This is a genomic window from Streptomyces sp. NPDC057702 (assembly GCF_042799315.1).
GTDB lineage: Bacteria > Actinomycetota > Actinomycetes > Streptomycetales > Streptomycetaceae > Streptomyces.
The window spans coordinates 57,672-115,342 of the sequence record NZ_JBHVJC010000007.1; the positions used below are offsets into that span (position 1 = coordinate 57,672).

At 74.5% G+C, this 57,671-nt stretch carries 38 protein-coding genes and 1 pseudogene (1 of these 39 only partly in view); 22 read left to right on the forward strand and 17 right to left on the reverse strand.

Features of this window, described 5'->3' with window-relative positions:
• Nucleotides 1-3,098: 3,098 nt before the first annotated feature.
• A complete protein-coding gene (locus tag ACFVFR_RS06980; protein WP_383698643.1) occupies nt 3,099-3,782 on the reverse strand; it encodes a bifunctional DNA primase/polymerase in 684 nt (227 codons plus the stop codon).
• An 828-nt stretch (nt 3,783-4,610) separates the two neighbouring features.
• Between ACFVFR_RS06980 and ACFVFR_RS06985 the strand changes: the two genes are divergently transcribed.
• Nucleotides 4,611-6,527 (forward strand): PP2C family protein-serine/threonine phosphatase, encoded by a 1,917-nt coding sequence (locus ACFVFR_RS06985; protein ID WP_383698644.1) that lies wholly within the window; start codon nt 4,611-4,613, stop codon nt 6,525-6,527.
• Nucleotides 6,528-6,753: 226 nt separating this feature from the next.
• Nucleotides 6,754-8,211 (forward strand): aminopeptidase P family protein, encoded by a 1,458-nt coding sequence (locus ACFVFR_RS06990; RefSeq protein WP_383698645.1) that lies wholly within the window; start codon nt 6,754-6,756, stop codon nt 8,209-8,211.
• Between the two features lie 237 nt (nt 8,212-8,448).
• On the opposite strand, the gene ACFVFR_RS06995 is transcribed toward ACFVFR_RS06990, so the two are convergent.
• Nucleotides 8,449-9,180 carry a TetR/AcrR family transcriptional regulator gene (locus ACFVFR_RS06995; RefSeq protein WP_383698646.1) on the reverse strand — a complete coding sequence of 244 codons (732 nt, stop codon included), beginning with the start codon at nt 9,178-9,180 and terminating at the stop codon, nt 8,449-8,451.
• Between the two features lie 857 nt (nt 9,181-10,037).
• A complete protein-coding gene (locus ACFVFR_RS07000) occupies nt 10,038-11,003 on the reverse strand; it encodes a DMT family transporter (protein WP_383698647.1) in 966 nt (321 codons plus the stop codon).
• Nucleotides 11,004-11,070: 67 nt separating this feature from the next.
• On the opposite strand from ACFVFR_RS07000, the gene ACFVFR_RS07005 reads away from it, so the two are divergent.
• Nucleotides 11,071-11,916 carry an AraC family transcriptional regulator gene (locus tag ACFVFR_RS07005; RefSeq protein ID WP_383698648.1) on the forward strand — a complete coding sequence of 282 codons (846 nt, stop codon included), beginning with the start codon at nt 11,071-11,073 and terminating at the stop codon, nt 11,914-11,916.
• Nucleotides 11,917-12,012: 96 nt separating this feature from the next.
• On the opposite strand, the gene ACFVFR_RS07010 is transcribed toward ACFVFR_RS07005, so the two are convergent.
• Together ACFVFR_RS07010 and ACFVFR_RS07015 are read right to left on the reverse strand one after the other, a co-directional pair.
• A complete protein-coding gene (locus tag ACFVFR_RS07010) occupies nt 12,013-12,594 on the reverse strand; it encodes an RICIN domain-containing protein (protein ID WP_383698649.1) in 582 nt (193 codons plus the stop codon).
• 1,095 nt (nt 12,595-13,689) lie between these two features.
• On the reverse strand, nt 13,690-14,202 hold the full coding sequence (locus ACFVFR_RS07015; protein WP_383698650.1) for an ATP-binding protein: 513 nt from the start codon (nt 14,200-14,202) through the stop codon (nt 13,690-13,692).
• A gap of 2,016 nt (nt 14,203-16,218) precedes the next feature.
• Here ACFVFR_RS07015 and ACFVFR_RS07020 point away from each other — a divergent pair.
• The 6 genes from ACFVFR_RS07020 (at nt 16,219) to efeB (ending at nt 22,779) form a co-directional block, all read left to right on the forward strand.
• Complete coding sequence (locus ACFVFR_RS07020) at nt 16,219-17,067, forward strand: hypothetical protein (RefSeq protein ID WP_383698651.1); 849 nt, start codon at nt 16,219-16,221, stop codon at nt 17,065-17,067.
• 92 nt (nt 17,068-17,159) lie between these two features.
• A complete protein-coding gene (locus tag ACFVFR_RS07025; protein ID WP_383698652.1) occupies nt 17,160-17,969 on the forward strand; it encodes a YcnI family protein in 810 nt (269 codons plus the stop codon).
• Between the two features lie 302 nt (nt 17,970-18,271).
• Complete coding sequence (locus tag ACFVFR_RS07030; protein ID WP_383698653.1) at nt 18,272-18,934, forward strand: SCO family protein; 663 nt, start codon at nt 18,272-18,274, stop codon at nt 18,932-18,934.
• The gene (locus ACFVFR_RS07035; RefSeq protein ID WP_383698654.1) at nt 18,931-19,452 is read left to right on the forward strand and encodes a copper chaperone PCu(A)C; all 522 of its coding nucleotides are present in this window, start codon (nt 18,931-18,933) and stop codon (nt 19,450-19,452) included. The genes ACFVFR_RS07030 and ACFVFR_RS07035 overlap by 4 nt, the downstream gene beginning before the upstream one ends.
• Nucleotides 19,453-19,522: 70 nt before the next feature.
• Nucleotides 19,523-21,520, forward strand: coding sequence for a copper resistance CopC/CopD family protein (locus ACFVFR_RS07040; protein ID WP_383698782.1), 1,998 nt, complete (start codon nt 19,523-19,525; stop codon nt 21,518-21,520).
• Nucleotides 21,517-22,779, forward strand: coding sequence for an iron uptake transporter deferrochelatase/peroxidase subunit (gene efeB, locus ACFVFR_RS07045; protein ID WP_383698655.1), 1,263 nt, complete (start codon nt 21,517-21,519; stop codon nt 22,777-22,779). Before ACFVFR_RS07040 ends, efeB begins: the two co-directional genes overlap by 4 nt.
• 163 nt (nt 22,780-22,942) lie before the next feature.
• On the opposite strand, the gene ACFVFR_RS07050 is transcribed toward efeB, so the two are convergent.
• The 6 genes from ACFVFR_RS07050 to ACFVFR_RS07075 form a co-directional block, all read right to left on the reverse strand.
• On the reverse strand, nt 22,943-24,127 hold the full coding sequence (locus ACFVFR_RS07050; protein ID WP_383698783.1) for a Gfo/Idh/MocA family protein: 1,185 nt from the start codon (nt 24,125-24,127) through the stop codon (nt 22,943-22,945).
• Nucleotides 24,128-24,248: 121 nt separating this feature from the next.
• A complete protein-coding gene (locus ACFVFR_RS07055) occupies nt 24,249-26,003 on the reverse strand; it encodes an extracellular solute-binding protein (RefSeq protein WP_383698656.1) in 1,755 nt (584 codons plus the stop codon).
• Nucleotides 26,004-26,076: 73 nt separating this feature from the next.
• Entirely contained in the window at nt 26,077-26,940 is an 864-nt protein-coding gene (locus ACFVFR_RS07060) for a carbohydrate ABC transporter permease (RefSeq protein WP_383698784.1), read from the reverse strand.
• Nucleotides 26,941-27,035: 95 nt separating this feature from the next.
• Nucleotides 27,036-28,049, reverse strand: a complete 1,014-nt coding sequence (locus ACFVFR_RS07065) for an ABC transporter permease (RefSeq protein ID WP_383698657.1) — start codon at nt 28,047-28,049, stop codon at nt 27,036-27,038.
• Nucleotides 28,050-28,326: 277 nt separating this feature from the next.
• On the reverse strand, nt 28,327-29,109 hold the full coding sequence (locus ACFVFR_RS07070; protein ID WP_383698658.1) for a DeoR/GlpR family DNA-binding transcription regulator: 783 nt from the start codon (nt 29,107-29,109) through the stop codon (nt 28,327-28,329).
• A gap of 1,138 nt (nt 29,110-30,247) precedes the next feature.
• Nucleotides 30,248-30,634 carry a VOC family protein gene (locus tag ACFVFR_RS07075; RefSeq protein ID WP_383698659.1) on the reverse strand — a complete coding sequence of 129 codons (387 nt, stop codon included), beginning with the start codon at nt 30,632-30,634 and terminating at the stop codon, nt 30,248-30,250.
• A gap of 73 nt (nt 30,635-30,707) precedes the next feature.
• Here ACFVFR_RS07075 and ACFVFR_RS07080 point away from each other — a divergent pair, with 73 nt between their 5' ends.
• Nucleotides 30,708-31,688 (forward strand): helix-turn-helix transcriptional regulator, encoded by a 981-nt coding sequence (locus tag ACFVFR_RS07080; RefSeq protein ID WP_383698660.1) that lies wholly within the window; start codon nt 30,708-30,710, stop codon nt 31,686-31,688.
• 397 nt (nt 31,689-32,085) lie between these two features.
• Here the strand turns inward: ACFVFR_RS07080 and ACFVFR_RS07085 are convergent, their stop codons facing one another.
• Nucleotides 32,086-32,973: an SIS domain-containing protein gene (locus ACFVFR_RS07085; protein ID WP_383698661.1), complete on the reverse strand. Its 888-nt coding sequence runs from the start codon at nt 32,971-32,973 to the stop codon at nt 32,086-32,088.
• Nucleotides 32,974-33,755: 782 nt separating this feature from the next.
• Between ACFVFR_RS07085 and pheA the strand changes: the two genes are divergently transcribed.
• The 4 genes from pheA (at nt 33,756) to ACFVFR_RS07105 (ending at nt 38,914) form a co-directional block, all read left to right on the forward strand.
• Complete coding sequence (pheA, locus tag ACFVFR_RS07090) at nt 33,756-34,691, forward strand: prephenate dehydratase (RefSeq protein ID WP_383698785.1); 936 nt, start codon at nt 33,756-33,758, stop codon at nt 34,689-34,691.
• 801 nt (nt 34,692-35,492) lie between these two features.
• The gene (serS, locus tag ACFVFR_RS07095) at nt 35,493-36,770 is read left to right on the forward strand and encodes a serine--tRNA ligase (protein ID WP_383698662.1); all 1,278 of its coding nucleotides are present in this window, start codon (nt 35,493-35,495) and stop codon (nt 36,768-36,770) included.
• On the forward strand, nt 36,767-37,579 hold the full coding sequence (locus ACFVFR_RS07100; protein WP_383698663.1) for an HAD family hydrolase: 813 nt from the start codon (nt 36,767-36,769) through the stop codon (nt 37,577-37,579). Before serS ends, ACFVFR_RS07100 begins: the two co-directional genes overlap by 4 nt.
• A 207-nt stretch (nt 37,580-37,786) precedes the next feature.
• Nucleotides 37,787-38,914 carry a MerR family transcriptional regulator gene (locus tag ACFVFR_RS07105; protein WP_383698664.1) on the forward strand — a complete coding sequence of 376 codons (1,128 nt, stop codon included), beginning with the start codon at nt 37,787-37,789 and terminating at the stop codon, nt 38,912-38,914.
• Nucleotides 38,915-39,020: 106 nt separating this feature from the next.
• Here ACFVFR_RS07105 and ACFVFR_RS07110 read toward each other — a convergent pair whose 3' ends face one another.
• A complete protein-coding gene (locus ACFVFR_RS07110) occupies nt 39,021-39,473 on the reverse strand; it encodes a phospholipase (protein ID WP_383698665.1) in 453 nt (150 codons plus the stop codon).
• A 262-nt stretch (nt 39,474-39,735) separates the two neighbouring features.
• Nucleotides 39,736-40,902: an Lrp/AsnC family transcriptional regulator gene (locus ACFVFR_RS07115; protein WP_383698666.1), complete on the reverse strand. Its 1,167-nt coding sequence runs from the start codon at nt 40,900-40,902 to the stop codon at nt 39,736-39,738.
• Nucleotides 40,903-41,046: 144 nt separating this feature from the next.
• Between ACFVFR_RS07115 and ACFVFR_RS07120 the strand changes: the two genes are divergently transcribed.
• Nucleotides 41,047-42,705 (forward strand): MFS transporter, encoded by a 1,659-nt coding sequence (locus ACFVFR_RS07120; protein ID WP_383698667.1) that lies wholly within the window; start codon nt 41,047-41,049, stop codon nt 42,703-42,705.
• A 2,911-nt stretch (nt 42,706-45,616) separates the two neighbouring features.
• Complete coding sequence (locus tag ACFVFR_RS07125) at nt 45,617-46,027, forward strand: peptidase inhibitor family I36 protein (RefSeq protein ID WP_383698668.1); 411 nt, start codon at nt 45,617-45,619, stop codon at nt 46,025-46,027.
• A 367-nt stretch (nt 46,028-46,394) separates the two neighbouring features.
• On the opposite strand, the gene ACFVFR_RS07130 is transcribed toward ACFVFR_RS07125, so the two are convergent.
• The gene (locus ACFVFR_RS07130) at nt 46,395-47,594 is read right to left on the reverse strand and encodes a glycosyltransferase (RefSeq protein ID WP_383698669.1); all 1,200 of its coding nucleotides are present in this window, start codon (nt 47,592-47,594) and stop codon (nt 46,395-46,397) included.
• Between the two features lie 1,022 nt (nt 47,595-48,616).
• On the opposite strand from ACFVFR_RS07130, the gene ACFVFR_RS07135 reads away from it, so the two are divergent.
• The 4 genes from ACFVFR_RS07135 (at nt 48,617) to ACFVFR_RS07150 (ending at nt 53,555) form a co-directional block, all read left to right on the forward strand.
• The gene (locus tag ACFVFR_RS07135; protein ID WP_383698670.1) at nt 48,617-49,813 is read left to right on the forward strand and encodes a S1 family peptidase; all 1,197 of its coding nucleotides are present in this window, start codon (nt 48,617-48,619) and stop codon (nt 49,811-49,813) included.
• Nucleotides 49,814-50,331: 518 nt separating this feature from the next.
• Entirely contained in the window at nt 50,332-51,378 is a 1,047-nt protein-coding gene (locus ACFVFR_RS07140) for an XRE family transcriptional regulator (protein ID WP_383698671.1), read from the forward strand.
• A 451-nt stretch (nt 51,379-51,829) separates the two neighbouring features.
• The gene (locus ACFVFR_RS07145; protein WP_383698672.1) at nt 51,830-52,789 is read left to right on the forward strand and encodes a LysR family transcriptional regulator; all 960 of its coding nucleotides are present in this window, start codon (nt 51,830-51,832) and stop codon (nt 52,787-52,789) included.
• A gap of 160 nt (nt 52,790-52,949) precedes the next feature.
• Complete coding sequence (locus tag ACFVFR_RS07150; RefSeq protein ID WP_383698673.1) at nt 52,950-53,555, forward strand: HD domain-containing protein; 606 nt, start codon at nt 52,950-52,952, stop codon at nt 53,553-53,555.
• A 1,052-nt stretch (nt 53,556-54,607) separates the two neighbouring features.
• On the opposite strand, the gene ACFVFR_RS07155 is transcribed toward ACFVFR_RS07150, so the two are convergent.
• Nucleotides 54,608-55,117: a GNAT family N-acetyltransferase gene (locus ACFVFR_RS07155; RefSeq protein ID WP_383698674.1), complete on the reverse strand. Its 510-nt coding sequence runs from the start codon at nt 55,115-55,117 to the stop codon at nt 54,608-54,610.
• Nucleotides 55,118-55,279: 162 nt separating this feature from the next.
• Nucleotides 55,280-55,682 (reverse strand): annotated as a pseudogene (locus ACFVFR_RS07160) (VOC family protein); the annotation flags it as partial.
• A gap of 443 nt (nt 55,683-56,125) precedes the next feature.
• Between ACFVFR_RS07160 and ACFVFR_RS07165 the strand changes: the two are divergent.
• Complete coding sequence (locus tag ACFVFR_RS07165) at nt 56,126-56,842, forward strand: FadR/GntR family transcriptional regulator (protein WP_383698675.1); 717 nt, start codon at nt 56,126-56,128, stop codon at nt 56,840-56,842.
• Between the two features lie 319 nt (nt 56,843-57,161).
• Nucleotides 57,162-57,671, forward strand: partial view of an MFS transporter gene (locus ACFVFR_RS07170; RefSeq protein ID WP_383698676.1) — the 5' portion only. It continues 798 nt past the right edge of the window; the window shows 510 of its 1,308 coding nt (coding positions 1-510); the start codon lies at nt 57,162-57,164; its stop codon lies off the right edge, out of view.

Sequence of the window (57,671 nt, forward strand, 5' to 3'; positions counted from 1 at the left end):
GCCGGTGATCGCGGCCCCGTCCCCGGCGGCCAAGCACCGCGACCCCACGCCGGCCGCCGGCCCCGACCGCCACGCGCCGGCCGCCACACGCCTGCCGCCCGGCCAGGGAGTGACCCCGGGCCCACGGCACGGGCGTACGCGTCGCCCCACCGTCACTCGCCCCACCCGTTCGCCCACGGCCGCCCCCGACAGGCTCACGTCGCCGGCCCCGCGCCGCTCACGGAAGGGGCGTGGCGGCTGGGGGCCACACGGGGGCAGCCGTACGCCGGGACGGGCCGTACGGGGGGGACGGGCCGTACGGGGGGGCGGGGCGTACGGGGGGACGGGCCGTACGGGGGGGGCGGGGCGTACGGGGGGCAGGGCGTACGGGGGGCAGGGCGTACGGCGGAGCGGGGCGTATCGCGGGGCAGCGTGGGTCCGCCGGAGGCTTGTACGGCGGGGCAACGGTCGGGGCAACGAGGGCAGCGGCAGTCGGCGGGGCGGGGCGGGGGCAGCGCCGGGCCGGGCTCAGGCGGGGACGCGGCTCGGGGAGGGAGCGGTGGCGGCTGGCGGGGCCCGCGCGGTGGTGGCTTCGGCGGGGGCACTTCGTCTCGGCGGTCGAGGTGTGGCCCCTTGAGGCGCCACATCACATCTGTCACACAAGCCACTTGCGTCACATTTGAGCGAAGCTTGAGGGTCGATATCAAGCCAGTACCGACGAGTTGATTGCCCGTGCCAGTGACCTGAGCGTGGCGCGATCACGCTTGCACTCTCCGTGATCGCGCGCCCGCGCGACGCTCTCCGCGCGCGCCGTCGGGCCCGACGAGCTCCGGTGGGCAATTGGAGGGTTCCACGGTTACCGCGCGTCCACGGGAGAGGCTGCACACGGGGTCACGGGCGGGCCGCGACGCCCCGTACGCCGCTGGAACGGGGCGCCGCATGGGTGTACGGGGCATTGAAGAACAGAAGACACGAGGCGTCCGGACATGGGCGCGCGAGCGACGCGTCAGCCCCCGCACGACGACGGGCCGGTCACGAACCCGGGCACCAGAGGACCCCGACACGGGCACCCGGCCACGGGCACCCGTCAGCACGGCGGCCCGGACTCGGACGACTCCGACCCGCACGGCTCCGACCCGAAGAACCTCGACCCGAGCGGCTCAGGCGGACCGACACCGGTATCGACACCGGTACGGATACGGGCCCTCGGCCCGGACGGCTCCGGGCTCGGCCAGCCCCACCACGAGCCGCCCTCACCGCGAGCCGCCCCGACGCCCGGCGGCTTCCCCCGCACGCCGCCCCAGCGCGCGCGACGCCAGCACAGGCCGGCTCGGACGCGGGCGAACCGAGCCTACGAACCCCGGCGAGGCCGACCCGGCCTGGCACAACCCCGGCCCGGCACAACCCCGAGCCGACACCACCCCGACCCAGCACGGGCCACCCCGACACCGACCCTCCGACACCGAGCCTCCTCCCGGCCTCACCCGACCCGGCACGGGCCACCCCGACACCGACCCTCCGACACCGAGCCTCCTCCCGGCCTCACCCGACCCGGCACGGGCCACCCCGACACCGGCCCTCCGACACCGAGCCTCCGCCCCCGACCCCACCCGGGGCGGTGCAGGCCACCCCGACACCGACCGCCTCGACACCGACGGCTCCCCCCGTACACGTCCCTCAGCTCGGACGTTCACCAGCGCGCGACACCCACGCCGAAGGCTCCGCCAGCGCGCGGCTCCCCCACCGGTGCCTCCGCCGGCGCGCGGTGGCGACGCGAACGACGGCGATCCGAAGGCCCCCGACCCGGGCGGCTCCCGCGCGAAGAGCGCTGGCGCAGGAACCCGAGACAGACAACCCCGGTGCGAACAACCCCCGCGCGTAAGCCCCGACACACGCACCCCGTGTCACACGGCACCCCGACGCGCACGACCCGATGCGAACCGTCCCGGCGCGGGCGGCCTCAGCCCACCCGGCGCACGCCCCGCCACGCGAGGGCACACCGAGATCGTTGTGCGCCACCCCGCAGCCGCCGACCGTGCCCCGTCACCCGAGGGCGCCTCTCTCGCCAAGCGAAAGACAACCTGTCTCACCTGGGCGACAGGCAACCCGCCCCCGCCTCCCCGATTCCAGACCTCGTCACTTCCCACCGGCACACGCGAGGCGACGACCAACCCCACCCCGGCCCGCGTGGCACGGGGGCCAACCCGTAAGGGTCCCCCCGCGCCACAACCGTCGCCCCGTACACGTACACGCGCCGGACCCGGCACCCCGTACCGACCCACCCGGCACAGCGACCGCCCCCGCACCGGCCCACGCTGCGCGGCGTCCCCCGTGCTCCCGCACGCGGGACCACCACCTCGCCCCCACCCACGCGGAACAGCGACCGACCCGTAGTGGTGCCCGTGCCGCAGCCGTCGCCCCGCACCGGCCCGCGCGAGGCGACGACCGACCCGAGGTGACGACCGACCCCACACCAACCCACGCGGAACGGCGACCGACCCGTAAGGGTCCCCGCGCCGCAGCCGTCACCCCACGCGCGTACACGTGCCGCGGCGGTCTGCTCGCACCGACCCGCGCGGCGGGGCGACCAACCATGAGGACTTCCGCGCCACAGCCGACACCCCGTACGCGTTCACCCGCGCCGAAGCTGTCACTCGTACGCGTACATCTGACCGGGCCGTCGACCCGGGTGAGTCGGCGACGGCGGCGGGCTCGGACGGCGCTGGGCTCGCCCGGCACACCCGAGCCCGCCTTCGCGAGGCCCACACCCACACCGACGACGCCGCCAGCACTGACACCCGTACCGACACCGAAACCCGTACCGCCAGCGACCCGCGCGGCGGTGGGCTCACCAAGCGCTCACGGCACCCGCGCGCCCGGGCACCCACACGGCCGCGCGCCCGCGCACCCCCGCACCGCGCGCCAAGGCCCCCGCGGCCTGGTCGGTGCGGCGGAGCCGAACGTCTCGCGGGGGAGCCGCACGTCTCGCGGGGGAGGCGGGGTGCCTGGGGTGGGACGCGGGAGGAGGCGCGGGTGGGAGGCGGCTCGGGCCGGCCGCCACCCGCGCGGCTGTCGGCGGGGGTCGACGCGCGTCAGCGGGCGCGCGCCGCCGGGGCGGGTCAGTAGGCGAGTTCGCTGCTGCTGCCGCCGGGGGCGCTCGCGCTGGCCTCGACCAGGGCGTCGGCCACGGTGTCGACCTGCGGGAGCCACGGGCGCAGAACGCCTCGGGCGGCCGGGCGGGGAGCACGCTCCCAGCGCACCTGGCCCGCGCCGATCTGCGACGGCGGGAGGGCGACGTAGCCGCCCTCGCCGTGGAACCGCAGCGAGCTGGGCACCCAGTCCTGGCGGTGGAGCAGTTCACCGAGCTGCTCCAGCGAGTACGGGGCGACGAGCAGTGACCACCGGGTGGGCGTGGCGATCACCGGGCCGATGGCGACGCCGGCCCGGTCGAGCGCGGCGACCGCGCGCGCGCCGGCGACGGCGGGCAGGCTCACCGCGCACGGCGCCTGGTTGCCGGTCGCCAGGATGATCGGCGCGGTGGGCCGGTTGGTCCACCACCAGCGCACCATCCGGGCGTCGGTGGTGGCCGCGAGCAGGCCGGGGTCGAAGGGGTGCGCGCCGGGCACCACGCAGTCAGGGTGTGGGCACCCGCACTCGCCGGGCCTGCCTCCTGGGGGGATGCCGACTCCGGGAAGGATCGGCCAGCGCCATTCGGTGGCGCAGGTGAGCGCCGCGCCGAGCAGGGCCGTCCTCCTGCCCCGCCGCATCGAGAACTTGCGTCGCCTTCCGGGGATCTCGCGCATGAGCGCTCGTTCCTTTCCGTGCACGCCGAGGGCTGCGGACTGCCGTACGAGACAGCGGACGATTCATCTCCATGACGTCGCCCGGTCCAGGCGACGCATGGCACTGCGGTGGCACTGCTCACACGGTGGCACTACCGACACTGCTGACACTTCAGGCACTGCGGACGTTACGACTGTTTCGCAACGTCCTTGCGCTTTGCTTGCGCGGTACGGCGCCGGTACACCGCGCCGATTACCTCTCGTGAAACTCACGTCACCGCACGTGCCGAGGGAGTGTCCCTCCCCCACCGTGCTACCCGAGGAGCCCCTTGCGGTCGAGCGTGGACCGTGGCGAGGGGTGGCGTGCGCGGCGCGCCTGCCGACTCGTACTCAGTGTGCGTCCCCCGCCACTGCTGAGGGTGGGCTCGACCGTCATCGATGAAGACGCTCGGACCCGCCATGGGGTTCCGGGTCGACCCAACTGCCCCCGCCCTTCAACAAGTCCATACCCCCCGAGGTGGGTATGACGCGCTGCCGGATGACGACAGTCGACCGCAAATTGACAGCTTGGTGAGCATTTTCAAGACAACTTTGATTCGCCACAGACACCAACAACCCTGCCGGTCCAGTGCTAGACATCACCTTACGGGTGCGTGTACATGTGGAGCATTCATAGCGACGCAACATGACATGGGGGTTTGCGATGCTATTGAGACGAATGCCCCTGCCTCTCGATCTCACCTCGCGGCCCAATAAAGCGCAAAAGATCAGAACAAATACGGGCATACTGCTTGATGAGTTCCGGTACGTCGCCGGTCAGCCCCTATCCAGGGCCGAGAGCGGTCAATCATGAGTGCGCGCCGCATTCCGAAAGCGGCTGGAATCGATCCCTCTCTTCCGGGCCCCTCGCAGAATCCCAGGCCCCCCTCAGCGGCCCCCTCCTCCCCCTCCGACGCCGCTCCGTCGGCGCCACAGCCGGCCTCGGCCCACCCCGCGAGCCCCGCGCGTACGGACTCCGCCGCCGGCACCCCGTACACCGCCGTCCAGGACCGGCTCGCCGGCTGGGTCTCGGACCTCACCACGCTGCACGAGCTCACCGAGCGGCTGGCCCAGGCGGCCACGCTGGACGACGCGTTGCGCGAGATGTTGCGTGCCGGTGCGGCGCTGGTCGGCGCGCGGCGCGGGCTGGCCGCCCTCGAACCCGCCGACGGCCTGGGCCCCGTGTCGACCATCGGCCTCGGCCTCGGGCGGGCCGAACTTGGCCACATCGAGACCATCCCCCGCGCCTCGGGTTCCGTCGGCCGCCTCCTGGACGGGCTCCCCGAACCCGCCGACCCGCCGCGTGCCCGAGGCGAGCGCCCGCCCCCGGGCGCGCCCCACGCCGGCCCGACCGACGGCCGGCCCGCGGGGCACGAGCGGCCCCCCGACGGCCCGCGCGACCGGGCGTACGACGGTCCGCACGGCCAGGCATGCGGGCACGACGAGACCACCGACCGGACTTTCGGGCACGGCCGCGCCCCCGGGCACGGCAGCGCCCCCGGTCTCGGCGGAGCCGGCGAGGGCTGGCCGTACGAGGACGCCCACCCCGACCTGGCGAGCGAGGACGATCTCGACCCGCGCCACCGCGAGGTGGCCGCCCGGCTCGGCTACGCGGCCAGCTACGCCCTGCCGCTGGAGTCGCGCGGGGGCCCGCCGACCCCCGCGTACGACCGGACGCCCCACCCGCCGGGACCCGCCACCCACCCCGACCCGCGGACCGCGCCCGGCCCCGGGCCCGCGCCCGCCACCGACGCCGGCCCAGAGTCCGGCCCCGACGCCGGCCACGGCGCCAGCCGCGCGCGGCGAACCCCGCTCACCTCGGTGAACCCCGCGCTCACGGTTGAACCGGCGCCACCGCGTGGCCGGATCGGGGCCGTGGTCTGGCTGTACGACGAGCCCACCGAACCGACCGCGCGCCAGCGGCATCTGGTCGGCCTCTACTGCCGGTTCGCGGCCGAGCACATCGCCCGCCACGTCGAACTGCGGCGGGCCCGCCGCACGGTGGCCACCCTGCGCGAGGAGCTGCTGCCGAGCCGGCTGCCCCGGGTGCCGGGGGTGCGGCTGGCGGCCCGCCACCACACCGGCCCGTCCGGCGGCGGCGACTGGTACGACGCGCTGCCGCTGCCCGAGGGCGCGCTCGGGCTCAGCGTCGGCGGCGTCACCGGCAGCGGGCCGAGCGCGGTGGCGGCGATGGGACGGTTGCGGGCCTCGCTGCGCGCGTACGCGGTCCTGGAGGGCGAGGACCCGGTGGCCGTCCTGTCCGACCTCGAACTCCTGCTGCGTCTGACCGAGCCCGCCCGCTCGGCGACCGCGCTCTTCGCGTACTGCGAGCCGGCCCACCGCTCGGTGATCCTGGCCGGCGCCGGACACTGCCCGCCGCTGCTCATCGGCCCGGAGCGCACCACGTACGTGGAGACCACGCTGTCCGCGCCGCTGGGCATGCTCGCCTGCTGGGAGGCGCCGAGCGTGGGCGTGCGGCCGGAGCCGGGCGAGACGCTGCTGCTCTACAGCGACGGGCTGCTGCACCGCACCGGCGCGCCGACCGACCAGGCGTTCGCCCGTCTGCACGCGGCGGCGGCCAGCGTGCCCCGGGCCGCGCGGAGCGACCCGGACGCGCTGCTCGACCACGTGCTGCGCGCGGTGCTCCCCGACGGGCCGGACGCCACCGGTGGCCGGGTCGGCGCCGGCGACGAGGACGTCGTCCTGCTGGCAGCGCGCTTCGACTGACCCGGCCCGTGACCGACCGGCGGGGGCCGCCCGTGGGCGCGCGGGGGGCGTGAGACGCGTCACGTGAGCGCGTCACGCCCCGTGTGGGGCTGGGCTCGTGCCGGTTTCGTTTTCGGCCCTCTCCGTCCCGTTGCGTCCCACCCCTGAAGGGGAAGCACCGCTCACCCATACGATGGGTAAGGTCCCCAGGCCCGAGGCCCGGGGCGGTCCAGTTCGAGGAGGAGACGTGACCGAGGAGCCCACTCCGGAGACCCTGGAGAGCGACAAGCCGATCAAGCAGCGCAAGAACGCGCTCTACGCCGGCGTGTCCGACGAGCTCGCCGAGAACATGCAGAGCGGCTGGGCGGACACCGAGCTGCACGATCTGCGGCCGATTCCGCAGGCCGAGCACACCGCGCGGCGCCGTGCCGCGCTCTCCGCGCGCTTCCCCGGCGAGCGCCTGGTGATCCCCGCGGGCAACCTCAGGACCCGCTCGAACGACACCGAGTACAGCTTCCGCGCCTCCAGCGAGTACGCGCACCTGACCGGTGACCTCACCCAGGACGGCGTCCTGGTGCTGGAGCCGACCGGCGCCCAGGGCCACACGGCCACGCTGTACGTGCTGCCGCGCTCCAACCGCGCCAACGGCGAGTTCTGGCTCGACGGCCAGGGCGAGCTGTGGGTGGGTCGCCGCAACAGCCTCGCCGAGGGCGCCCAGCTCTACGGGCTGCCCTGCGCGGACGTCCGCGAGGTCGCCGCCGCGCTGAGCGAGGCGTCCGGTCCGGTACGGATCGTGCGCGGGCACGACGCGGGCCTGGAGGCGGCGCTGACCGACAAGGTCACCGCCGAGCGCGACGAGGAGCTGCGCTCCTTCCTGAGCGAACTGCGCCTGGTCAAGGACGAGTTCGAGATCGCCGAGCTGCAGAAGGCCGTGGACTCCACGGTGCGCGGCTTCGAGGACGTCGTCCGCGTCCTGGACAAGGCCGAGGCGACCTCCGAGCGCTACATCGAGGGCACCTTCTTCCTGCGCGCCCGGGTCGAGGGCAACGACGTCGGCTACGGCTCCATCTGCGCCGCCGGCCCGCACGCCACCACCCTGCACTGGGTGCGCAACGACGGCGCGGTGCGCCCGGGCGAGCTGCTGCTGCTGGACGCCGGCGTGGAGACGCACACCCTCTACACCGCCGACGTCACCCGCACGATGCCGATCGACGGCACGTTCACCGCGCTCCAGCGCAAGATCTACGACGCGGTGTACGCGGCACAGGAGGCGGGCATCGCGGCCGTCCAGCCGGGCGGCAAGTACCGCGACTTCCACGACGCGGCGCAGCGCGTCCTGGTCACGCATCTGGTCGAGTGGGGCCTGGTCGAGGGCCCGGTGGACCGGGTGCTCGAACTCGGTCTCCAGCGCCGCTGGACGCTGCACGGCACCGGTCACATGCTCGGCATCGACGTGCACGACTGCGCGGTCGCGCGGCGCGAGACGTACGCCGACGGCACCCTGGAGCCGGGCATGTGCCTGACCGTGGAGCCGGGCCTGTACTTCCAGGCGGACGATCTGACGGTGCCCGAGGAGTACCGGGGCATCGGCGTCCGGATCGAGGACGACATCCTGGTGACGGAGGACGGCAACCGGAACCTGTCGGCCGCGCTGCCGCGCACCGCCGACGAGATCGAGCTGTGGATGGCCCGCCTCAAGGGCTGACCCCGCGCCCCGCGCGGTGCGGGCCCGCCCGCACCGCGACACCGGCACCCCGTGGCCCGGTGGCGAAGCGTGCGACACGCTTCCCCGCCGGGCCACCCGCGTTCCCCTCCGGCCCGGCCCTCCACCGGGCCACACGCCTTCCCCACCGGGCCGCACACTGTCCCGCCGGGCCTCGCCTGTCCCCGCCGGGCCTCGCCGGTCCCCGTCGGGGCGAGCCCGCCTCGTACGTGCCGGCTCCTACCGGGGCTCCGGAGCCGGTGCGGGAGCCGTGGGCGCCGGGATCGGGTTCCGGCGGGGCTCCGGCCCGGGTGGCGGGGTCTCGGGGCACACCGAGGGGGGGGACGTGGCGCCGGGGGCGAGCGGGTGGCTGAAGACGCCGGCGCGGGCCGCCTCGAAGGTGGCGGCGGCGGTCGTCTCGGCGAGGTGCTGGTCGATGTCGCCGCGCGAGATCAGCAGCCGGTAGTAGAAGGGCGCGCCGAGGGCGGCGATCACCCCCTCGGTGTCGGTGTCCCGGGGCAGTTCGCCGCGCTCGACGGCCCGGTGGACCAGCGCGGCGGCCTGGCAGCGGCGGTCCTGGAAGAAGTCGCGCAGCATCGTGGCGGCGTCGGGGTGGCGGACGGCCGCGACGACGACCGCCTCGATGACGCGACGGTTGCGGGCCGCCCCGTAGAACCGGCCGATCGCGACGGCCAGCGCGCGCAGGTCCGCGCGGAGCGAACCGGTGTCCGGGAGCGTGATCCGGGCGCTCTGCTCGATCATCAACTCGCAGACGATCCGCTCGACGTTGCCCCAGCGGCGGTAGACGGTCGCCAGGTGTACGCCGGCACGTTGGGCGATCTTCTCCATGGTCAGGCCGTTGTAGCCGCCCTCGCCGAGTTCGTCGAAGGTCGCGCCCAGCACGGCCGCGCGAGTACGCGCCGTCCGCCCCCCGGGTCGGACCGTTCCGGGGGTGGGGTCCTCTTCGCTCATGCGCTCCCCAAGTTGCCCTGCACGATCACGGCCCATATTCTCCTAGCCAATCTAACGCGAACGCCCTCGCATTAGATTCGCGTGGCACGCCGTGTGGCAGGGGCCCCACAGGGGAGGACCTCTGCCATGCGGCAGGCTCGCCCCCGCCCGTCGCCGTGCCGCCCGTGCCACCCCGCGCCGCCGGCCCCGCCCTCGCGAGACCACCCGTTCGAGTGGCCCGCGTACCGTGGCCGCCACGACCGGCCTCCCCGTGCCCGACGTGCGCGTGCGCGTCCGGCACGACATCGGCGCCCGCGGGCCGTACGTGTACGTCGTGGCCCGCTTCGCACCGCCCGGGCCCGACGGGTTCGAGCCGCTCAACGCGGTGCCCGCGCGGCGACCGCGCCCGGAGTTCCTGCCCCGGAGTTCCCGCCAGCGCCGCGCGCGGGGCCGCTGGCCGGGCTCGACGGGGTGGCCGCGCTCGTCCTGCTCACCGGCGGCGGCCACCACGCGGCCGACTCCTCCGCGCGCGGATTCCACCGCGCGGGCCGGTGCGCGGGCCGGGCCGCGCTCGTCGGGGCCGGGCTGCCGCCACCGGCCGAGGCGGCCTCCGCCCCGAGACGACCCGGCCGGGCCGTCCGTGGCTGGGCCCCATCCACCGGGCGAGCCGAGGCCGGCGGATCTGAACGACGCCCACGGGACGGCCCATGGGGCGACCCACCAGGCGGGCAGAGCCCGTGGGGCCTGGCCCGGAGTCGCCGGGCCCGCGAGACGGCCCGGGGTCGGCCCGGGTGATCCGCGGGCCGGCCCGAGCCATCCCGGGGCCCGGGGCCGAGGCCGACCCGGGTGACCCCGGACAGGCCCGACCTGACGGAGCGTCACCTGACGGTTTCGCCCGCCCCCTCGGTGGCCCGGCGCACGCCCCCACGCCCTGCGCGTCGGGGCAGCCGGCCCCGGGTGGCGGCCAGGGCCGCGCCGGTGAGCAGCACGCCCGCGCCCGCGACCTGGAGCGGGCCGAAGGACTCGCCGAGGACGAGGGTGGCGCACAGCGTGTTGATGACGGGGACGGTGAACATCATCAGCGAGGCGGTCGCCGGGCCGACCTGCCGCACCCCGCGGTAGTAGAGGACGTTGGCCACGGCCGCCGCGCCGATCGCCAGGTACGCGACGTTCAGCCAGGTACCGACCGGCAGCCGGTCCCACTCGGTGGTGGCCAGGTCGGGCGCCGCCAGCACGCCCAGCAGGACGGCGCCCGCACACGTCGCGTAGGTGGTGGCCCGCAGCGGCGCGATACCGGCCATCACGCGCGGCCCGGCCACCGTGTACGCCGCCCAGCACACCGCGCTGAGCAGGAACAACGCGTCCCCCCACAGCCGTTGGGCGCCACCGCCCGCACCGCCGCCCGCACCCACGAAGAAGACCACCGCCCCGGCCAGCCCGAGCCCGAGGCCCGCGACCCGCCCCAGGTCAGCCCGCTCCCGCCCCGACACCAGCAGGAACGCGCCGGTCAGCACGGGGCTCATGACGGGCACCAGAATCCCGGCATCCAGTGAGGGGGCCAGCGACAGACCCCAGAAGAACAGCCCGTTGTACGCGAAGACCCCCAGCACCCCCGCGGCCATCGCCGGCCACACCCGCCGCGCCGGGACCGGCCCTCGGCCCCGGTCGACGAGTCGAAGGGCCACCAGCAGGGCGAGCGCGCCACCGCCGAAGCGCAGGAAGGCGGCCACCGGGTGCGGCACGTCCCCCACCACCGTCTTGGAGCTGGAGAACGACACCCCCCACAGCACCATGGTCGTCATCAACAGCGAGTACGGGTTGCCGGCGCGCTGACGTGGGTCCATGCCCGGCACTGTGCCGAGCACCGACACCGCCCGCCTTGAACGCTGGTGCGCCCGGCACAATGACCGCATGTCAGACGGGGAGAACCGGGCACGGTACTGGCGGGACGGGGCGCGACCGCTGGAGGCCATGCACGCGCTCTTCCACGACCACGTCTACGCGCCGCACAGCCACGACACGTACTCCTTCGGCATCACCGACGAGGGCGCCCAGCGCTTCCGCTGCCGGGGCGCGGAGCACACCAGCGCCGCCGGCATGGTGATGGCGTTCAACCCCGACGAGGTGCACGACGGACGCGCGGCGGCCGAACTCGGCTACCACTACCGCATCGTGCACATCGGCCCGTCCGTCGTCGCCGACATCCTCGCCGACGCGGCCGACGCCACCGACGCCGGTACGCGCACGATGCCGCTGTTCGCGCGCCCCGTGCTGCGCGACCCGTCGCTGGCCGGCGCGCTGGTCCGGCTGCACGCCGCCCTGTTGGGACCGGCCAGCGCCCTCGCCCGGGAGGAGGCGCTCACCTCGGCGGTGCTGGCGATGACCGGGCGCGGCGCGACCCGTGACCCGCGCGTGCGGGCGCTGGCCGACGGCGGGCAGCGGCGGCGGGCCGCGCGGCGGGCCCGCGCCGTCCTGGACGGGGCGCCGCTGGCCCCCGTCTCGGCGGACCACCTGGCCACGGCGGCCGGGTGCAGCCGCTTCGCCCTCTACCGGGCCTTCCGCGCCGAGTACGGCATGGCGCCCAGCGACTACCAGCGCCTGCTGCGCCTGCGCCACGCGCGATCCCTGCTGACCAGCGGCGCGCCACTGGCCGACGCCGCCACCGGCGCGGGCTTCGCCGACCAGGCGCATCTGCACCGCTGGTTCAAGCGCGCGTACGGCATCACGCCCGGCACCTACCAGCGCGCGGCGAGCTGACCGGGGCCCCGGGGGGCGGGGCACCGGGGCGGGACCGGCGTGGGGCCGGGGTGCCTGGGGCCGGGCGGGGCCGGGGTGCCGGGGCCGGGGTGCCGTTCAGGCCGGGCGGAAGTGGAAGCTCTGGTCGGCGGAGTCGGCGCACGGGACCTGCACGACCTCGGCGCCCCGAGTACGGGGCGGCAGCAGACCCAGGCACTGGCCGCTGTCCACGGGGCGCATCCGGTACCCGCCACGGAACGGCTCCAGGCGGAACTGCATGCGCGCCACATCCGTGCACGCGCCCGGCGACAGCAACTCCTCGCCCTCCTCCGCGCTCGCCGGCTCGTCCACTCCCAGACAGCCCCGGCCGTGCGCCGGGTGATGCCACTGGACGCGGTAGACCGCGCCCCGGACGTGCTCCAGGTAGACCCGGGGCCGGGGCGCCTCGGCGCACGGCAACTGCACGGCGATCTCCCGGTCGGTGCGGTGGTTGCGCTCCCGCCCCTCGGTGACACACAGGGTCGCCGACCCCGCCGGACGCATCGTCACCCACCCACCGGCCAGCGGCGCGTCCCGATCCCCGGGCGGCGCGACGGACTCGTCCGGGGCCGGGCCCGTGCCGTCGGCGCCCGACGGGGCGGCGGCGGTCGCGGTCGGCCCGGTGGCGGTCGCCTCCGGCCTGGTGGCGGGACCGGTCACGGCCGGCGGGACGGGTACCGTCGCGGCCGGAGCCGACGGCGTACCGGCCCCGGCCCCCTCGATCCGCGTCCCGCTCCCGCACCCCACGAGCCCCCACGCGAGCGCCCCGACCACGACGCCCGCACCCACGACACGAGCACCCCGCCACCCGGGCCACCCGAACCGCCCGTCACGCCCGTGGACGGTACGGGCCCCGGGCCGGGCCACGTCCCGCGCACGACCCCCCGGCCGCCCGCGACCCACCTCGCCATCGGGGTCTGATCGGCGGGTCGGAGTCACACCGTCGGCAGGCGTACGCGTCACCGTCGCATCACCACGCACGGTTCCCTCCTCCGTCTCGAAGTCACTCACAGAGCTGACGTAGCGCCATAATCAAGGGAGTTGGTCCAGGGGGACGGCACATGGGATCGGCGCCCGATCCACCCCCGCGCCACCGACGCCCCGCCCGACGCGAGCCGCCCCGCCCTCACCCCCCGCATCCGAAGAGGCCCGAACCGGCCCCCGGGTTGCGTGCCGACATACCCGACCTGAGCACCCGTCGCCGCCACCGGCGTACGCCAACTCGACTGTTCCGTAGGCGACTTCGGGGAAACCTACGGAGTCGAACCGTCCGGACGGGTGTGCCGATGCCCGCCATGACGACGAACGACACGCCGGCCGGCCTGCCGCCGGTCGACTGGCAGCCAGCCGCCCTGCCGCGACTGACCGACCTCGCCGCCGAGGACGACCGGGTACACGCGGTACGCCCACACGGTTCGTCGACGGGCGACGGGCGACCTCGACGCGTGGTCCGACCTCGACATCACGCTGATCACCCCGGACCCGGTGACGGTGGCCGGGGCGTTCACCGAGCGCGTCGGCGAACGCCTGGCGCCGCTGTTCCCGTGCGGGAGGCCGAGCGCGGTGCGGGGGGCGAGTGCGGCGGGCTGGTGGGAGCTGGTTCGTACGAGTCGGTTCGTACGAGTCGGTCCGGGCGAGCCGCCGGTTCGTACGCGGGGGGCCGGGGACGTTTCCGGGCGTGGGCTCGTGGGGCCCGCCACGGGCGCGACCGGCCGGGGCGGGGTGGGGCAGGGCGGGGCGGGGCTCAGCGTGTGGTCAGGACGCCATGAACGGGGCGTCGTCGCGCCACTTGAGGATCTTGTCGAAGCTGACGACGGCGCCGCTGTGGCCGGGGCGGTCGCGGTAGTGGACGCGGTCGGTGAGCTCCTCGATGAGGAACAGGCCCCGCCCGTGTTCGGCGAGGGCCGCCTCGCGGGGCGCGGACTGTCGCGCCGGGCGCGCGGGCGCCTGGCACACCGACTGGGGGGCGCGGGCGGCGTGCGCGGCCAGCGCGCGGGCGGGGCGGCTCCGGGTGAAGCCGGGACCGGAGTCGGTGACCTCGATACGGCAGGTGTCGCCGTCGATGAAGGCCGTCACGCGGTAGTCGGCGGTCGACGCGTCGCCGCCGTGCTCGACGGCGTTGGCACAAGCTTCGGAGAGGGCGAGGGAAAGGTCGTAGGAGACGTCCGGGTCCACACCCGCCGTCTCCATGGCGCCAACCAGAAGGCGCCGGGCGAGGGGCACGCTCGCGGCCTCGCGCCGCAGATGGAGGGACCACCAGATGCTCATGCTCCAGCCTCCCGGTCGCGGCTCGACATATCGATACGTATTGCCTGTCCCCAAGGTCGGTAAGCACCCGTCCGGTGTGACTACCCTCATTCGGCGGATGCGGTTGAGGGCGTAAGCGGTGTAAGGAAACGAGGCGCGAGGCCATCCGTGTGACACGGGTGGCGCCCCCGGCACCCCTCCGGACCCCGCCTCAGGACCGCCCCGACCGCGCGTCCGGGACGGGGCGCACAAGCCGCCCACCGAAGCACACTCCACCCAACGCGTACGCCCCCCACCCGCACGACCCACCCACCCACAGCCCGCCCCACCACGACCCACCCCACCCCCGCCAGCACACTGGCCGACCGCCGCCACCCCCACACCGGTGACCTGCCCCATCACCAACCCACCCCCGCGCCCCACCTCCCGCGTACCGCCCAAGGCCCCACACGCCAGCGCCGCCCGCGCCCGCGCGCATCCGCCCCACGCCTTCACCCGACCCGTACGCGCCCCGCCCACCCCACGCACGGTGGACCGCCACACCCGGCCCACCCACACGCCGGCCCCCGGCACGCCGCACGCCCCACACCGCCCGAGCCCCCGGCTCACGGCCCCCCGCCCACCTGTCGCGCGCCGCGCCACACCCCCCACCACCTCGCGGCGCACCGGCCCGTTCCCCACCGGGCCGCCGGAACACGGACACGCGCACCACCACACCGGCCGTCCCCGTCTACTCGCTCAGCGCCGACTTCGTCCGGCGCGAACACCTCCACACCTCACCAACCCCGCTGCCGCACACACCCACCCCGCCGTACGTCACCGCTCCCACCCGCCCACGTCAGCCCCCACCGAGCGCCGACACCCCCATCCGCACCCGCGCCCCACCTCCCGCGTACGGCCCAGGCCCCGCACACCAACCCCATCCGCACCAGCCAACACCCGGCATCGGCCACCGACCGAACACCAGCCCCCACACCAACGCCCCCCAGCCGCCGCCCGCGTACATCCGCCCCGCGCCAGCGCCTCCGGCCACGCCCCGCGCCCGCCCGAGCACGGCCCCCGGCCGAGCGCCAGCACCCCCACCCCCGCCAGCACACCAGCCGACCGCCGCCACCCCCACGCCGGTGACCTGCCCCATCACCAACCCACCCCCGCCCCACGCCAGCACCCACGTACTCCTCGGCCGACCCGGTACCCGCCCCAGACCACGCGCCCCAACCACACGCCACCCCAGCCGAGCGCCAGCACCGTCCCCACACCCCGGCCGTACGCCGGTGCCCCACCGCTCCAGCCGTGCGCCAGCACCCACCCCCCGCCACACGCCAACACGCGCGTACCCCTCGCTCGACCAGGCACCGGCTCCAGGCGCCACCCCACCCGTGCGCCACCGCCCCACACCCACCCAGCCCCGGCACCAACACCCCGCCACACGCCAACACGCGCGCACCTCTCGCCCGCCCAAGTACCCGCCCCAGGCCACACGCCAGCACCCGCACCCGCACCCGCACCCGCACCCGCACCCACCGAGCTCCAGCACCACGCCCACACCCCGGCCGTGCGCCAACACCCGCCTCCCAAACACGCACCACCCCAGCCGTGCGCCAGCCCCCCCCCGGCCGGGCGCCAGCACCACACCAGCCCTCCCCCGCCCCGGCCGAGCGCCAGCACCCGGCCCCATCGCGCGCCCCCCGGCCGAGCGCCAGCACCCCGCCCCATCGCCCGCCACCCCGGTCGAGCGCCAGCACCACGAACCACCACACCCGCCCCAGCCGAGCGCCAGCACCCAGCCAAGCCGTGCGCCAGCACCCCCCACCCCAGCCGTGAGCCAGCACCCCCCACCCCAGCCGTGCGCCAGCACCCCCCTCCCACGCCTCGGCCAAGCGCCAGCGTCCCGTGGGCCGATCGGGGAAACCTCGGGCGGGGCGGACCCCTGCCGTGGGTGGGGGTTTTGGCCGGTGGGATGATGTCGCAGCCATGTCGTGCCGCACGTCGTTCCGTCTTCATCCCTCGGGGAGCTCCTCGCTCCGGGGGCGGGCGGTGCGTGCCGGCGTGGGGTTGCGGCTGGTGCGGGCCGCGTTCTTCACCACCGTGTGTGTCGCGCTGACCGCCGGCGGGCACGTGCTGGCCTCCTGTGCGTCGGTGCCGGCGTGGACGTTGGGCGTGGCGTGGCTGGTGACGTTCGCGGTGGTGGCGCCGCTGGCGGGGCGACGGCGTTCGTTGCCGGGGATCGCGGCCGGACTCGCGGCCGGGCAACTCGTCCTGCACTCCCTGTTCGCGCTGGCGCAGCGCGGCGTGGCCGGGCTGCCGGCCGTCGGGCACGCGCACACGCACGCCGAGGGCGCGCCGAGCCTGCCGCCCGGTGTGCTGGCCGGCAGCGCGGACGCCCGGCTGATCACCCTGGCATCGCGGCTGGTCTGTGACGAGCCGGGCGGGCTCTCGGTGCCGATGGCGCGGCGGATCGTGAACGACTCCGGGCTGGACCCCGAGCAGCACGCGCAGGCCGGCGCGGGTGCGGTGGTCGCCGCGCGGCACGGGTCCGGGTCGGTCGTCGAGGCCGTGCTGCCCTCGCTGCCCATGCTGCTCGGCCACCTGCTGGCCGCGCTCGCGGCGGGCTGGTTGTTGCGGCGCGGCGACGCCGCCCTGTGGCGGCTCGTCGCGCTGTCCGCCGCGCCGGCCCGCGAGGTCGCCGACGTGGCACTGGTCCGCACCCTGCGAGCCGCGTTCGCGCTGGTGGGCGCGGTGTGCGCGGGGCTGGTCGGCGCGGGCGCCGAGCCCCGCCCGGGGGTGGCCCGCGCCCAGGGCGGCACGCCCGCGCGGCCCCAGGTCCTCGCCCTGCACCACGCCGTGACCCGGCGTGGGCCGCCGCGCTACGACCTGGCGGCCTGACGCGACGCGACCTCTCCGGCTCGGCCGGGGCGGCGGCGCGCGGTCGCTCTTCGCCGTGCTCGCCTTCCCGCAACGCCCCAGGAGATCTCGTCATGAACACCTCGCACCCGACCCCCGCCACCCCGGCCCGTCCCGCTCCCGCCGCGCACCAGGACCGTTCCGCGCGCCGCGTGGGCGGCGCGGGGCGGCGGCTGGCCGTCGCGGGCACGCTCGCGGCCGGCGTCGTCCTGCTGTCCTCGGCCCCGGCCCTGGCGCACGTCAGCGTGCAGCCGGGGGAGGCCGAACAGGGCGGCTACGCGACGATCAACTTCAAGGTGCCCAACGAACGCGACGACGCCTCGACCGTGAAGCTGGAGGTCGCCTTCCCGCTGGACCAGCCGATGTCGTCCGTCATGCCGCAGCCCGTGCCCGGCTGGCAGGTCAAGGTCACCAAGGCCACGCTCGACAAGCCGCTGGAGTCGCACGGCAAGAAGATCACCGAGGCGGTCAACAAGGTCACCTGGACCGCCGACGGCGACGACAAGGGCGTTCAGCCGGGCCAGTTCCAGCAGTTCCCGCTGTCGGTGGGCCAGCTCCCGAAGGCCGACCAGATGGTCTTCAAGGCGCTGCAGACGTACTCCGACAAGGAGGTCGTGCGCTGGATCGAGGAGCCCAAGGAGGGCGCCCCGGAGCCGGAGTCGCCCGCCCCGGTGCTCAAGCTCGTCGCGGCGCCGGCCGCCGACGGCGCCGCCCCGGACGCCGCGTCCGGGCAGCGGAAGGACGGCGACGGCACGACGGCCACGGCGACGAAGGCCGACGACGACAGCGACACCACCGCCCGGGTCCTGGGTGGTATCGGCATCGCGGCCGGTGTCGCGGGTGTGGCCTTCGGTGTCCTCGCCGGCCGCCGCCGCTCGTCCTGACGGCCGCCGACCCGACCGGCCACCGCGGCCGACCAGCCCGCCGACTGACCGCCGCACCGACCCCGCGCCCGGCCACCGCCGCGCGCGGGCGGGCCGCCAGCCCTCCGTGGGAGCCGCACATCCGTCACGGGCGGGCCGCCAGCCCCCCGTACCCGGTCGCCGGGGCCGCGCGCCGGCGGGCCGCCAGCCCGCCGGGTGACCGCCCGGCGCCCCCACCCACCCCTCGACCGGCCCGCGTCCCCTCTCCCGGCCGCGGCCGACTCCACCACCCTCCCGTACCAGCACCCTTTGGAGCAGACTCCATGCGTAGCAAGACCGCGGGCGCCGCCCTCGCCACCGTCGCCGCGCTCAGCCTCACCCTCGCCGCCTGTGGCGGGGGCGACTCGGACGACAAGGGCGTCGCCACCGTCAAGACCTCGCCCTCCGTCAAGGACAAGGGCGCGATCGTCCTCGACACCCCGAAGCCCAAGCCCGACCTGGTGCTCACCGACACCGACGGGAAGAAGTTCGACCTGATCGAGCGGACCAAGGGCAAGCCGACCCTGGTCTACTTCGGCTACACCTACTGCCCCGACGTGTGCTCGATGGTGATGAGCAACGTCGCCCTGGCCAAGGCCAAGCTGCCCAAGGCCGACCAGGACAACCTGCAGGTCGTGTTCGTGACCACCGACCCCGACCGGGACACCCCGAAGCGCATGCGCAGCTGGCTCGACGGGCAGGGCGGAAAGTCGTTCACCGGTCTGACCGGCGACATCGAGACCATCCAGGCCGCCGCGAAGCCGCTCGGCATCTTCATCGAGAAGCCGAAGAAGGAGAAGGACGGCTCGATCACGGTCAACCACGGCGCGGAGGTCATCGGCTTCTCGCCCAAGGACGACCAGGGCCACTGGCTGTACATGACCGAGACCACCACCACGGCCTACAGCCGGGAGCTGCCGAGCATCGTGAAGGGGCAGAACCCGTGACCCGCGCGCCCGAGGGCCCCGACCGACCACAGGGCCCCCGCGCGCGCCGGGTGTCGAAGACGTCGCTGGCCGCCGCCGCCTCGCTCGCGCTCGGGCTGGGCGGGGTGGCGCTGACCGCGTGTGGCGCGGACGACGACGCGAAGGGCGGCAGCCCGAGGCTGGCCGTCTCCGGCGCGTACCTGCCGCAGCCGCCGACCCCGGACATCGCGGCCGGCTATCTGAGCGTGCGCAACTCCGGCGGCGACGCCGACCGGCTCACCTCGGTGACCACGGCGCTCTCCGACACCGTGACCATGCACACCACCCAGGGCTCGGCCATGCGCAAGGTGACCGGGTTCGAGGTGCCGGCGGGCGGCGAACTCACCCTCGCCCGTGGTGGCGACCACCTGATGCTGGAGAAGCTCACCCGCCAGCCGAAGGTGGGCGAGACCGTCACGCTGACCCTGCACTTCGCCTCGTCCCCGGCGATCGAGGTCCGGGTTCCGGTCAAGCCGACGTCGTACCAGCCCGAGGACTGACCATGCCCGCGACCCCCGCCCCCGCCCCCGCCCCGGCCGTCCACCGGCCGGGGCCCGCGCGCGCCGACCGCTGGTCGTGCTCGGCACGCTGCTCGCGGCGCTGCTGTGCGCGCTCGGCCTCGGCGCGTCCCCGGCCGCCGCGCACGCCGCGCTGACCGGGACCGATCCCGCGAAGGACACGGTGCTGCGGGAGGCGCCCGACCGCGTCACGCTCACCTTCTCGGAGGGCGTGCTGCTCTCGGACGACTCGGTGCGGGTCCTCGACCCGCGGGGGGCGCGGGTGGACACCGGCAAGCCGGCACACGTGGCCGGCGCATCGTCCACGGCCTCCGTGGCCCTGCGGCCCGGTCTGCCGCGGGGCACGTTCACGGTGGCCTGGCAGGCGGTCTCGGAGGACAGCCACCCGGTGGGCGGCGCGTTCACCTTCTCCGTCGGCGCGCCGTCCAAGACCTCCGTCACGCTGCCGAGCGCCGAGCCCGACGCCACGGTCTCGGCGCTCTACGGCATCGGCCGGTACGCGGCGTACGCCGGGTTCGTGCTGCTGGTGGGCGCGTGCGTGTTCGCCGGGCGCTGCCACTCCTCGCGCGCCGTGCAGCGGGTCGCGGCCACCGGCTGGGTGACGCTGTTCGCCGCCACGCTCGCGCTGTTGCTGCTGCGTGGCCCCTACGCCAGCAACGGCCGGGGGCTGGGCGCCGCGTTCGATCTCGGCCTGCTGCGGGACGTGCTCGACACCAAGCCGGGCACGGCGCTGCTCTACCGGCTGCTGCTGTTGGCCGCGGCGGCGGTGTGCATGGCGGTGCTCTTCGGTTCGTACGCGCCCACCGGCGACGGCCCGGGCCCGAACGGCCGGGGCGCGCGGCCGGCCGCCGGGGGCCTGTCCCGCCCCGGGGCCGCGTCCAGGGCCGGTGCGGGGCGGGCCGGGCGGCCCGAACTGGCGTGGGCCGTCGGCGTCGGGGGCGCCCTGGTCGCCGGTGGGCTGGCGGCCACCTGGGCGCTGGCCGAGCACGCGTCGGTGGGCATCCAGAAGTCGCTGGCGGTGCCGGTGGACGTGCTGCACCTGCTGGCCGTCGCCGTGTGGCTGGGCGGCCTGACCGCCCTGCTGGTCGCGCTGCGGACCGAGACGCGGCTGCCCCGGCGCGCGGTGCGGCGCTTCTCGCGGCTGGCGTTCGCCTCGGTGGTGGTGCTCGCGGCCACCGGGCTCTACCAGTCGTGGCGTCAGGTCGGCTCCTGGCACGCGCTGACCGACACCTCCTACGGGCGCTGGCTGCTGGTCAAGGTCGGGCTCGTGGCGCTGCTGGTCGGGGTGGCCTGGTTCTCCCGCCGCTGGACCGCTCGACTCGACGCGGCGCCCGCCAAGCGCGAGAGCCCCGCCCCGGGCAGGGCCCCCGGCCGGGGCCAGGAGCGGGCGGAGCCCGACCCCGGGGCCCGGCCCCCGGCGCGGGCCGCCGCCGCGACGGAGGCCGGCCCCAAAGCCACCGGCCAGGGCGCGCCGGCCAACAAGCGGGGCCGGGACGCCCAGCTCGCCCGGCAGCGGGCGGCCGTCCACGCGACCCGCACCCGCCGCGAGCGCGACGCGGACCCGGCCCGCCGCGAGCTGCGCCGCTCGGTGGCGGTCGAGACCGCCATCGCCGTCGTGCTGCTGGCGGTCACCACCGTGCTCACCGGCACCCAGCCGGGCCGCGCGCAGACCGAACAGGACGCGGCGGGCCCGGCCGCCACCTCGGGGCCGCTGACCGTACGCGTCCCGTACGACACCGGGGGCCCGGCCGGGCGCGGCACCGTCGAGGTGACGTTGGACCCGGGGCGCGCGGGCGACAACACCTTCCACGCCTATCTCACCAACCCCGCCGGAAAGCCCGCCGACGTCCCCGAACTCAAGGCGTCCCTCACGCTCCAGGAGCGCGGCATCGGCCCGCTCGGGGTGTCCCTGAACCGCGTCTCGGCGGGCCACTGGAGCGCGACCGGCGTCCAACTCCCCATGCCAGGCGACTGGCAGCTCTCCCTGACCGTACGCACCTCCGACATCGACCAGGTGACGGAGACCGACACCGTGAAGGTCGGACCATGACCCAGGACTCCCTCTCCCGCCGCCGACTGCTGGGCACCGCCGGCGCGGCGGGCGCGGCCGGCCTCGTCGCCGGTGGCGCGAGCGCCGTCGCGGCGGACCGCGCGACCCGCGACGACACCGAGACCACCGCGCTGACCAGCATCGGCACCTCCACCGTGGCCTTCGACGGCGAGCCGCGCGCACACGGCACCCCGCAGGCCGGCATCCTCACCCCGCACCAGGTCCACGGCCACCTCGTCGCCTTCGACCTCGCCCCGGGCACCGACCGCAAGGCCGCCGCCGCGCTGCTGCGCCGCTGGACCCAGACGGCGCGGCGACTGGCCCGGGGCCGCCGGGTGGAGGGCGAGGCCACCGGCGTCGCCCTGGACGCGGGCCCCTCCTCGCTCACCGTCACCATGGGCTTCGGCCGTGCCTTCTTCGGCAAGGTGGGGCTGACGGCCCAACTGCCGGAGGCGCTCGCCCCGTTGCCCGACTTCTCCGCCGACGTGCTCGACAAGGCCCGCAGCGACGGCGACCTGTGGCTCCAGATCGGCGCCGACGACGGCCTGGTCGCCTTCGACGCGCTGCGCACCCTGCACCGCGTGGCCGGCGAGGTGGTGCGCGTGCGCTGGCAGATGACCGGCTTCAACCGCACCCCGGGCGCCACCGACCAGCCGCGCACCACCCGCAACCTGATGGGTCAGGTGGACGGCACCAACAACCCCAAGCCCGAGGAGGACGACTTCGACACCCGTGTCTTCGTGCCCAGGGGCGGCGACGCGACCTCCCCGGAGTGGATGGCCGGCGGCTCGTACGCGGTCGTGCGCCGCATCCGCATGCTCCTGGACACCTGGGACCACCTCTCGCTCGACCAGCAGGAGCGGGTGATCGGCCGCCGCAAGGCGGACGGCGCGCCGCTCTCGGGCGGCACCGAGACCACGCCCGTGGACCTGGAGAAGTTCAACGGGGACGGTTCGGTCGCCATCCGTGGCGACGCGCACGTGCGGGTCGCGGCGCCGGAGTCCAACCAGGGCGCGGCGATGCTGCGCCGCCCGTACTCGTACCACGACGGCTTCCGCGAGGACGGGCAGCCGGACGCCGGGCTGCTGTTCGTCGCCTGGCAGGCCGACCCGATGCGGGGCTTCGTCCCGGTCCAGCGCAAGCTCGACCGGGGCGACGGCCTCTCCCGCTTCCTGCGCCACGAGGCCAGCGGCCTGTTCGCGGTCCCGGCGGCGGCCACACCGGACGGGTACGTGGGCCAGCCGCTGCTGGAGGGCTGAGCCCGACCCGCCGGGCGCGGGGAGGCGGCGCGCCGCCCCACGCCGGGCGGTGCGCGGTGGCCGGGCCGCTCAGGGCGGGCAGGCCCGGCCACCGGGTTCGCGCGGGGCCGGGGCCGCCCCCCAAGCGGTGCGGCCCCGGCGCCCGCCGCTCGGGGGCGGCCGCTCAGCCGGTGGCGGGGCGCACCTGGTCGGCCGCGTAGTACGCCACCAGCTCCGGCGCCAGCGGGGGCACGGTGAAGGGCGTGCCGCCCGCGCGCAGCGAGCGGGTGGCCAGTTCGCCGGCGGCCACGCTCATCCGGGCGGCCACCGGGGAGGTGTCGGTGGCGCCGCCCTCGCGCGCGAAGCGGCAGAACTCCTCGACGATGCGCCCGTCCGCGCCGCCGTGCGAGCCCTTGGCCTCGGGGACGCGGAACTCCGCGTCGCCGCCCGCCCGGTAGCCCGAGGGGCCGGTGTTCCACAGCCGGACCAGGTCGCCGGGGCCGTCGCCGAAGTTCTCGATGCGACCCTCGGTGCCGATGACGGTGTAGTTGCGGAAGTAGTCGGGGCTGAAGTGGCACTGCTGGTAGGCGGCGATGACGCCGTTGTCCAGCCGCATGTTCATCACCGACACGTCCTCGACGTCCACGACGTGGTGCAGGTCGCGGCGCGCGGTCGGCGGCCAGTCGAACTCGCGCAGCCAGCCGTCCGGGCGCGGGGTGTCCGGCTCGCGGCGCGGCAGGTCGCCGTAGACCATCAGGTCGCCCAGCGCGTTGACCCGCTCGGTGTAGCCGCCGGCCAGCCAGTGCACCACGTCGATGTCGTGCGCCGCCTTCTGGAGCAGCAGCCCCGTGGTACGCCGCCGGTCGGCGTGCCAGTCCTTGAAGTAGTAGTCCCCGCCGTACGAGACGAAGTGGCGCACCCACACGGTCTTGGGCTCGCCGATGTCGCCGCGCGCGATCAGGTCGCGCATCAGCCGCACCACGCCCATGTGCCGCATGTTGTGGCCGACGTAGAGCCGGGTGCCGCTGTCGTAGCCGGCGCGCAGGATCGCGTCGCACTGCTCGACGGTGATGCCCAGCGGCTTCTCCACGTACGCCGGCTTGCCCGCGCCCAGCGCCGCGACGGCGACGGCCTCGTGGGTGTCGTCGGGGGTGGCGACGATGACCGCGTCGATGCCCGGGTCGTCCAGGAGCGCGCGGTAGTCCGCGACGGCCCGCGCGCCCTCGAACCGCTCGGGCACCTTCGCGCGCACGGCCGCGTCGGTGTCGGCCACGGCGGCCACGACGCTGCCCCGGCCGGGCCGGTGCGCGGCGACGGCCAGGTTGGCGCGCAGCCCCAGACCGATCACGCCGATGCGCAGGTCTTCCATGTCTGTCATCCCTTCGTCCCTTCGTCCTTCGTCGACCGGCGCGCCCCGGCACCTCGGGGGGCGCCGGCGCGCACGGGCCGCTCTCCCGGTGCGGTGGCCGCCGCGCCCCGCCGCGCTCCCCCTACTTGCCCTTCTTCGCCTTCTTCTCGCTGGCCAGCGACTGCTCGTACTCCTTGCGGATGCGGTCGCCGCCGCCCGAACGCCAGCTCCTGACCAGCCCGTCGAAGTCGGAGAGCGACTTGCGGCCGGCGATGATGTCGAGCACGCCGTCGTTGAGGGCCTTGGACAGGGACGCGCCCTTGTCGGCGTTGGTGTCGGAGTAGTGGCCGATGACCGGGCTGGCCTGGCCGATCTTGAGGAGTTCCTGCTGCCAGCCGTGGATGCGCCGGGTCAGGTCGGGCTTGCCCGGCAGGTAGAGGTACTCGGGGGCGTTGGCGAGGAAGGCCAGCGGCATGGCGGTGGTCAGGGCCTCGGCGCTGCCCTTCTCGGTCAGCTCGACGTCGCCGGCGCCGGTGCGCCGGTGGTGGGTGCCCTCGATGCCGTTCTCCAGGAACAGCCGCTCCTCGGTGCCGAACGGGGCGGCCAGGTAGTCGAGCACGCCCAGCAGGGTGGGGATGCGTTCCTTGTCGACGCCCTCGCTGATGGCGGTGAAGCCGACCGAGCCGGCGCCGAAGTCGAAGTGCGCGGTGACCCCGGGCTTGGCGGCGAACGGCACGATGACGCCGAACGGGAAGTCGTACGTCTTCACGTCCACCAGGAACGAGGGGAAGGACTGGACGTAGGCGCCGAGGGTGCCCTGGGCCATCTTCTCGCGGGTGGTGGTCAGGTTCGGGTCCGGCCAGAACAGTCCGGCCTCGAACACCTTGACCGCGAATTCGAGGGCCTCACGGTATTCGTCGGTCTCGTGTCGGGCGGTGAGCTTCCCGTCGTCAAGGCGCCAGCTCGACGGCGCCCCGAACCACTGCGCGAACATGTTGTGCGCGTTGACGTACGCCGGTTCCAGCACGTACTTCTTGCGCCGGGTGTCCAGGAGTTCCTTGCCCTTGTCGAGAAAGTCCTGGGCGCTGGAGAAGGTGGCGCCGCCGACCGGCTTCCAGAAGTCCTCGTTGATGACGTAGATCTGCCCCATGCGCCCGTACGCGACGGGCACTCCGGCGATCTTCCCGTTGATGACGGCCGTCTTCCACGCGTAGTCGGGAAGATTGGCGAGATTGGGGTACTTCTTGACGGCGTCGCCCGACAGGTGCGAGGTCAGGTCGTGGAACTTGGCCTGCAGGAGTTGCGGCACCTTGCGCAGTCCCTGGTTGGGCGGGAACCACACGAGATCGGGAATGTCACCGCTGGCGATGATGGCGTTGAACTTCGTCAGATAGGCGTCGGCGCCGCTGTCCACGACGATGTTCATCTTGAGCTCGGAGCCGAGTCGTCTGTTCAGCTCCTTCCAGTAGCCGTTGCGGCCCATGGCGGGTGCCGGCGTGGTGAACGTCTCGGTCAGCGCGCTGATCGTCTCGCCGTCGCCGGGCGGCTTGGCCACCGAGCGCACCAGCTTCTTCGGGTAGCGCAGGTACGCCGCGTCCAGGCCCTCGGCGCTGCCCGCCAGGTCGGCCGGCGCGACGTTGGCCGGCACGTACGTGGGCAGCTTGACCTTGCGGAATCCCTCGGCGCCCTTACCGGTGGCGGTCGTCCCGGCCCCGCAGCCGGTGAGCGTGCCGAGCCCGGTGACCGCGATGCCGGCGGCGCCGGCCACGCCGAGGAAGCGGCGCCGGTCGAGCCGGTTCAGGGCGGCGAAGGTGCCCTGGTGCGCGTCTCGCGACTCCTGCCGACCAACTGCCTGCACGCTGTTCACCTGCTGTCTGTCGGTGTGCTGAGGGGACATGGGGAGTTCTCCTGACGGGCCGGACGTGAGGGTGCGGTCACAGGTGCCGCGACGACAGGGGCGACGGGCTTTCTCAGCCCTTGACCGCGCCGGTGAGCACGCCCTTCGCGAAGTACTTCTGGAGGAAGGGGTACACGCTCAGAATGGGAATGAGCGCGAGGATGAGCACGGCCATCTGGAGGGAGATGGACGGCGGAAGCTGGCTGACGCCCAACGCCTTGGCGTTGATGCTCTCGCCCTGCACGACGTAGGAGCGCAGGACGACCTGGAGCGGGTACTTGCCGGAGTCGTTGAGGAAGAGCAGCGCGTTGAAGAAGCTGTTCCAGTAGCTGACGCCGTAGAACAGGCCGACGACCGCGATGACCGCCTTGGACAGCGGCAGCACGACCCGGCACAGAATGGTCAGTTCGCCGGCGCCGTCCAGGCGCGCCGCCTCGTACAGCTCGGTCGGAATTCCCTGGAAGAACGCCCGGACGACGATGACGTTGAAGACGTTCAACAACACCGGCAGGACCAGTGAGGCGTAACTGTCCAGCATGCCGAATTCCTGCACCACCAGATAGGTGGGAATGATGCCGGGCGTGAACAGGAACGTGCCGAGGACCAGCAGCAGGATCGGCTTCCCGCCGACCATGCCGGGCCGGGACAGGCCGTAGGCCAGGGCGACGGTGCAGATCACGCTCAGGGCCGTGCCGACCACCGTGACCCCGATGCTGACCATCGCGGCCCGGGTCACCACGCCGCCCTGGAGGAGCACGTTGTACGCCTCGAACGTCGGGTGCTCGGGGATGAGCACGTAGCCGCCGTTGGCGTCGAGTTCCTCCTGGCCGGCCAGGCTGGTGCCGAGCGCGAGCAGGAAGGGGTAGCCGACGGCCACCACGATCAGGATCAGGGCGATCGCCTTGGCGCCCTGGCCGTACCAGGTGGGCCGCTCCATCCACGGCGGGCGCTCGGGGCGCGGCCGGCGGCGGAGGCGGGGGGTGCCGGGGCGCCGGTCGGCGGGGGGCTTGCGCGGGGACAGCAGCGAGGTGGTCACTTGTACACTCCCTGCTCGCCGAAGCGGTGGGCCAGCTTGTTCGCGGCGAGGATCAGCACCAGGCCGATCACGCCCTTCATCAGTCCGGCGGCCGTGCTCATGCCCCAGTCACCGTCCACGACGCCGTGGAAGTAGACGTAGGTGTCGAGGACTTCGGACGCCTCGGCGCCCACCGCCTCCCGCTGGAGCAGCATCTGCTCGAAGCCGACGTTGAGGATGTCGCCCAGGCGCAGGATCAGCAGCATGATGATCACCGGCCGGATGCCCGGCAGCGTCACGTGCCACATCCGCCGCCAGGGCCCCGCGCCGTCCATGGCCGCCGACTCGTACTGCGCGGTGTCGATGGAGGCCATCGCGGCCAGGAAGATGATCGCCCCCCAGCCGCAGTCCTTCCAGATCATCTGGGAGGTGACCAGCAGCTTGAACGTGTCGGGGTTGGTCATGATGTTGCCGACGGCGACCCCGTTGTCGTTGAGGAAGCTGCTCACGGTGCCGGTGCCACCGAGCACCTGCTTGAACATCGCCACCACCACGACCCAGGACAGGAAGTGCGGCAGGTAGACCACGGTCTGCACGAAGCGCCGCAACGTCTCGCCGACCAGCGAGTTCAGCAGCAGGGCCAGCGCGATCGGCGCGGGGAAGTACAACAGCAGTTGGAGCGCGGTGATCTCCAACGTGTTGTAGACCGCCGTCCAGAACTCCGGCTGCTCGGTGAGCGCGACGAAGTTCCGCATGCCCACGTACGGGCTGTGCTTGAAGCCCAGGAACGGCTGGTAGTCCTGGAAGGCGATGACGTTGCCGAGCAGCGGCAGGTAGAAGAAGGCCCCGAAGTACGCCACGCCGGGCAGGCACAGTGCCAACAGCACCCGGTCGCGGCGCAGTCGGTGGCGCAGCGGAATGCGACCGGGCTTGCGCTGAGCCCGCCCTCCCTTCGGGCTGGGGGCCGCAGAGGGCGGGGCTTCGTGCTGCGACGTGCCCGGACGGGCAGACGAGGAAACGGAAGCCGTCACATTCACCTCCGGCAGTGAGAGCGAGAGCGGATGCGGGGCAGCCCGCCCGTGGCACGCGGTGAGCGCCGTGCGGGGAGTGCGACTGCCGAGTCCTCGCGGTCGGAGCACGTCGGGGCGCACGGCCGGAAGCCGTACGCGGCGACGTTCACCACGAGGAGGCTTCATCTTGCACGCCACTGCTCGAAGGTGACAAGAGGTGTTCATAAAGTTCTGGAAACGCGCAGAATCACACTCCACTGCGCGTGACCTGGGGCGGTGGTGCCGCCCCAGGCGGGACTCACGCCTGGATGACGGTCACCCCACGCTCCTCGAACCGCTTGGCCTGCTCGGGCGCGTTCGAGTCCGTGACCAGCACGTCGATGGCGCTCACCGGGCAGATCCGGGCGAACGCCTGCTCGCCCAGCTTGGAGCTGTCCGCCACCACCACGAGCTTGCGGGCCTGCCCCGCCAGCAGCGCGTTGATGCTCGCTTCGCCCTCGTCGTGCGCACTGGCGCCGAGTTCGGCGTCCAGCGCCCCCACCCCGATGAACGCGATGTCCAGGCTGATCTCCCGCAGGATGTGCCCGGCCAACGGCCCGATGAGCTCGTACGACTGCGGCATCGCCACCCCGCCGGTGGCCACGATCTTCACGTGCGGGCGGACGGCCAGCTCGTTGGCGATGTTCAGCGCGTTGGTCACGATCGTCACCACCGGCTCGTCGGCCTTGTCCGGGCCGTCCGTCTTCGTGGCGATCGCGCGGGCCACCTCGGTGGTGGTCGTGCCGCCGTTGAGCCCCACCACCATGCCCCGGCTGACCAGGCCGGCGGCGGCCCGACCGATCCGCTCCTTCTCCTCGCCGTGCCGCATGGCCTTGTAGCGCAACGGCAGGTCGTACGCGACGGTGTGCGCCACCGCGCCGCCCCGGGTGCGGGTGAGCAGCCGCTGCTCGGCGAGATGGTCCAGGTCACGGCGGATCGTCGCCGCCGAGACGGCCAGCTCGGCCGCGATGCTGTCCACCTCCAACTGCCGCCGCTCCGCGAGCAGCCCCAGCAGCATGTTGTGCCGTTCGTACCGGTTCACTACACCTCCACCACTTCGCGACCGCGAGTCGGCGGCGCGTGGTTCCGCTGGCGCGGGGCCGTGCGGATCGTCGTTCCTGTCGTCCTGCCATCTGCCGTGCGGCGCCCGCTCCCGTCCGTGCGGCGACACCGCGCGAGAGCCCGTCGAACACCACGCCGCCGCCCGGTGCCGCGCCGCCGCCGGGCAGCGCGCGCCGGGTCCCCGTCGGGTGGTGCCGCCGGTGAGCCGCCGCTGTCGGGTGCCGGGCCCGTGGGACGGGGTGCGCGCGAGGCCGGTGGGCCCCGCCGTACGCGACCGGGCCCGTGGTGGCGCGTACGCGGACACCCGGCACGACACCACCGCGCGACGGTCCCGCGCCTACTGTGCCCCGGCACCGAACACGGTGGCATACGCACCCACCTGGCTGCGCACTCATGAATCTTGGCCCATCAACACAAACAAAAACATCCAAGAGCCCACAGCCGCACGCCGGCCACTCCCGACATGATCGCGCGCCGCCCGCCCCATTGTCCGCACAGGGCACGAAGACCGGCCACGCCGGGGCGACCTCGCGGGGCGGCGGCGGGGCCGGGGCGTGCGTCGTGGGAGTGGGGCGTGCGTCGTGGGGGTGGGGCCACGGCGGGGCTCGGGGGTGGGGACGAGGCTCGTGGGTGGGGCCGGCGTCGCGGCCGGGGGCTGTCGGCCCCGGGCTGGTGGCGGGGGTCGCGGCCGGGGGCCGTGCCCGTGGCTGGTCGCCGGACTCGCGGACGGTGGTGGGGTTCGCGGTCGGGGCCGAACGCGCGGCACCGGTGGGGCTCGTGCCCGCGGGGCCGGGCTCGCAGCTACTGGCCGGGCCGGCGCGTGGCCCGGCTCACGGCCGCCCACGGCATCGGCCCGACCGGCTGCCCCAGAGGGGGCGGGCGGTCGGGCCGAGAGGGTGAAGCGGGAAGCGGGGGGCGGCTGGGCCGATGGTGCCGCCGGAGGCGGGCGGTGCCACGGGGAGCGGGAAGCGTACTGGCCGGGCCCGACGCGCGGGCCCAGCCGGTACGCCGGCGACGGCCGGTACGCCGGTCGCCCGGCCCGTCAGTCGGCCGGTCGGCCGGCCCGTCAGTCGGGTGCCTCGGGCCGGTCAGACCGACGCACCCGGTCACCGCGCGGGTCAGGCCACGGTCGAGATGCAGAAGGGGTGCCCGGCGGGGTCGAGCAGGACCCGCCAGCGGTCGGCGTCCGGCTGGAAGTCGGCCCTGGTCGCGCCCAGGGCGAGCAACCTGGCCTCGGCGGTGTCCAGGTCGTCGACGCCGAAGTCGAGGTGCGCCCGCTTCTCCTGGTCCGGGTCCGGCCAGGTCGGGCGCCGGTAGTCGGCCAGTCGGCTGAAGCCGAGGCCGGGCGCACCCGGCTCGCCCAGCATCACGAAGTCGTCGCCGGAGAAGGCCACCGGCAGACCCGTGACCTCGGCGTAGAAGCGGCCCAGCACGGCGGGGTCGGGGCAGTCGAAGGTGACGGCGGAGTAGCGGAAGGCGGGAGCGGAAGTGGTGTCCGTAGGCATGCCGCAGAGGTTAGGACGTGACCAGGACAGTTCCGGTCCGGGTTATCGCTCCTTCCGTGGCACACTTCGCCGGGTGATCAGTTCTTCCGCCCGGCTGTTGCGCCTGGTCGCGTTGCTGACCGACCGCCCGTCGTGGACCTGCGGCGAGCTGGCCGAACGGCTGGCCGTCACCGATCGCACGGTGCGCCGAGACGTCGCCAGACTGCGGGAGTTGGGGTACGCCGTCGAGTCCGACCCCGGACCGTGGGGCGGCTACCGCCTGCGTCCGGGCACGCGGACGCCGCCGCTGATCCTGGACGACGAGGAGACCCTCGCGGTGGCCGTCGCGCTCCGCGAGGTCGCGCTGGGCGGCACGCTCGGCGGCGACCAGGCGGCGCTGTCCGCGCTGTTGAAGTTGCGCCAGGTGCTGCCGCGACGGGTCGCGGACCGGCTCGGCGCGCTGGACGCCACTCTCGCGCACACCCCCAGGCCCAGCGAACCGCAGGTCGTGGCGGACGTGCTGATGGAGTTGGCCGCCGCGTGCCGGCGGGGCGAACGCGCCCACCTCGCCTACCGGGACCGCCACGGCAGCGCCACCGTCCGGGAGGTGGACCCGTACCGCCTCGTCCACACCGGCCGCCGCTGGTACTTCGTCGCCCGGGACGTCGCCCGGGACCAGTGGCGCACCTTCCGGGCCGACCGCGTCGAGCAGCTGCGTCCCGCCGGCCGACCGGTGGAACTGGGCGATCCGCCCGACCCGGCACGGCTGGTCTCCCACGCGATCGCGGCCCGCCCGTACCCGATGACCGTGACGTTCTGGCTGCCGCTGCCCATGGACCAGGCGCTGCGGCTGATCCCGGCGACCGTCGGCGGCCACCGCGCCGACGGCCCCGACGCCACGATCGTGGACGTCGGCGGACCCGACGCGGACGGCCTGGCCCGCTACCTCCTGCGCCTGTCCACGCCACTGCGCGTGCTCTCCCCCGAGCCCGTACGACAGGCCCTGGTCGCCCTCACGCGCCAACTCCACGAGGACAACGAGCACCCCGTCCCGGACCGGGCCCCCTCCCCCTGACGAACACCCACCCCGCCCCGGCCACCCCGCAGAGGTCCAGCGACCGGCGTCCCTGGCCAGCCTCCGGCACCCGGTCAGCGACCGGCACCCGAGCAGCGCTCGCCGACCGGCGACCGGCGACCGGCGACCGGCGACCGGCGACCGGCGACCGGCGACCGGCGACCAAGGCTCAGCGGCCAGCGGTGGTGGTCGGCCCCGCCCTCGCCCTCCGGAGGAGGGGTCCCGTCGAGGGCGGGGCCGGTCGGGGGGCGGCGGGCGCGAGCGGGCCCGCCGCGCGGGCCGATCGCTCGGACCAGTCGCTCAGGCCGCTCGCACGTGCCCGGTCGCGGCGCTGTGCCCGCGCGTGCGGCCCGGGCCAGGTGGCGTTCAGGCGGACGGGCCGGCCGCTCAGGCCCGGTCAGCCCGCCGCGAGGATGACCGAGCGGGTGAGGTGGCGCGGGGTGTCGGGGTCGAGGCCGCGGCGGTCGGCGATGGCCAGGGCGAGGCGCTGGACGCGGACCAGCTCCGCCAGCGGGTCGAGCGCGCCGGCCACCCACAGCGCCCCGGTCTCGCGCACCTGGTCGACCAGTCCGTCGGGGGCCGCGCCGAGCATCCAGGTCACGGTGCCGGTGGTGCTGATGCTGATGGGGCCGTGCCGGTACTCCATCGCCGGGTACGACTCCGTCCAGGCCAGCGCCGCCTCGCGCATCTTGAGCGCGCCCTCGTTGGCGAGCCCGACCGTCCAGCCCTGGCCCAGGAAGGTGAACTGGTTGGCGTCCACCGCCCCCTCGGGCAGCGGTTCGGCCAGCGCGGTCCGCGCGTCGCGCTCGGCGCCCTCGGTGTGCAGGCCGAGATGGGCCCGCAGCAGGGTGAGCGCGGTGGTGGCGAACCGGGTCTGGACCACCGAGCGCTCGTCGGCGAAGTCGAGCACGACCACCCGGTCGGCCGCCGTCATCACCGGCGTGTTCGGGTCCGCGGTGATCGCCACCGTGCGGCCCTCGCCCCCGCGCACCCGGGCCAGCAGGTCGAGCACCTCGGTCGTGGTGCCGGAGCGGGACAGCGCGACGACGCGGTCGTAACGGCGGTGGGACGGGAACTCGGAGGCGGCGAACGCGTCCGTCTCGCCCTGGCCCGAGCCCTCGCGCAGCGCGGCGTACGCCTGGGCCATGAAGTACGAGGTGCCACACCCCACGACCGCGACCCGCTCGCCACGCTCGGGGAACGCCTCGCGCTGCGCCTCGGCCAGCTCGGCCGCGCGGCTCCAGCACGCTGGCTGACTGGCCAGTTCCTTCTCGACATGCGTCACGGCTACTCCGAAGCGAGAGGGGATGATTATTCATGCAGTCTAGGTGACACTTTCAATCATGTTCAAGCATTCGTGCACCCACGAACACGAGCACCACGAGGGCGCCACCGACACCCGCCCCTCCGCGCCCACCCCACGTGACCTCGACAGACCCCACCGGTTCCACGGGACGCCGCCACCCGCCGACTACGACACCACCGCCCCAGCGCGCGCCCTCCCCGCGCATGCCGGCGCGGTAGGGGCTCCCGTACGAAGCGCGTACGGCGCCGCGTACCGCATGCGTACGGGAAGCGCACCCCGAACCGACAAGCGGCCGAGTCCGGGAAGGAGTTGACAAGACATCAGGTCCAGCGTGCCCGCACGCCCCACCGCGCGCGACCCCTCCCACTGGTTCGCGCACCCGCGTCCCCGACGCCCCGCACCTGGCCCGTATCTCCCGTACGCCACCACCACCCCGCCCGCCTCGCGTACGCCCACGCCCACGTGACCCCCTCCCGGCGTGTGCGCCACGCCAGGCGCGCGTATCCCAGGCCGGGCGTCGCCGCCCGGGGATGGCGTGTGCCCGCCGGCGACCGGCTCGCCCTCGGCGCGCCAAGTGGTGGACGCGCGCACCGGTATCGTGGCGATCTCCCACCACATCCACGGGCGGCCTGCCACGCGGCCCGCGTACCGCTCCGGCGGGTGCGCGGGGGCGCCACCGGGCGCGGGGCACTGGTTCCCGCGCGCCACCGGCTCGCGCGGCGGCGCGCCCGCCGGACGCCAGATCGCGAGGACCCATGGTGATGTCGCCCAGCCGCTACACGTATCTCGGCCCCGAGGGCACGTTTACCGAGGCCGCGCTGCGCACGCTGCCGGAGGCGGCCACCCGCGAGCTGGTCCCGATGGTGTCCGTGCCGGCCGCGCTGGACGCCGTCAGGTCGGGCGAGGCCGCCGCGGCGCTGGTACCCATCGAGAACTCGGTGGAGGGCGGCGTCACCGCCACCCTGGACGAACTCGCGACCGGCGAGCCGCTGACGATCTACCGCGAGGTGCTGCTGCCGATCGCCTTCGCCCTGCTGGTCCGCCCCGGCGTGAAGCTCACCGACATCAAGACGGTCACCGGTCACCCGGTGGCCCAGCCCCAGGTCCGCAAGTGGCTGGCGAAGCACCTGCCGGACGCCGTGTGGGAGTCGTCGGCCTCCAACGCGGACGGGGCGCGCCTGGTGCGGGAGGGGCGCTACGACGCGGCGTTCGCGGGCGAGTTCGCGGCGGCGACGTACGGCCTGGACCCGCTGGTCTCCGACATCCACGACGCGCAGAACGCCCAGACCCGGTTCGTCCTGGCCGGCCGCCCGGCCCGGCCCGCGGCGCGGACCGGCGCGGACAAGACGTCGGTCGTGCTCTGGCTCGGCGACGACCACCCGGGCGCGCTGCTCGAACTCCTCCAGGAGTACGCGGCCCGTGGTGTGAACATGATGCGCATCGAGTCCCGGCCCACCGGCGAGGGCATCGGCCGCTACTGCTTCTCCGTGGACTGCGAGGGTCACATCACGGACCGCCGGGTGGCCGAGGCGCTGATGGGCCTGAAGCGACTGTGCCCGAGGGTGCGCTTCCTCGGCTCGTACCCGCGCGCGGGCGTGGCCCCCTCCGAGGTGGGCGAGTCGCGGCACGGCACCTCGGACACGGACTTCGTCCTGGCGGCCGAGTGGCTGGCCCGCTGCCAGGACGGCCGCGCCTGACCCCGCCGCCGGCCCCCGCGCCCGGCGCGGCCGACACCCCGCCGCGGCCCACGCGGCCGGTTTCCGCGCGCCCCGCCCCTCCCGCGCGCCTTCCCCTTCGTACGCGGCCCCTTCGTACGCGACGGCCCGCTTCGTACGCGACGGCCCGCTCACGCGCGGCGCCCCGCGTCCCCGGGTGGGGTCGGCGTGGCGGGGCCGGGCGGCGGGTGGGCGGGTGCGACGGAACGGCGATCCACACGGCTGCAAAGTTATCCACAGGTGCGACTCGACCTGTGAATAAGTCGACATGGTGATTCCGACCTAGGCGACAAATGCACCAATCCACTCAAACATCAACACTCTTCGCACCCCGCTTCACATCGCCCCCACTTTCTCGACCGACCCCGACGCGATCACCAAGAAGGGACCCAACTCACTCGGAAGAGGGTGTGAGATGAGGATGGCCGGGGAATCCATGGCCCAGCATGACGCGGGCAAAATGTCCGACCTCAAAGTCCACAGATTGTGCACACAGCCTGTGGATAAGTTGTGCGCTCACCCCACCTCCCTGTGGACAACCGCGACGCTCCAACTCCCCCCTCCACAGCGGAAATCGGTCACCCTGGCGTGACTTCGTACCCCCTGTGGGGGAATGCGCGCCGTATTCTTGACGCTTCGCGACCGCATTTCCGGGTGCCGGGTCGCTCACGATCCCGCTCACCGCCTTCCGCCTTCTTTTCGGTGCAAATTTGGGCAAATGCCAACACGCCGTTGCGGAATATCGCGTCGATCCGGCGGAGCACGCACCGGTAACCTGGAGGGGTGATTGACCTTCGCCTGCTCCGTGAGGACCCCGACCGTGTGCGCGCCTCCCAGCGCGCCCGTGGAGAGGACGTCGGCCTCGTCGACGCACTCCTCTCCGCCGACGAGCGGCGCAGGACGTCCAGCGTCCGCTTCGACGAACTGCGCTCCGAGCAGAAGCAGCTCGGCAAGCTGATCCCCAAGGCCACCGGCGACGAGAAGGCCGAGCTGCTGCGGAAGGCGGGCGAGCTGTCCGCCGCCGTCAAGGCCGCCGACGCCGCCCAGGACGAGGCCGCCGACGAGACGCAGCGCCTGCTGCGCCAGCTCGGCAACCTGGTCCACCCCGACGTCCCGGTCGGCGGCGAGGAGGACTTCACCGTCCTGGAGACCATCGGCACCCCGCGCGACTTCGCCGCCGAGGGCTTCGAGCCCAGGGACCACCTGGAGCTGGGCAACCTGCTCGGCGCCATCGACACCGAGCGCGGCGCGAAGGTCTCGGGCTCGCGCTTCTACTACCTCACCGGCGTCGGCGCGCTCCTGGAGCTGGCCCTGGTCAACGCGGCCATCGCGCAGGCGACCGCCGCCGGCTTCACCCCGATGCTCACGCCGGCGCTGGTCAAGCCGCGCGCCATGGAGGGCACCGGGTTCCTCGGCCAGGCCGCGGAGAACGTCTACCACCTGGAGAAGGACGACTACTACCTGGTGGGCACGTCCGAGGTGCCGCTCGCCGCGTACCACATGGACGAGATCATCGAGGCGGACCGGCTGCCGCTGCGGTACGCGGGCTTCTCGCCCTGCTTCCGGCGCGAGGCCGGCACGTACGGCAAGGACACCCGGGGCATCTTCCGGGTGCACCAGTTCGACAAGGTCGAGATGTTCTCCTACGTCGACCCCGAGGACGCCGAGGCCGAGCACCAGCGGCTGCTGGACTGGGAGAAGCAGTGGCTGACCGGCCTTGAGCTGCCCTTCCAGGTGATCGACGTGGCCACCGGGGACCTCGGCGCCTCGGCGGCGCGCAAGTTCGACTGCGAGGCGTGGATCCCCACCCAGGGCAAGTACCGCGAGCTGACCTCCGCGTCGAACTGCGACGAGTTCCAGGCCCGGCGCCTGGCGACGCGGATGCGCGACGGGAAGCACGTGAAGCCGCTGGCCACGCTCAACGGCACGCTGTGCGCCGTGCCCCGCACCATCGTCGCGATCTTCGAGAACCACCAGCGGCCGGACGGTTCGGTCGCCGTGCCGCCAGTGCTGCGTCCCTTCCTCGGTGGCCGCGAGGTCCTTGAGCCGGTCACCCCGTGAGCGCCGCGCCCGCGCTTCCGTACGAGCTCATAGCGACCGACCTCGACGGCACACTGCTGCGCTCCGACGGCACGATCTCGGAGCGCACCCGCGCGGCGCTCCGGCGCGCGACGGCGGCCGGCGCCCGGCACATCGTGGTCACCGGCCGGGCCGTCCGCTGGACCCGGCACATACTGGACGACCTGGGATACCAGGGCCTGGCGGTGTGCGGCCAGGGCGGTCAGGTCTACGACGCGGGCGAGCACCGGCTGCTGACCTCGGTGACGTTGGACCGCCGGCTGGCCGCCCTCGCGCTGGCCAAGGTCGAGTCCGAGACGGGCCCGCTGTACCTGGCGGCCGGCCGGGACGGGCTCGACGGACAGGTGCTCTTCGGCCCCGGCTACACGGTCGAGGACCGCACGCTGGAGTCGCCGGTCTTCGAGCACGTGGACGAGGTGTGGGAAGCCCCGATCAACAAGCTCTACCTCCAGCACCCCACGCTCACCGACGACGAGTTGGCGGCCGTCGCGCGCAACGTGGCCGGCGACCTGGTCGGCGTGATCATGGCCGGCCCCGGGATGGTCGAGATGCTGCCGCTCGGCCTCACCAAGGCCACCGGGCTCTCGCTGGCCGCGCGTCGACTCGGCGTCACGGCCGCGCGGACCATCGCCTTCGGCGACATGCCCAACGACGTGCCGATGTTCGGCTGGGCCGGCCACGGCGTGGCCATGGCCAACGCGCACGACGAACTGCGGGCCGTGGCCGACGAGATCACCGCGTCCAACGAGGACGACGGCATCGCGGTGGTCCTGGAGTCGCTCTTCGCGTAGCGGCCCACGGGCCACGCACCGCGCGGGCGTCGCGACATCGCGGATGGCGACATCGCCGGTCGTGGCGCGCGGAGCGACCCGACACGTCCCAGAGGGGCGCCTCTCCACGGAGAGGCGCCCCTCACGCGTACGCCGTGGGGCGTGGGCGGGGGAGTCGCGCGCCCGCCCGGGCACGAAACGCTTGACCCTCACGTCGCGTCATGCCGCATGGTCGATGCCGTGGAAGAACACCTGACCGTGGGGCGCGTGGCCGAGTTGGCCGGCGTCAGCGTGCGCACGCTGCACCACTACGACGACATCGGCCTCGCCCAGCCCTCCGCGCGGACCCCGGCCGGGTACCGGGCCTACTCGACCGACGACGTGGAACGGCTGCGGAAGGTGCTCGCCTACCGGCAGCTGGGATTCGGGCTGCGCGCGATAGCGGACCTGGTGGACGACCCGGACACCGACGCGCTGGCGCACCTGCACCGGCTGCGCGCCCTGCTGGTGGAGCGGCGCGACCACGCGGCGGCCACGGTGGCGGCCATCGACCGGGAACTGAGCGCCCGGGCCATGGGCATCAGCACGACGACGGAGGAGCGACTGAGCATGTTCGGCGCGCGGCTGTACGAGACCATCGGTTCGGCCTATCCGGCGACGCGGCGCACCGAGCCGCGCATCGCCAGACAGGTCTGGGAGGCGCTCGGGGACGCGCGGACGGTGCTGAACGTCGGGGCCGGCACGGGTTCGTACGAGCCGCCGGACCGCCAGGTGACGGCGGTGGAACCGTCGGCGGTCATGCGGGCCCAGCGCCCCCGGGGCGCGGCGCCGTGCGTGGCCGCCAGCGCGGAGCGCCTTCCGTTCGGTGACCAGTCCTTCGACGCCGCGATGGCCTTCAGCACCGTGCACCACTGGCACGACCCGCTCGCCGGACTGCGGGAGATGCGGCGCGTGGCCCGCCGCGTGGTGGTGTTCACGCACGACGCCAGCGACGTGGCCTGGCGGCACCGCTTCTGGCTCTCCCGCGACTACCTGCCCGAGGTCGCCGGCGTCGTCGTCGGCCGGCCCCCGGTCGAGGAGCTGGCCCGCGCGGTCGGCGGTCGGCTGGAGCCGGTGCTCATCCCGTGGGACTGCGCCGACGGGTTCTTCGAGGCGCACTGGCGTCGGCCCGAGGCGTACCTGGAGGAGCGCGTACGCCGCGCGGTCTCGGTGTGGACCCGGGTCGGGCCCCGGGCCGAGGAGCGGGCGGTGGGCCAGCTCCGCGACGACCTCGGCTCGGGCCGGTGGGCCGAGCGCAACCGGGACCTCGTCGGTCTCGACGCGGCCGAGCTGGGCCTGCGCCTGCTCATAGCCTGATCCCTGGTGCGGGGGCGGCCCCCGCCGACGCGGGCGGGGCCGCGTGCGCGTCGCGGGCCCGCCCGTGTGGGGGGCGGCCGAGGGGCCGCCGGAGGTGGCCGGTCGATCAGCCGAACTGCTTGACCGCCTGGTAGTACGTCCACGCCGTGCCGTCGCAGGTCGTCTTCGACGCGCCGCTGTACGCGTTGCACACGCGCTTGAGGTCTTCGTAGAAGGCGCTGTCCAACCGGGGCTTGTTCGCGCTGAACGTGCCCGCCTTCTTGTAGTTGCGGTAGCCGAAGTCGTGGCGTGCGCAGGAGTTCTTGAAGGGGAATCCGAGCGGGTTGTCGGGCGAGCTGCTGCAGTAGTCCGTCGACCAGTCGAAGCCGTACGCGGCCCACGCGCCCTGGTTGGAGCGGGCGGAGTTCCAGGCGTTGTAGCTGGACGCGCTGGTCTGCGTCCAGCTCGCGAGGACCTGCGCCTTGTCGGCGGGGGCGGCCGAGGCCGGGGAGACGAGGAGGGTGACGGCGCTGACCGCGGCGACCGCGGTGGTGGACAGGGTGGCGACCATCCGACGCATGAGGGTTCCTCCGTGGGGTGCGGTGAGAGCGGCCCGGGGCGTCGAGCACGAGGGGACCGCCCCGGGGCCGTGCGAGCGGAGTGCGGGCACACGGCGGGTATACGCGCATAGACGACGCGCGTAGTCAGCGCGCGTAGACCCGTGTGCGGAGAACAGGTTTCCGCAGGTACCTGTCAAACGACAAGGGCCGTGCACGGACGTTCATATGAACAGCACGCGACCAGTCGCCCCCACCTCGTCCACCCTCGGCCGGGGCGGGCCGTCAGCGGCCTCGGCGCAGGGGCGCCCCCGTGAAGACCGGGCCCGGGCCCTTGACCCGGCGGATCATGGGGGCGGTCTCCAGGCGGCGGATGGCGGGCAGGGCCGCGACGCGCACGGTGAGGTATCGGTAGAAGGCGGCGGTGTCCGAACAGATCGCGATGGCGAAGAGGTTGTGCTTGCCCGTGCTGGCGTAGCAGCAGGCGACCTCGGGGTGTGCGGCGATCCGCTCACCCGTCTCGTGCAGGTCGGAGGGTGGCACCGCCATCCACAGGATGACCCGGGTGCCGATGTCGAACAGCCGCCCGTCGTAGTCGACGTCGAAGTAGAGCACGCCGAGCTCGCGCAGTTCGGCCAGCCGGCGGCGTACGGTCGACTGCGACCAGCCGGTGGCGGCGGCCAGGTCGCCGAGCGGGGCCCGGCCGTCCAGTTCGAGGACGCCGAGCAGGCGCCGGTCACCCTCGCCGAGCACCACCGCGGCGGCCGGTGGCACGGCCCCCTCCGACAGCGGCCCGCCGCCGGCGCCCACGGCCGGGCCGGCGCCCAGGCCCGCGCCGAAGCCCGCCGCCCCGGATCCGGTACCCGTACCGAAGGCGGCGTCCATGCTCAGGCTCACGCCCGCGCCGAACCCCGAACTCGTGCCCAGCGGTGTGGCCACCTCCTGGCTCGCGCCCGCGCGCACCAGCTCCACCTGCGCGTCGGAGAGCGCGCCCGACTTGTTGACCAGCCCCTGCTGGCCGCCGAAGAACTGGTGCAGCATGTACTGCGCCGTCACGTCCACCACCTGGGGCGTGCGCGGCAGTTCGCGCAGCAGCAGCCCGTCGCTGTCCTGCTCGCTGCCGCTGCGGACGACCACGGTGATCTCCGTGCCGCCGGACATCAGCGCCACCCAGGAGGTGTCCGGGCGGCGGGCCAGCGCCTCGGCGACCGGCACGGCCGCGTCGGGCCGGCACCGCACCCGCAGGAACCACGCGGTCTCGCCCAGCGGTCGGGCGTCGGTCAGCCCGAGGACCTGGATCAGGCCGTTGGTGCGCAGCCGGGTGTAGCGCCGGGCGACGGTCTGGTCCGAGACGCCGAGCGCCGTCGCGATCCGGGCGAAGGGGGCGCGCCCGTCGATCTGCAGGGCGTGCACGAGCTGTCGGTCCAGGTCGTCGAACACGTCGGGTTTCACCGCTCCACGCTAACCCGTGTCGGTTATCGCCACCGGGCGGGTGCTGGCTGGGGTGGGCCGGCGAGAGGGCCGGAAGGTGGGCGCCGGCTCGAAGCGCGGCACGGACGAGCGCGGAGCACAGCACGGACAAGGGAGAGAACAGCCATGACGATGGGCGGCGGACCCGGCCCCGGGGCCGGCACGCGCGGCAAGTGGTGGCCGCTGGTCGCCATCACGCTGGGCAACTTCATGTTGATCATGGACGTCACGATCGTGAACACCGCGCTGCCCGAGATCGCGCGGGATCTGGACGCCTCCTTCACCTCCCTCCAGTGGGTGATGGACATCTACGCCCTGGCGCTGGCCGCGCTGCTGATGGCGGCGGGTTCGGCGGCCGACCTGTTCGGGCGCCGGCGGCTGTACGTCCTGGGGCTCGCGGTCTTCGCGCTGTCCTCGCTGGCCTGCGGACTGGCCCCGTCACCGGGGCTGTTGATCGTGGCCCGCGCGCTCCAGGGCGTGGGCGCGGCGGCGATGTTCGCGACCAACACGCCACTGCTGATGGCGACGTACTCCGGCCGGGACCGGGGCGTGGCCTTCGGCGTGTGGGGCGGTACGAGCGGCGCGGCGGCGGCCGTCGGGCCGGTGCTCGGCGGGCTGCTCACCGAGACCCTGGACTGGCGGGCGATCTTCCTGGTCAACCTGCCGCTGACGGTGTTCGCCGGCTGGCTCACGCTGCGCACGGTCGGCGAGTCCACCGGTCGCGCGGGGGGCCGGGTCGACGCGGCGGGCGTGGTGCTGTTCACGGCCTTCGCCGGTGGCCTGACGTACGGGCTGATCCGTGGCGGCGAGGAGGGCTGGAGCGATGCCGGCACCACGGCCGCGCTGGTCGGCGCCGGCCTGGCGCTGGTCGCGTTCGTGCTGGTGGAGCGGCGGTTGAGGCAGCCCATGTTCGACCTGGGGCTGTTGCGCAGCCCGTCGTTCGTGGTGCTGATGGTGGCGGCGGTGGTGCTCCAGGCGTGCGCCTTCCCCTATCTGACCTACGTCGGCATGTGGCTCCAGTCGCTGCTCGGCATGAGCCCGATCGAGGCGGGGCTGGCGGTGACGCCGCTCGCGGTGTCGGCGCTGGTCATCGGCGTGATCGGCGGCAAGCTGCTCAGCCACCTGTCGCCGAGGATCCCGGTGGGGCTCGGGCTGCTGCTCGTGGGGGCGGGCGCGCTGCTGAACGCCGCCCTGGTGGACGGCGACGCGGGGTGGGCCGAACTGGCTCCGGGCCTGGCCGTGGCCGGCCTCGGCGTCGGCCTGGCCACACCGGTGCTGATCTCGGCGGCGCTGGGGCTGGTGCCGGCCGCGCGCTCCGGCATGGCCAGCGGCGCGGTCAACACCTCGCGGCAGTTCGGGTACGCGCTGGGCATCGCCGTCCTCGGCACGGTCTTCGCCTCACGTGTACGGACCGTCTTCACCGACGGCGCCACGACGGCCGCCCCGGCGGGCACCGCGCCGGACCGCGAGGCGGCGGGCCACGCGGCCGAGGCGATCAGCGGCGGCCACGCCGCCGACGTCATCGCCGCCGCCCCGTCCGGACCCACCCGACAGGCCGTCGAACGCCTGGCCGGCGACGCGTTCGTGGCCGGCATCGACCGGGTCTGCCTGATATCGGGCGTGGCCGCCGTGGCCGCCGCACTCCTGGTCTTCGCGGTCGTCCGCGACGAACCCGGCCCGACGCACCACGACACATCCCCCAACACCCCGGACCGGGCCACGGGAGCGGGGGGAGCCGCGGGAGCGGCGGGCGACACGCGGTCCGCGGGCGCGGCGGTGGCGTAGCGGGGCGGGGCGGGGCGGGGCGGCGCGCAGGCGCCGCGGAGAGTGGGGTGTTGGCCTCGGCCGGCCGGGCCGGGACGGGGGGCTGGCCGGCCGGGCTGGTGTGGGGGTGACCTGGGCGGTCTGGCTGATACGGGGTGGCCTGGCCGGCCGGGCTGGTGCGGGGTGGCCTGGGCGGTCTGGCCTACGCGGGGGTGGCCTGGCCGGCCGGGCTGATACGGGGGTGACCTAGTTGGTCTGGCTTGCGCCGGAGTGGCCTGGGCGGCCGGGCTGGTGCGGGGTGACCTGGACGGTCTGGCTTACGCGGGAGTGGCCGGGGCGGCCGGGCTGGTACGAGGGCGAGCTGGACGGTCTGGCTTGCGCCGGGGTGGCCGGGGCGGCCGGGCTGGTGCAGGGATGACCTGGACGGTCTGGCTTACGCGGGGGTGACCTGGGCGGCCGGGCTGATACGGGGGCGAGCTGGTTGGTCTGGCTTGCGCCGGAGTGGCCTGGGCGGCCGGGCCGGTGCGAGGTCCTGGGCGGCCGGGCCGGTGCGAGGTCCTGGGCGGCCGGGCCGGTGCGAGGTCCTGGCCGGCCGGGCTGGCGCGAGGTCCTGGGTGGCCTGACCGGCCCGACTAGTACGGGGACGAGCTCGCAGGTCCAGCGCGTACGGGGCCTGATCGACTCGGCGGGCGGCGAGGGTTGACGAGCCGGGCTGGCACAGAGCCTGTGCGATTCGGCGGGCGGCGGAGGTTGACGAGCCGGGCTGATACGGCACCTGCGCGATTCGGCGGGCGGCGGGGGCTGGCCAGCCGGGCTGATACGGGGTGACCTGGCCGGTCTGGCTGATACGGGGGCGGCCGGGCTGATACGGGGTGACCTAACTGGTCTGGCTTGCGCCGGAGTGGCCTGGGCGGCCGGACCGGTGCGAGGACGGCCTGACCAGTCTGACCGGCCCGACTAGTACGGGGACGAGCTCGCAGGTCCAGCGCGTACGGGGCCTGATCGACTCGGCGGGACTGGTCGGCCCGGCTGGTACGGGGCCTGATGGACTCGGCGGGCGGCGAGGGTTGACGAGCCGGGCTGGCACGGAGCCTGCGCGATTTCGCGGGCGGCGGGGGCTGGCCAGCCGGGCTGATACGGAGCCTGATCGACTCGGCGGGCGTAGGAGGCCGGCCGGCCGAGCTGACGCGGGGACGACGTCGCGGGTCCGGCGGTTGCGCGGCCTGGGCGACTCGGTGGGAACGGCCCGGCTGGCACGGAATCCGCGCGATTCGGCGGACGCGGGAGGCCGCCCGGCCGAGCTGGCACGGGGGCGACCTGGCCGGTCTGGCTGGTGCGGGGTCTGTGCGATTCGGCGGGCGGCGGGGGCTCGCGGTCCGATCCGGGGAAGGGTCCGGCAGGTGGGCGTCTGACCGGCCGGGTTGGTACGAGGAGCCGGCCGGGCCGGCACGGAGGGCACGGAGGGCGGATCGGTTGGGTGGGTGCGGGGATGATCGGGTTGGTCCGGCGGGTGCGGGGCCCAGTCGCCTGAGGGGCGCGGGTGAGTGGCGAGGGCTCGTGGGCGGGGAGTCCGGCTCTGCCTCGGTCGGGGCAACAGCCCTGGTCAGGCCCGTGCATGCGGCTGGCGGCGCCCCGGTGGGTACGGGGCCTGGCGGGGATGCCTCGGCACGGCCGTCGCGCGGGGCGGCTGCTGCGCCGGGGCGACCTGGTGGGCACGCTGGCCGTCGAGCCCGCCGCCGAGTGGTCGGGCCAGCCGTCGCTACGGGCCTGGCCTAGCCGAACGGGTCCCGGACGGTCCGGCGAGCGTGGCCGCCCCCGGCCGGGGGGCCGAGGCGCGAGGCGGCGGGCACAGCAGCCACGGTCGTCGCGGCGGGCACGACTCGCCCGGCCGACACAGCTGACCTGACCGCCCTGCCCTACCCAGCAGCCCTGCCCGACCCAACAGCCCTGCCCCGCCCAGCAGCCCCGCCCGACCCAACAGCCCTGCCCAACCCAACAGCCCCGCCCGACCCAACAGCCCTGCCCCGCCCAGCGGCCCTGGCCAGCCCAGCAGCCCCGGCCAGCCCAGCAGCCCCGGTCGGCCGGCGTGACGCGCGGAGTTCGCCTGGCGGCCTCAGGTCGTACGGGAGGGCGGTGCGCGTGATGAGCGCGGGTAGCCGGAACGGCCCCGGGTGGTTCGGGGACGCGACAACCCTCGGTCGGCCCGACCGGCACAGGAGCCCGGCGGACACAGCCGTCCTGGCTGACTCGACAGCCCCGACCGGCACAGCTGACGCGGCAGCCCCTGCCGGCACAGCTGACGCGGCAGCCCCTGCCGGCACAGCTGACGCGGCAGCCCCGACCGGCAGAGTTGACTCGGCAGCCCAGGGCGGCGCCGCTGACCGGCGGGCCCGCGTCGTGTGCGGAGTTGGTCGGGCGGCCTCAGGCCGTGCGGGGGGGGCGGTGCGCGGGGTGGGCTCGGGTGACAGGCGGGGGGGCGCCTGGTGGGTGGGGTGGCATTGGGGGTTGGCTGGGGTCTCGCTGGGGGATAACTGGCGACCGAAACCCGGCGGAAGTTCGCGGGAGGAACGGGTTCTTCGGTCAACTTCGGCTGGGTGGGCGCCGAACTGGGGGCGGGCGGCGCGCCCGCCGGCTGTCTCACGGCGGGCGCCGGCTATCCGGAACGCGCCGGGACAAAGCGCGTTTTGTTGCGCGCCCCGGAGCGGGCTGCGCAACAACGCCCCGCCTCCCAAGACTGCTGCTCGGTGCGACGGCGACCACGGGGGGCCGGGCCGATGTGGAACAGGCCCGACAGGTCGACCGTGTACCGCAGTTGGTTCAGACAGGCGGCGCCGTACGACGGTTGGCGCGGGACGGTGGTGGCACCTCGGTGCCACCCCGCCCGCCGGGCCTCGCTCCGGCGCCGCCCCTCACCGAGAGGAACCCCACCACCATGAACGTACGCAAACGACTCGTGCTGTTCACGGCAGCGGTCACCGTCTCGGGTGGCCTCGTCGCCGCCCCGTCGGCCACCGCCTTCTCCGGGCCGAGCGGCGACGTCGGTACGACCGTCCTCAAGGCCCCGAAGAACTGTCCCCGGGGCTACCTGTGCGTCTACCCGCAGTACAACTTCAAGGGCAAGGTAAAGAAGGTCGCGGGCACCAACCGTGACCTGCGGAAGTACGGCGGCGCCTTCAAGAAGCCGAAGTCGGCGTACAACAACGGCACCCAGTGCAAGCGGGCGGTCGTCCACGCGAAGCCGCAGTTCAAGGGCAAGGGGTACCCGCTGAACAAGGGCACCGGCTGGAAGAAGATCGGCGGCAACCTGCCCACCCTCTACTCCAACCGCTGGGCCGGCTGCTGACCTGAGCGCGCCCATCCGGTGGCCCCGCCCGCCCCAACCGGCGGGGCCACCGCCCCGGCGGCACACCCACCCACGCGCGGGCCGTCGCCACTTTCGGTGGGCCAACGCCCGTTCAAGACAGCGGACTTGACCGATCCGCCGCCCCGGCCAGCCCGCCATCCCCGGCGCCCTCACCCACCCACCGCGCGCCCTCGCCCCCAACAGCGGCCAAGCGGGCGAACCGCCAACCGGCGAACGGACCAGCGGGCGAGCGGACCAGCGGCCGAACAGGCGGCCAGCCAGGCACCCAGGCAGGCACATCGACAGACGGGGGTGTCGGGCCGAAGGCCGGGCGGATCGCGGGCAGGGCCGGCGAGGAAGCCGCACGCTAGAGCAGGAGCTGCGCGGCCACGGTCGCCCCGTCGGTTCGTACGGTTCCAGCCACCGCGCTCGCCCGTGCGTGGGTGCCGGGCGTCAGGGCCGTGGCCAGCGCGGCGGACAGGGAGTCGCGAGTCGGCGTCCGCCCCGCGTGCGCCGCGCCGATGCCCAGTTTGGCCACCTGGTCCGCCCAGTACGGCTGGTCCGCGATCTGGGGGACCACGACCTGCGGCGCCCCCGCGCGGGCCGCCGCCGTCGTGGTGCCCGCGCCGCCGTGGTGCACGACGGCGGCCACCCGGCGGAACAGCGCCTGCTGGTTGACCTCGCCGACGACGAGGCAGTCGGCGCCGTCGTCGATCGGGGCCAGCTCGGCCCAGCCACGGGCCAGGACGACGCGGCGACCGTGCGCGCGGCTCGCCTCGACGGCCACCCGGGCGACGCCCTGGGGCGCGTGCGAGGCCATGCTGCCGAAGCCGACGTAGACGGGCGGTTCGCCGGCGTCCAGGAACGCCGTCAACTCGGCCGAAAGCGGCCGGTCGTCGGGGAGCAGCCACGCCCCCGTCCGCACCAGGTCGAGATCTGTCAGGTCCCGCGTCGGACACAGCGTCGCGTCCGCCGCCAGCCACGGGCGGTCGGTGAGGACGTGGTCGCGGACGTTGTCCACGGGCGGCAGACCGAGCCCCGCCCGACGGCTGTTGAGGGCCGCGCCGTACAGCGCGTTGACCCGCTCGGCGTCCTGCTTCCACAGCGTCCGACTGTCGGTCTCGCCCGCCGGCGACGGAGTGCCGGGCCGCCTCCCGGGGCGGGAGTGCCGCGAGGGCAGGCCGAGGGTGTGGAAGCAGGCGAGTACGTAGCGGATGCCCAGCTTCTCGGCCACGTCCCGCGCCCCGGCCGGCATCAGGCCGGTCGCCACCAGGGCGTCGCAGTCCCGCGCCGCCGCCGGCAGCGTGTCGAACCGCGCGGCGACCAGCTCCGGAGCGAGCCGGAACGCGTCCTCGGCCGTCGGGGGCCTGGGCCCGGCCACCACCGACCGCACCGTCGGCCCGAGCGGTACGTGGGGCACGCCGGCGCGCGCCAGCAACGTCGCGAACTCCTCGTCCGGCGGCGCGCACACCCGCGCCTCCGCGCCCTGCTCCCGCAGGGCCACCGCCAGCCCCGCCAGTGGTTCGACGTCCCCGCGCGACCCCCACGCCGTCAACAACACACGCACTTCGCGATCCCCGTTTCCGCAGGCTGTGGCATTCGGCCGCCGATTCTGCGGTACGTACCGGGCCTTGCCGCAAGCCCCCCGACGCGCTATACGTTGAGAGTGGCAAGGAGTCGCGACTCCTTGCCTTCGCTGTTGCCGCACACCGACCACGCGCCGCCGGCCCCTGCCGCACACCCGGCGTACGCCCACGGCCGGCCACCCCGCCCACCACGGCACACGCCCCGCGCGACGACCGGCACAGCCCACGGTCGGCAGCCGGCACAACCCGCGACCGGCACCGGCACCGGCACCGGCACCGGCACCGGCACCGGCACCGGCACCGGCCACGATCCGCCCCGGGCACCCACCCAGGCACCCACCCAGGCGCCCGACAGCGCGCACCCAGACGCCCGACGCGCGCACACTCACCCTGTCGCGAGGCGCCCTCCCCCGACGCGAACCCTCCGCACGACGCGGACCCTCCCGGCGACTCGGCCCCGCCCGCCACGTAGCGTCAACAGCGTGTACCACCAACGGAGTTGACCATCGCGGTCGCTCGGCGCTCACATCCCACCGTTCCCCCACCCCCCCACCCACCGCACCGAGGCGCCGGCGCGCGGCGACCAGCCGACCAACAGCGACACGGCGGGACGCCGACCACTCGCGGCCCCACCCCCGACCGGGCGCCGCCCCCACGACCCCACCCGGAACCAGACACCCAACCCACCGCCCCACCCAGGGCAAGGCACTAACCCCGCGCCGTCCCACCCACTCCCCCGCACGCCGACAGGCCACCCCCACCCCCACCCCCACCGCGCTCGACCGCTCGCCCCACACACCGCCCCACCTTCACAGATTTACGTAACCGTGTTGAAAAAAGGCGGGCGGTAAGGGCTTGTTCCGCTTCTGTGCGCTGGGCCAAAGTTCGGGGCGCGGCCAGCGGTCCCCACCCGCACCGCCAGCCAAGCGCCCTCCCCGCCCCGCCCTGTCGCGAGGTGTCACCCCTGTCTGGGCGGCTTGCGCTGCAACCGGAAGGAAGAAGCGTGAGAGGTTCCCGCACGTACGTCCTCGCCGCCGCCGTCGGCGCCCTGCTGTCCGTCACGGTGGTCTCCGGCGCGCAGGCCAGGGACGACTCCGCGCCGATGGCCCCCCGCTACGAGCCGCGCATGGTCGCGGCGCTGGCGAGCTCGCTCGGCGTGAGCGAGCGGGCCGCGATCGAGCGGCTCGACTCCCAGGCGGCCCAGCAGCACACCCTGGCTGGTCTCGACAAGCAGCGGATCGCCACCCAGGGCGCGTTCTTCGACGCCCGGGGCACGCTGGTCGTCAACGCTCCCGACGCCGGGACCGCCGACCGGATCGAGGACGCGGGGCTGAGCGCGCGCGTTCCCGCCCGGGGCGAGTCCGCCCTCGACGCGATCAAGGCGAAGCTCGACGCCCAGGCCGCTCGGCAGACACCCACCGGCGTCGCCGCCTGGTCCGTCGACCTCCCGTCCGACACCGTTGTCGTCGAGGTGGCCAGCGACCGCGGTGCCGGCGCCCGCGCGTTCCTGAAGCAGGCCAGGTCGTACGGCGAGGCCGTCCGCGTGGTCAAGGGCACGCAGCGGCTCGCCCCGCAGGCGCTCGTCTACCCGGGCAGCCGGATGACGTTCAACGGCTACCTGTGCTCGGTGGGCTACGGCGCCAAGGACAGCGCGGGCCGCCAGTACCTGGTGACCGCCGGCCACTGCATCGAGGACCTGCCCGACCTGTACTACGACGACCAGCACTTCGCGAAGGGCGAGAAGACCCGGTTCGCGATCGGCACCAACAGCGTCGACATGGGCATCGCCCGGGTCGACTCCGACGACTCGATCGCCACCAAGGTCGGCACGTACGGCAAGGCGGGCACCGTCGCGGTCAAGGGCAGCAAGCGCGCGGCCGCCGGCGCCGCGCTGTGCAAGTCCGGCCAGACCACGCAGTGGACCTGCGGCGCGGTCAAGTCGTACAACGTCACCGTCACCTACACCGACCAGAACGGCGGCCCGGACACGGTCGTGCGCGGGCTGGGCAGCTCCTCGGTGTGCACCCAGGGCGGCGACAGCGGCGGCGCGTACATATCGGGCAACCAGGCCCAGGGCATGACCTCGGGCGGCCCGACCAACCAGAAGTGCGACGGCAGCGTCAATTCGCCTGGTTCCTCCTACTTCCAGCCCCTCGACGACGCCCTGTCGTACTACGGGCTCACCCTCAACCTCGGCTAGGTCACACCCACCTCACGGGACACGGGGGCTGCTCGCCGGATACGGTGAGCGGCCCCCGCACTGTTTGGCAGCGGCATCGCGAGGCCCGCGCGTCACCCCGCACCCACCCCCGTCCCCCACCCAGTACCCCGTGTCCCCCCGGTACCGCCGCACACCGCCCCGGTACCACCGGTTCCACCGCGCACCACTCCGTACGCGTACGACGCGCGCCCCGCCATCGCGAGACCGTGTGACCCCCCGGAGACGTCATGAACCAGACGCCCCACGGCGGCACGGGCGATGGCCCGAGTGACAGAGCCTCGGCCACGACCGCCCCACAGCCCCGTGCCACCGTGCCCGCACGCACCCGACCGAGCAGCGCCGCCTCCGCCCCATCCGACACCGCCGCCACGTCCGGCCCCCGCCGCCGGGCCGGCACCGTGGCCGGGCCCCAGGCCGGGCCCCCGCCGGCCCGCCGCGACGCCCCGCCCGCCGGGAGCGGTGAGCGGACCGCCGCCGTCCCGCTCACCACACCGCGCGTGACCGTCGCGGCCGGGGCGCCGCCCAGGGCCCGGGTACGGGCCGCCGCCTCACCACCGGCCACCCCCGACGGCGCCCCCCGGACCACGGCCGTCACCCCCGACGGCGCCGCCACGACCGCCGCATCCCCACGCACCACGCACGCCACAGCGGCCACGTCCTTCGCCACCGTCTTCCGCGAGGCCCTCCGCCAACGCGGCCTCCCGCTGGAGCGGGTCAGGGAGCGGCTCGAATCCCGTGGCATCCGCATCAGCCTGGCCACCCTCAGCTACTGGCAGCGCGGCCGGAGCCAGCCGGAACGGGCGCAGTCGCTGCGCGCCGTGGACGCGTTGGAGGACATCCTCACGCTGCCCACCGGCGCCCTGCGCTCGCTGCTGGGCCCGCACCGGCCGCGCGGGCGCTCGGTCTGCGAACTCCAGGACCTCAGCGCCTCCCAACGCGTCTTCGGCGAGAACTCGACCGTGGAACGCGCCCTGGGCGCGGCGTTCGCGCACTTCAACGAGGACCTGTGTTCCGTGGTCATCCGCGAGACGCTGCGCCTGGACGAGCGACGCTGTATCCGTGGCACCGCCGTCCACCAGGTGCTGCGCGCCACCCGCGACGGAGCGAGCCGGTTCACGGTCGTGCACTGCATCGACGACACGGCGGCGGAGTCGATCGACGTCGTCGTACGCTGCGGCGAGCCGGGCTCCGTACGCTTCCTGCCCGAGCTGCGCTGCATCGTCATCGAGGTGTTGTTCGGCCGGGAGCTGGTGCGCAACGAGACCGCGGTGATCGAGTACGAGATCCAGCTCGGCCCCAGCGGCGTACCCTCCACGCACCACGAGCGCCGCACCCGCGTCCACCTGCGCGAGTACCTGCTCCACGTGTACTTCCACCCGGACGCCCTGCCGGCCAGCGTGCACCGCTACTACCGCGAGCAGATAGGCGCCGAACAGCGCTACAGCCGACGCATCGCGCTCGACGTCTCCCACTCGGCGCACATGCTCCCCATCCGCTGCCCGGCCGGCGTCCACGGCATGTCCTGGGAGTGGCCGGCGGACTGAGCCAGCCCCTGACCTCCGCCCCCAGCGCACACGCTGACCAGCGGATACGCCCTCCGGGCCGGCCTGGCCCGGGCCGATTCGGCCTGCTCCTGACCGGCCTGGGCTGATCGGTTCCGGCCCGATCCGGCCTGGGCTTCCGGCCCTGTCCGGTCCGGGCCGCCCTGGTCCGGAGTGGGGTGGGGTGAGCCGGGGGCGGGTGGGCCGGCTCCCACACGGCCACGGGGCCGGGGGCCGGCCCCCGCCGAGGTCGACGGGTCGGCACCCGTCCGCCGCCACGCCGCGCTTCCGGACGCGCGGCGCCGTGACGGGCGGGTTGCCGCCCGGGGCTCCGTTGCGCCGACTTCGCCCTGCCCACGAGGATCCGCACCGGCCACCCCCAAGTCAATCCACGGGTTTTCTTCCAACTCCCCAAGCCCTGGCTTGGCCTGGTGTGCTCGTCTAGCGTGACCGAATGACCCTCGACGATCTTCGCGCGTTCCTCGCGGTCTGCGAGGCGGGCAGCCTCAGCGCCGTGGCCCGCGACCTGTCCTGCACCCAGTCGGCCGTCAGCCAGCGCGTCCGCCGCCTGGAGCGCGAGCTCGGGTTGCCGCTGCTGGAACGCCAGCCGCGCGGGGTCGCCCCCACCGCCGCCGGCCGCCTCCTGCGGCACGCCGCGCATGACGGCATCGGCGCGCTCGACCTGGCCGTACGCCAGTTGCGCGAGATCCGCGACGGCGCGGCCGGCACCGTGCGGATCACCACCGGCGCCATCTCCGTACGGCACTTCATGTCCCAGGCCGTCGTCGCCTTCCGGACCCGACACCCCCAGGTCGGGCTGGAGTTCCAGACCTCGCACTCGGGCCGGGGCTGCCTGGACGCGCTCGCCGCCGACACCGCCGACCTGGCGTGGATCACCATCGGCCCGCCCGTACGCGGCGTGCAGCAGCGCACCGTGGTCCGGCTCCCGTGGGTACTCGCCGTACGCGCCGATGACCCACTGGCCACACGCGCCACCATCGGCCCCGAGGACCTCGCCGACATCCGACACATCCGGCTCCCGGAGAACTCCACCTCACGCCGCTCCCTGGACGGCCACTTCGCGCAACACGGCACCGAACCGGACGCCAGCACCAGCGTCGCCGACTGGGACACCGCGATGCTGCTGGCCGAACTCGGCCTGGGCCACGCGATCGTGCCCACCCTCCCCGGCTGGCGCGCCACCGAGCACCCCGCCCTGCGCCTCGTCCCCATCCCGTCCCTGCCCCCGCTCGCCACCGGCTGGGCCGTACGCCGCTGGGAGACCCTCAGCCCGGCCGCCCTGGCCTTCGCCGAAGCGGTGGCCCAGAGCCTGCCCCACCCCGACCCGGCTCCCCTCCCGATCCCGCGCCCCGCGCGGGAGGCGCCGGCGGGGGCGGGAGCGCTGGCCGAGTAGTGACGCAACTGGCGCTGGGGCGGGCGCGGTTGTCCGGGTGCGCGTGGTCGCCCGGGCGGGCGCGGTTGCCCGGGTGGGCGTTCGCCGCGCGGCGCGGGCGGGTAGCTTGGCTAGGCGTAACGGAATGCCGTTCGCTGGACGCGGGAAAGGGAGTCGGCGGGTGCTGAACGAGGTTGCAGGGATTCGCGTACCGGACGGACACGCCGTGGAAGCCGCGCGGCTGGTCTGTACGGAATACGCCGACGACGCGCTGTACCACCACTCCGTGCGGTCGTACTTCTTCGGTGCCGCCTGGGCCGAGGCGCGCGGCCTCGACTTCGACAACGAGCTGTTGCTCGTGTCCGCGCTGCTGCACGACCTGGCCCTGACGCCGCCGTTCGACAGCCACACCGTCGCGTTCGAGGACGCCAGCGGGCACCTGGCCCGCCTCTTCACCGCCGGCCTCGGCTGGCCGACCGCGCGCCGCGACCGGGCCGCCGAGATCATCGTGCTCCACATGCGCGAGGCCGTCTCGCCCGAGGAGGACGTGGAGAGCCGCCTGCTCCAGGTCGGCACCAGCGCCGACGTCTCGGGCGGCGGCCTCGACGCCTTCGACACCGACTTCACCAAGGCCCTGGTCGACGCGTACCCCCGGCTCGGCTTCGCCGAGTCCTTCATCGCCCTCTTCCAGGACCAGGCGGCCCGCAAGCCGGACTGCGCGGCGGCCAAGCTGGTCACGGAGTCCTGGGCCCAACGCACCTTCGCCCACCCGCTCGACCAGGGCTGATCCGGCCCCACCCCCGTCCGCCCGGCCGGGGCGGCCCCCACCGCCGGGCCCGGGTGTGGGACCGCCCCGGCCAGCCGCTCGACCGGCGAGGACGGCGGGCGCTCGGCGGGTTGCCGCCTGACGGGTTTGCCCACTGGCGAGCGCGCGGCTGGCGCGGGTCGCCCGCTGGCCGGGCGTTCGGCTGGGGTGGGGTGGTCGCTGGCGCGGGTTGGGCCGCAGGCGCGCGTCGGCTGCTAGCGGATACGCGGGCTCGCGTGGGCTCACCGCCGGTGTGGATTCGCCCGCTGGCCGGGCGTTCGGCTGGGGTGGGGTGGTCGCTGGCGCGGGTTGGGCCGCAGATGCGGGGTGGCCCGCAGGTCCGGGTTCGCCGCAAGACCGGTTTGACGCGCAGTCGGAGGGTTGTTCGGCTGGGGCGGGCTGGTCGCTGGTGCGAGTTGGGCCGCAGGCGCGGGTTCGCCGCACGTGCGGGCTGGCTCGCAAGGGCGGGATCGGCGCAAGACCTGGTGGCCCGCTGGCGGAGGGGCTTTCGGCCGGGGTGAGCTGGCCGCTGGTGCGAGGCGGGCGGCAGGCCGAGATTGGTCACACGCACGGGCTGGGCCGCAGGCACGGGTTCGCCTATCGGCCGGGGATTCGGCTGGTGCGAGGCGGGCCGCAGCGCGGGGGCCGCACGCACGCGTTGGCCCCCAAGGGCGGGACCGCCCGCCGCCGAGGTGATTCGACTGGTACGAGGCGGGCCGCAGCGCGGGGGGCCGCACGCACGGATTGGCCCCCAAGGGCAGGTTCACCCGCTGGCAGAGGGGCGCGGGTTCGACCGCTGCCCAGGTGATTCGACTGGTACGAGGCGGGCCGCAGGCCCAGGTTGGCCGCAGGCACGGGTTCGCCGCATGCGCGGGCTCGCCGCAGACGCGAGTTGGCCCGCTGGCGGAGGAGCGTTCGGCAGGTGCGGGCTTTGGTCGGTCGCGCCGTGGCGGGGCGGGCTTCGGGATGGCGGCGTTCAGGGCGAGGCAGGCCCGGTGGGCCGGTGCTCGCCGGGCCGACATTCGGTGGGTTGGTCAGCTCGGCGTCGGTGATCCGGCCCCGGCGGCGGGCGGGCCGCCCAGTCGGGCAGGCGGGCACTGATAGAAGAGCTCGGGGTCGCCCTCGTCCAGGCCGTGGAGCAACCCGACCGCGCTCCAACCAGCGTGCTGGAGCAGGCGCTGCATGGGCTGGTTGGACACGTTGGTCGAGGTGAACAGCTTGGGCGTGGTGCACGCGGCCTCGGCGGCGTCGAGGAGTCGTGCGCCCACACCGCGTCGGCGGCTGCTTGGCGCGACCATCAGCAGGGTGATGAAACCCTGCTCGAAGAAGGTGTACTCCACCACGCAGTAGCCCAACGGCCCGCCCGCGTCCTCCGCGAGCAGCACCCGCCCCCGCTCGCACCACCGCCGAATGCTCGCGCGCCGCTCGCCGTCGTCCGCCGTGGCGACGGAGTCGACCCCGGCGAGCGCCGACCAGTCCTCGGGGTTCGCGCGGCGTACCACCAACTCGCCGGCCCCTTCCGTCCGCACGTCGTCACCCGTCACGGGCCCATGGTGGCAGGTGGTGCGGTCGGGCCGCTTCCTCTTTCACCGCCCCCGCCGGCGCCCCCGCCGGCACGTCCGGTCGGGCCACCCCTCCCGCGTGACCGTCACCCCGCCGCCTCCCGCACGGCTTCCCGCACCACCTCGCTCGGGCCGACCCCGCCGCGCCCCGCAGAACTCGTTGCCCTCCGGATCCCGCAGGACGTGATGATGCTCGTCCACCGTCACCACGACCCTCGCGCCGGCAGCCACCAGGCGCTCGCTCTCCGCCGATAGACGGGCCCGCCACTCGGCCGAGCCGCCGTGGCCCGGTACGCGGATGTCGATGTGCAGGCGGTTCTTGACCGTCTTGGGCTCAGGCGTCCGGAGGATCGCGAGCCGGGGTCCGACACCCTCCGGATCGCAGAGCCACGCCCCGTCGTCCACGCCCTCCCCCCTCCAGCAGGTCGCACCGCGCGAGCCACTCCTCACGCGTCGTGAACGGGGCGGGCGGTGGCTGGTCCACGTACCCGAGGGCCGTCTTCCAGAAGGCGGCGAGGAGCCGCGCGTCCGCACAGTCGAGCGTCAGATCGAAACCGACTGCCGTGAACGGACCGTACCGCCCCCTCTGATAAACGTCGCTGACCTGCGGAAACCAACCGCTCCCGCTGACCCCGCCCACCGACCGAACTTCGCCCGACCGAACTTCGCCGCCTGCCACCCCGACGCCCTCTCGGCACCCCGACGCCCTTCCGCTGGCCCAGTGCCGTACCGGCGACCCCGTTCCGTCCCGGCGACCCGGTGCCGCCTCGTCGCCCCGGCGCCGTCCACCACGCCGGCTGCCCCGGTACCGTCCCCCGACGCCAGTGCCGTGCCGCCGGCCCGGGGCCGTCCCGCTCCACGGACCGCCCGCGTAACGCGTGTCACGTCCCGGGACAGGGCTCGCACATACATCCAGTTGTAGGATGACCGGGCAAGTGATTCCCCTACGACCCGACGCCTGACCGTCGCGGTCCGGCCAGGAGGCGAGCCATGACACTGCGCGCTGCGGGGCGGAAGTCGCTCGTGGACACCGTCGTCGAGGAGCTGCGCACGCAGGTGGCCAGCGGCGCCTGGCGGATCGGGGACCGGGTACCGACCGAACACGCGCTGGCCGAACAGCTCCAGGTCGGACGGAACACCGTGCGCGAGGCCGTGCGCGTCCTGTGTCACTCCGGGATGCTCCAGTCCCGACAGGGCGAGGGCACGTTCGTGGTGTCCACGGCCGACCCGGCCGCGGTCATGCGCGGCGTTCAACGCGCCGGCATCCGGGACGTACTGGAGCTGCGCATCGCGCTGGAGGCCGAGGGCGCGCGGCTCGCCGCACTTCGGCACGACCCCGCCGACCTGGAGCGGATGCGGGCCGCACTCGCCGCCCAGGCCGCACTCGCCGACGCGGGCGGCCCGCCACCACGGGGCGCGGACTTCGAGCTGTACGCGGACCACGACGTCGAGTTCCACACCGCCGTCGTGGACGCGGCACACAACTCCGCGCTGAGCGCGACGTACGGCTGGTTCAGCAGTTCCGTACGCGAGGCGCTGGTCACCGCGCTCGACGACCACGACATGCCGCACATCGACCCCGCCGACCACCACGCCGTCATCGACGCGATCGCCTCCGGCGACCCGGTCGCGGCGGAGCACGCGGCCCGAGCGCTGCTCGACGCCCCCAAACGAGCGGTGGACGCACTGCTCAACCCGGACGCGTAACCCTCCCCCCCTTCCCCGAACCCCTCGCACTCCCCCGGCCCCAACCTCTCGCCCCGCAACCTCTGACACACACGCCACTCCAGGCTCCCGACCTCTCGCCCTGCCGACTCCAGCCGTCCGGCCGCCGCTGCCTCCGCTACCCCGCCCGCGCACCGGCCCGACCGCCGCCACCCTCGGGCCGGCGCTCCGTACTCGCCCGGACGCGCGCCCCCGAACCGGCGTCCAGGGCTCCGCACCCGGCGCGCCTCCGCGCGCCCGCGCGCGCCCTTCACACCTCCCGCCCGAGATCCCCGCCCGAACGACGAAAGGTAAGCCGCCTATGTCCGGGATATCCGGGCCGAGCACCGCGCCCGATGACCGGCTCATCGATGCCGAAGAGGACCTGGTCCCCACCCCTCCGGTGGCCGCCGCGCGGCGCACGCTGCGCGCACACCCGGCGCTCCTGCTCCTTGGCATCGTGCTCGCCGCGCTCAACATGCGCGCGGCGCTGGCCAGCGTCTCCCCGCTGCTCGGCGAGATCAGCGACCACTTCCACCTCGCGGCGACCGCGACCAGCCTGGTCACCACCATCCCGCTGTTGTTCATGGGCGTGGCTTCGCCGTTGGCGCCGAAGCTGGCCCGCCGGTTCGGCACCGAGGCGGTGTTGCTCGCCGCGCTGCTGCTGCTCTGCGGCGGCATCCTGCTACGGGTGGCGCCCCCGGTGGTCACGCTGTTCGTCGGCGGCGCGTTCGTCGGCACGGCCATCGCCTGGCTCAACGTTCTGATGCCGGGCCTGGTCAAGCGGGACTTCCCGGAGCGCGCGGCGGCCATGACGGCCGTCTACTCCACC

Bases quoted from the DNA above. Each gene is read 5' to 3' on its own strand.
- ACFVFR_RS07165 (WP_383698675.1), top strand. From the start codon at position 56,126: ATGACACTGCGCGCTGCGGGGCGGAAGTCGCTCGTGGACACCGTCGTC.
- ACFVFR_RS07030 (WP_383698653.1), top strand. From the start codon at position 18,272: ATGCGTAGCAAGACCGCGGGCGCCGCCCTCGCCACCGTCGCCGCGCTC.
- ACFVFR_RS07125 (WP_383698668.1), top strand. From the start codon at position 45,617: ATGAACGTACGCAAACGACTCGTGCTGTTCACGGCAGCGGTCACCGTC.
- ACFVFR_RS07105 (WP_383698664.1), top strand. From the start codon at position 37,787: ATGGTCGATGCCGTGGAAGAACACCTGACCGTGGGGCGCGTGGCCGAG.
- ACFVFR_RS07025 (WP_383698652.1), top strand. From the start codon at position 17,160: ATGAACACCTCGCACCCGACCCCCGCCACCCCGGCCCGTCCCGCTCCC.
- ACFVFR_RS07110 (WP_383698665.1), bottom strand. From the start codon at position 39,473: ATGCGTCGGATGGTCGCCACCCTGTCCACCACCGCGGTCGCCGCGGTC.
- ACFVFR_RS06980 (WP_383698643.1), bottom strand. From the start codon at position 3,782: ATGCGCGAGATCCCCGGAAGGCGACGCAAGTTCTCGATGCGGCGGGGC.
- ACFVFR_RS07120 (WP_383698667.1), top strand. From the start codon at position 41,047: ATGACGATGGGCGGCGGACCCGGCCCCGGGGCCGGCACGCGCGGCAAG.
- ACFVFR_RS07050 (WP_383698783.1), bottom strand. From the start codon at position 24,127: ATGGAAGACCTGCGCATCGGCGTGATCGGTCTGGGGCTGCGCGCCAAC.
- ACFVFR_RS07060 (WP_383698784.1), bottom strand. From the start codon at position 26,940: ATGGAGCGGCCCACCTGGTACGGCCAGGGCGCCAAGGCGATCGCCCTG.
- efeB (WP_383698655.1), top strand. From the start codon at position 21,517: ATGACCCAGGACTCCCTCTCCCGCCGCCGACTGCTGGGCACCGCCGGC.
- ACFVFR_RS06985 (WP_383698644.1), top strand. From the start codon at position 4,611: ATGAGTGCGCGCCGCATTCCGAAAGCGGCTGGAATCGATCCCTCTCTT.
- ACFVFR_RS07015 (WP_383698650.1), bottom strand. From the start codon at position 14,202: ATGAGCATCTGGTGGTCCCTCCATCTGCGGCGCGAGGCCGCGAGCGTG.
- ACFVFR_RS07145 (WP_383698672.1), top strand. From the start codon at position 51,830: ATGACCCTCGACGATCTTCGCGCGTTCCTCGCGGTCTGCGAGGCGGGC.
- ACFVFR_RS07000 (WP_383698647.1), bottom strand. From the start codon at position 11,003: ATGGACCCACGTCAGCGCGCCGGCAACCCGTACTCGCTGTTGATGACG.
- ACFVFR_RS07075 (WP_383698659.1), bottom strand. From the start codon at position 30,634: ATGCCTACGGACACCACTTCCGCTCCCGCCTTCCGCTACTCCGCCGTC.
- ACFVFR_RS07005 (WP_383698648.1), top strand. From the start codon at position 11,071: ATGTCAGACGGGGAGAACCGGGCACGGTACTGGCGGGACGGGGCGCGA.
- pheA (WP_383698785.1), top strand. From the start codon at position 33,756: ATGTCGCCCAGCCGCTACACGTATCTCGGCCCCGAGGGCACGTTTACC.
- ACFVFR_RS06995 (WP_383698646.1), bottom strand. From the start codon at position 9,180: ATGAGCGAAGAGGACCCCACCCCCGGAACGGTCCGACCCGGGGGGCGG.
- ACFVFR_RS07055 (WP_383698656.1), bottom strand. From the start codon at position 26,003: ATGTCCCCTCAGCACACCGACAGACAGCAGGTGAACAGCGTGCAGGCA.